Genomic DNA, 57671 nt, shown 5'->3' with positions numbered 1-57671 from the left:
CATCTCGGCGTTGCTTCGTGTGGAAGGTGCTCCGGGAACACAGCGGATGATCTATTCTAACTACGGAACAACGGGCGGATTCCGCTTCTACGTTTCGGCGGACAATAAATGGGAATTCGCGACGGTGGACAGCGCGGGAACCAGCCATGTGCTGACGGGCTGGGATGCCCTTGAGAACAAATGGATGCTGGTGACGGCCAGTTTTGAGATTACCAGCGGCCCCGATGACAATGGCGACTATACCGGTACCGGCCGTTTCTTTATCGATAATTACGCGGTGGATGGAAAGGTTTTGACGGGTATGAAATTCCATCCGGCGCCCCAGACGACCACGATGTCCATTGGATTTGATGCCACGGCTTCGACCGCTTGGTTTAATGGCCGGATGAAGGATGTTTATTTCAGCGCGAACAGGGCGGGTTCCAGCGCGGCTTCCGACATTTTGGCGGAGGTTCTGGCCACTCAACCGGCGAACAGCCTTGGCGACCGCAAGTCCCCTTGGGATCATGGCGAAACGGAACTGGATGTTTCGGCTCCCTTGCTGATTCCTGGAACCGCACCCTATAAGTTTGATTGGGATGTTTCCCCCGTCGTCTATAACTTTGATCGGGAACGCGAGCAGATGGGGTATAACCCCCGCTATTTCCCCAGCAAGGTCACCTTCGATAGTGCCAATCGCCCATATATGCTGGGACGGGTCCAGCCTGATATCTCTGGTTCGAAAAACAAGGATGAATATTTCTATAACCATGCGGTGTCTTCCTTCACGGTTGTGAACCAGCATACCGAGATCCAGACCTTGGATGACACGGGGGCTTGGCGCACCATTTCCGTGGATGCTATTCTTGCAGACCATGGTATTACCACGCGTCTACAAAGTGGGCACCACTCCGGTGGCGGCGACCAGCGTGTGCAGTTTGATGCGGAAGGCGATGCCTATCTTTTGGTTCATGATTACTCGACTACCTACCTGCTTTATTCGGCAGATGATCTAGCGAATTGGCAGGTGTATGACCTCAATACGCTGGCCGGGGTCATTAATACGACCGCCAGTCGGCTTGTCCCGGTGCGCGATCCGGCGAACCCTTCCCAGCTTTTGGCCAACCGGGCTCCCGTCATTATGGTGGATGCCAAGCTCGTGGTTCCTGTAAAGAGTGGTGGGGTTCTGTCGATCCCAGCAGCCACTGAGCTGTGGACATCTGGCTCGCGCCTCGTGAGTCTGAGTATTCACTCCGGCGACACGGCCGGTTTGGTGGCCATGGGTGATAAGGTACATTTGGTTTATGCTGATATGACCGATTACAATGACGACCGGACGCATCAGTTTGCGGTGACCTGGGATACGACAACCCAAACCCTGTCGACACCGGTCTATCTGGGCGGAACAGGGTATTATGCTGGACCGGATTCTCATTGCATGTCCGGAATCGTTGTGGATAGCCAAGGGTATCTTCATGTGATCCTGGGGACGCATATCTCTCCGACCCTATATTATAAATCCACAAACCCGAATGACACGAGTTCTTGGGGGCCTTGGAAAACCCTGAATAAAGTCTCTTCGAGTCAATTTAACGTACATCTGCCGGACGGAAGCACTTCCGGCGGTGATCTGGTGACCTATATCGGGATGGTGGTGGATTCTTCGGATACCGTGCATCTTGTGGTTCGGCAAGACTCTAACGTGAAATACCTCCATTACTACCGTAAGAAAGCAACGGATTCGGAATTCGTGGATATGGGAAGAATGGTCTACTCGCTAAGGCAAGACTACTATTACACGACTTTTTATCACAAAGTGAGTATTGATAAGAATGATAACTTGATGGTTGTTTGCAACTTCTTCGTTTATGGGAGCAAAAGCGGAACCTTGGATGGGGCCGGAGATGACCTGGTTGATGCCTATGTCGAAAAGTGGCCTGCAAGTTATGACCCGGCCGAGCCTAAAATCTATGACAACGCTCATGATCCGGTTCTGTACCGCAGCGGCGATGGAGGGGACAGCTGGACGTTGGCTCAAACATCGGATTTCCTGCAGGAAATGAGTCTCACCTATCCCGGTTGGAGTAGCCTTTATTTCAATCAGGCGGAAAAGGATGCCGGGTTGGCCGACACGACTAATAATCCCGATGGAGACTTGCTCAACAACCTATATGAATACGGACTAGGTGGCGATCCAACCGATCCGGCGAATCAAGGTATTCCGGGGGGCTATGGCACGATGGAGGAGGACGGAACCAACTGGTTTACCTATGTCCACGCCCAACGGTCGGCTCCTAACAGCGGCTTGGTCTACTATCTGGAAACTTGCGAAAACCTAACTTCTGAATCCTGGACCAATGCGGGCTACGAAGTGGTTGGCGAGGGTTTCATGAACAATAAGTTCAACTCGGTCACTAACCGAGTTAATGTGGAGCTTTCCAATCAGCAGTTTATTCGCCTGAAGATCGAAGAACAGTAACCTGGAAATGGCCGTGATCGGGTATAGATCACGGCTGATTACAGGCAATTTATTGCGAAGCTTGTAGGTATAATACCCCGTCTGCTTGCAGCGGGGAGGTTCATTTTAAGTATACATTGCGGTTCTGGAGTCTCATTCGCAAAATAGCCTCTTGCCGATACACAAAATGGACTCTAGCGCTTTTTGACGACGAGTTTATAATTTGGGTGTTAATAAAAAAAGAATCTTTGAAACGGGTTACACTTCGGTAGTCAAGTTTGACGAGATGGAAAGGCAGAAGGAGAAACATTAAATGAAAAGGCTTAAAGTAAAATTTATCATCCTCGTCATGGCGTCCATGTCGGGATTGAGCATGAGTGCACAGGCCGCATTGCTGGCCTACGAAGGATTCGACGCGGTTGGGAATATCCGGGTCAGGGATATGGTGCCCGGTTATGGCTTTACCAACAATGCGGATCTCACCAACTATAGGTATAGAACCTACGACTCCGCCGGTCTTTCCTATACGGATGGCAACGGAAACTCGTTGGAGGTAGAGGGGCAGTATGGGGGGATGGATTTACAGGTCTCCGGCACCAAAAACATGCAACTGGAACTCACCGGTGGTGCGATCAGTACTGGAACCGTTTATATGAGTTACCTGCTCGATGTCGATAACGGCACAAGCGGCTTCACCGCAGGGCTTTTGAGCGGGGCGGTGGGAGCCTCCAGCAGCATGGGTTCGGTTATGCAGGCCATGGTTCGCACGACGTCCACAGGATGGGGCAACTTTGGAGTCCCGAGCGGTATTGACGATGTTGGCGGCCCCACGACCGCCGGGCTTCATTTCGTCGTTGTCGCGCTCGATCTCGATGCCGGCACGATGACGACCTACTTTGATCCGGGCGATCTGTCGGATGTGCCCGGGAGCGCCACTCATACGATCGCCTCTACGGGAACCTTTTCTCCGATTACGCATTTCGGGCTCACCCTAGGGAGCAATTTTGGCTATGTGGACGAAATCCGCATTGGTACGACAATGGCCGACGCGGTTCCGTTCACCGCACCGCCAACTCCCACACTGTATGCCTATGAAGGATTCGACGCGGTTGGGAATATCCGGGTCAGGGCTATGCCGGGTGGCATGGGCTTCACGAATAATTTGGATCTCACCAATTACCGGATGAGAACCTACGATTCCGCCGGTCTTTCCTATACGGATGGCAACGGAAACTCGTTGGAGGTAGAGGGGCAGTTTGGGGGGATGGATGTACTGATCTTCGGCACCAAAAACCTGCAATTGGAACTGACCGACGGTGCGATCAGTAGTGGAACCGTTTATATGAGTTACCTGTTCGATGCCGATAACGCCACAAACGGCTTCACCGCAGGGCTTTTGAGCGGGGCGGTGGGAGCCTCCAGCAGCATGGGTTCGGTTATGCAGGCCATGGTTCGCGCGACGTCCACAGGATGGGGCAACTTTGGAGTCCCGAGCGGTATTGACGATGTTGGCGGCCCCACGAATGCCGGGCTTCATTTCGTCGTTGCCGAGGTTAATCTCGATGCCGGCACGATGACCACCTACTTTGATCCGACCAATCTGACCGATGTGGTCGGCAGTGCCTCTCATACAGTAGTCTCGGCGGGCGCCACTTTTTCGCCAATCACGCATTTCGGGTTCAGCTTGGGCGCTAATATTGGCTACGTGGACGAAGTCCGGATCGGGAATACGATAGAAGTTGTAACGCCATATTCTGTTACTCCTGTTTTCTATGATGCCTGGGCGTTGGACAAGGGCCTAACCAGCGGGGTGAACGATGCGCTCACTGACGATCCAGATGTCGATGGCAATGACAATCTGATGGAATATTCCGTGAATGGCGATCCTTTGGTTGCTGATAGCGCTACAGAGTCATTTGCCGGTCTCGATGGCGAAACCAACTGGTTCTATCATGTCCATAACCAGCGTACGGATGATGGCAGCCTGACCTATACGCTTGAACTTGGTGTGGATCTGGTGGATGAGTCGGGATGGGGTACCACCGGCGTTGAGTTTGTAGGCGAGTCCGCCTCGGTCGATAACTATAAATCGATGACCAACCGCACGGATGTTTCCAATAAGGAGTTTATCAAACTCACGGTTGAAAAGAACTAAACGCGTTTAAGCGTTGAAAGTCCAAGCCCCGGTGTTTCGCCGGGGCTTTTCTTGTTTTTAGCACTCGTTGCGGTCCTGGAGTGCCATTCGCAAAATAGACCCTTGCCGAGGCGCAAACTGGACTCTAGACCTTGTGCGAGATGGGTATATATTTATTGGATCATGAAATAGTCCACTAGGGAACTCGTTGCACTTCGGTAGCCAGAGGGCTTGGATGGTAAAGCAAAAGGAGATGTATTAAATGAAAAGGCTAAAAATAAAATTCATGCTACTCGTCATGGCAGTCCTGTCGGGCTTGAGCATGAGCGTGCAGGCGTGGGACATTGGGCTCACGGCAGATACCGCAAATACGCCCGCCCCCGGGTTTGGAAATATTGGTTTTACGCTGGATGATCCCTTCGCGTACGATAGCGATACTCCGATGAGTCCGATGCCCGATATTACCAGTAGAGTCCTGGAGGTTATGTACTCTTGGGCTAAAGAAGGAGACGCCATCCTGAGTTATATACTCACCGATGGCGTATTTACCGTCGCTTCGGGCGGGGAGACCATCAATCTCGACTTTTATGGCCGAGAACTTACCCCGATCCGTGATGATGATTTTGATGTGGTGCTCTACAACGGAGATTACAGTACGCCGGTGGCAACGTTGACGGGGCTGGGGATTGACGATGGAACCTTCTATACACGAGGTAGCTTCACCCTGGCTGAAGGAACGCAGTTTGACCGCATTCAAATCACAGGCCATAACTCCGATCCTGCCACCCCTACCGTAAACAATTTTACCCTCGCAGAAATCAGGATGAACACTCGGTTTGCGCCGCCATTGGTATTTTTGCCCGCTGACGGAATTGTCCTGAACCTGGCATATCCGGAGACTCTATCCTCGGGTACGGTGGACGTGACTTTCTCTCCGTCCTCTATCGGGGGCAATGTACAAATCACGGCGGTAGATGTGATCAGGCAGACGCATCCGGGGGCCTTCCGTGTGTCGGGCTTTTCGTCGCCAATGGTGCTCTCAGGTTCGACACCATCCACCGTTGTTCTGGCAGATGTCGAGTTCGATCTTTCCGTGGCAGGGTTGTCTCACGGGCAAACCTCGACGGGGCTGTTTGAGGTGGTTTGGAATGAAATCGGCGGGGCAACCTACACCAATACGCAGCCAGCTTCCGCGACCTATTCCGCGCCGCCGGCAAGTCTCATTCTGCCCGGTTCACTCGCGATGAGCCTTGACGATCCCGCCACATCGGTTTCGAGCAATCTTACCGTTAGCTTTACTGCCGATACCATAGCTCCGGCGAACGTTGAAATCACGGCGGTACTCTTTGCTGACGCATCGCATGCGGGCTTTTCCTGTTCGTCGGTTCCTCTGACCCTCACCGATGCTGTGCCCTCAAATACGCTTGCCATTGCGTTCGACAACGCTTCGGACAGCCTGCCCGCAAAGGAAACGGCAACCGCCACGGCACAGGTAATTTGGAACGAAACCGGAAAAGTTGACAGTCAGACCAACGCCGTATCGGTTTCGGTTTTTCGTCAACCTGTAGCTGCCAATGTCACGGTCGATAAGATCACGACTCCGGTTGACACCGATGTTCTTACCAACAATGTGGTGGCGGCCGTCAACTGGGGGGAAGTTGGAATAGACGGTGCTGGTTTAGCGGTACCGGTCACCGTAAACGGCGTGGATTTTGCCGTGGAACCGGTCCTTACAACTAGCTCGAAGGCTTTGGATGTGACCTATGGAGCGGCAGCAATCGGTCAGCTTCAAATCACGGGAACTGGTGTTAAAGGCTATAATAAATTTGACGCATCGGTTCCCGATGTTGGCGGGAACATTAATACCTTATTTTCTTCGATGGCCGTCAGTGCGAACGACGACTACAACTTATCCTTCACGGATTTGCAGGAGGGGGAGGCCTACTATCTCCAGTTGTTTTTCTCTGGGGGAACGCAGGGCCGAGCGGTAGATATATTCCAGGCTGGCAATCCCACTGCCATCGCATCTTGGTCTAACGTAGCTGATGTGCAAACCATCATCACGCTTAGCTGGGTGGCGAACGCTACCGGGACGGAGTCCTTCAGCTTGCCGACCGCCGTATCAGGAGACGCGTGTTTTAATGGATTCGCCTTTACGACGGAAGCCGACGTTATTGTGACGCCGCCTTATATAGAATTGGGTGGAGGTTCAGGAGAAAATTTCAGCATGTCGAGCAGCAATATGACCCCTCTTGCCACGTACATTTTGCAGAGCACGACCGACATGGCATACAACAACTGGTTGGATATCGCAACCACAACAGGCGTGAGCGAAGTTAACTGGGACAGCGTCATTGTGCCGACGAACAACGCGGAGTTCTTCCGGGTGATTTCCGAGTAAAAAGGTAACCCCATGCGGTTTGCCGGATAACCGGCAAGCCGCAGACAGCGCACGAGGGCTCTTAAAATCGGCAGTACCCGATGGCTGCAGCCTGACCTATACGGTCGAGCTCGATGGCAACTTGGTGAGTGCCCCGGTTTGGGCCACCACCGGCGTTGAGTTTGTAGGCGAGTCCGCCTCGGTCAATAACTATAAATCGATGACCAACCGCACGGATATTTCCAGTCAGGAGTTTGTCAAGCTCACGGTTGTCAAACTCGCGGATGAAAAGAACTAAACGCGTCTAAGCGTTGGAAGTCCAAGCCCCGGTATTTCGCCGGGGCTTTTCTTGTTTTTAGCATTTGTTTCGGTGCTGGAGTCTCAGACGTAAACGGGGTTCATAATGAGTCGCAAATTGGACTCTAGCGCTTTGGGGCGACGACTCTATCATGCTGATACTAATGAACAAAGGAACTCAGCAATTGGGTATACTTCGATAGTCATCTTGCTGGGATGGTAAAGCAAATGGAGATGTGTTAAATGAAAAGGCTAAAAATAAAATTTATGCTACTCGTCATGGCGGCCATGGCGGGATTGGGCATGAGCGCGCAGGCCACGTTGCTGGCCTATGAAGGATTCGACGCGGTTGGGAATATCCGGGTCAGGGATATGCCGGGCGGCATGGGCTTCACCAACAATGCGACGCTCACCAACTATCGGATGAGAACCTACGACTCCGCCGGTCTTTTCTATATGGATGGCCGGGGAAACACCTTGGATGTGATGGGCCAGTACGGGGGGATGAGCGGGATCGTGGCCGGCACCAAGAACCTTCAGCTGGAACTCACCGACGGTGCGATCAGTAGTGGAACCATCTATATGAGTTTCCTGTTCGATGCCGATAACGCCACAGGCGGCTTCAACGCAGGGCTTTTGAGCGGGGCGGTGGGAGCCTCCAGCAACATGGGTCCGGTTATGCAGGCCATGGTTCGCGCGACTGCCACTGGCTGGGGCACCTATGGAAACCCCAGCGGTATTAACGACATGGGTGGCCCCACGAACGCCGGGCTTCATTTTGTCGTTTCCGCGATTAATCTCGATGCGGGCACGATGACGACTTATTTTGATCCGACCGATCTGACCGATGTAGCCGGGAGCGCCTCCCATACGATTTCCTCTACGGGTGCCACCTTTTCTCCGATTACGCATTTCGGGTTCAGTTTAGGTGCGAATTTGGGTTACGTCGATGAAATCCGGATTGGTACGACGATGGCCGACGCGGTTCCGTTTACAGAGGCTCCTGTATCCATGCATTGGGATTTTAACGATGCCAGCAATTCCACGATCACGGAGGTGAACAGTGGCTTCGACGGTCTTTCCTCCGGTGGAATATGGAGCGCTTTTACACCCTTGGGCGCCGGAACCTCCCTGCAATTTGACGGAATCAATGATTCCGTGGTTGTTGATCCAAAGCCCGGAACCATCACCAATAGTTTTTCCATTTCGGCGTTGGTGCGGCTGGAAGGCGGTCAGGGTACGCAACGGATGATCTACTCCGACTATGATGGAACCGGCGGATTTCGTTTTTCTGCTTCAGCGGACAATAAATGGGCATTCACGACCGTGGACAGCACGGGAACCAGCTATACGCTGACAGGATGGGATGCGCTGCTGAACAAATGGGTCTTGGTTACCGCTGGGTTTGAGATTACGAGCGGTCCGGATGCGAATGGCGACTACACTGGAACCGGCACAATTTTTGCCGATAATAAGGAGGTCGATTCTCTGGCGAACATGAAATTCCACCAGCCACCGGTCTCGAGCACCCTGTCCATTGGGTTTGATGCAACGGTCTCGAGTGCCTATTTTAATGGGCGAATCAAGGATATCTATTTCCGGGAATCAACCGCTGCTGCGTCAGCATCTGCAGTGCTCGCGGAAATCTTGGCCACGCTGCCCGCCGATAGCCTCGTTGCGGGTAAATCCGCATGGGATCACGGGGAATCCGAACTCGACGGCGGAGCACCGACAATGGTTCCAGGCAGCACGCCCTACAAATATGATTGGGATGTGTCTCCCACAGTATACAACTATGACCGCGCACGTGAAACGGTGGGTTACAATCCGCGTTATTTCCCGTCCAAAGTCAGCTTTGATAGCGCGAATGCGCCGTACATGCTCGGTCGCGTCGCTCCTGTAGGCATTGGTGAGTATTTCTACAACCATGCTGTGAGCTTGGATAACAACGAGCATCGGGCGCTTGAACTCCAGAGGCTGAACGATTCGGGGGCGTGGGAAACCATCTCATTGGATTCGATTCTTCGGGCCAACGGATATAGCCAAAGTCCAAGGACCGGATACCGTGCTGATGCGGGAGATGAACGCGTCTTCTTCGATGCCGAGGGGGTTGTTTATGTGCCGGTTTATACCGACTCGAAAAATCTGATACTGTATTCTTCAGACGAAATGGCGACTTGGTCTGTCCTCGACATCACAACGGAAGCGGGTACGACTCCAGAAAATAGAAGCCGCATCATTCCGGTCCGCGATCCGGCCAACCCAAGCAAGTTGCTGGCCAATCGTGCGCCCATCATGATGATTCAGAATCAGCTTGTCGTGCTCTCTAAGAGTGGCGGGGTGCTCTCGGCCTCTGCGACTGACCTATGGCCTGGGCTGACCCGCAGACTGACCCTCAGTACTCATTCTGGCGATTCCTCCAGTGTGGTGGCTATTGGCGATGACGTCCATCTCGCCTATTCCGACGATGATGTTGCTGACGATGGTAAAGAAACTCACCAGTATGCCGTAACCTGGAACACGCAGACGCAGACCTTCTCGTCTGAGGTGCATCTGGGTTCGAGCGGTGGGGGGAATGCGGTCTACGTTTCGCCAGCCATGGTTATGGATAGCCAGGGCTACCTGCATGTTATTCTGCCCGGTCAATTCACTGCATCAGTTTACGTGAAATCGACCAACCCGAGCGATACCAGTGCTTGGGATACCGGTGTGGCATTGCAGGCCCTCAATGTCGATATGAGTGATCCAGATGACGATGTGTCCAATAATACTGAGGCTTGGTTGGCCGATGGTACCTCGGTGCTTGGCGCCCCCACGGTGTTTGTGGCTCTGGAGATCGACAATGCGGACACGCTGCATGTGGTAACTGCTCAGAATGAATCCACACAGCCAGGAGCCAGCCTCGGCCTGCGTTATTATCGCAAAAAGACTTCTGATGCTGCTTTTGTGGATCAAGGTATCATTGCCTATCCGCAGCACAGCTTGGATCTATTCAGCCTGTGGTATCATAAGCTGACCGTGGACCATAAGGGCAACCTGACCCTCCTGTTGCATTACTACAACAACCTCGGGAACGGTGGTGTGGCGAACGGCGCTGGCGACGATTTGAACGATGCCTATGCCGAAAAATGGCCCCAGTTGAACGGTGCTAAGAAAGCCACCGATCCGGTATTGTGGCGTAGCGCCGATGGCGGCGACAGCTGGAATCTGGCTCAGACCGCGGATTTCCTCCAGGAAATGAGTCTCACTTATTCTGGCTGGATCAATGCGTTCTTCACTAAGGCGGAAAAGGATGCCGGTCTGGCGGATCAGGATGCCAATCCGGATGGGGATAAGATCAACAACCTGCATGAGTATGCATTGGGCGGAGATCCTACCGATTCCGATAATCAGGGGCTTCCTCAGGCGCTAGGCACCATGGAAGCCGATGGAACCAACTGGTTTACCTATGTGTATCCCCAGCGTTCCGATTCGAACAGTGGTCTTCAGTATTATCTGGAAGCGTGTGATGACCTTGTGTTTGGACAGTGGACCAACGTCGGGTACGAGGTGATGGGTACGGGCATGATTGATGACGAGTTCAATGCCGTCACCAACCGGGTGTCCACGGATGCCGCTGAAAAACAATTCATCCGACTGATCATTAAATAGCAGTCATTCGAAGATTAGTTGACTCAGAGAATATCCCGGCTCACTACCGGGATGTTTTTTTTTGGTTTGGGTTTGGGATTTTTAGTTTTTGAGCTGTTTGACGGATTATTCTGTCAGATTATCCATTCGCAAACAGGGTTCTGTGTAGTCGCAAAACAGCTCTATATTTTATAGAGCGTTCGGTTTATAAGTATCGTGTTAAATGCGGGGTGAGCTCGGTTTAAATGTCATTAATGCAGGGTAATTAAGGATTAAAATGTATTCTATCTTCATGAAAATAAGTGTGGTTCTCATTGGTTTGGTTTGTTGGGGTTCGACCGCGGCGAGTGCCGCCAGCGGTCAAAAACCTAATGTGATTCTCATCCTGACTGACGACCAAGGGTATGGGGATTTGTCGGCTCATGGTAATCATGTTCTGGAAACACCCCAGATGGATAAATTGCATGGCAAAAGCATTCGGCTTACTGATTTTCATGTAGCCCCGGTCTGCACCCCGACGCGTGGGCAATTGCTGACCGGACAAGATGCGCTGAGTAACGGAGCAAGTTCCTTTGGCTACAGCCGGGAACTCATGCATCGGGATATCCCCACCCTCGCGAATGTTTTTTCCGCGAATGGGTACCGCACCGGGCTCTTTGGAAAATGGCATCTGGGCGATTCGTACCCTCACCGTCCGCATGATAGAGGATTTCAGGAATCCATCTGCCACGGAGGGGCTAGCATTTCCCAGACTACGGATTATTGGAATAACGACTACTTCGACGATTATTTTTCCCATAACGGGGTAATGAAGCAATACAAGGGCTATTGCACCGATGTGTTTTTTAATGAAAGCATGAAGTTCATGCGGCAGAGCAAAGCCCGGAAAAAGCCTTTCTTTTTATTCCTCCCGACCAATGCCCCGCATGGCCCTCTTTTAGTTCCGCAGCGTTATCGCCAATATTATTTGGATAAAGGATTAAATAATGCTACCGCGAGCTTTTATGGCATGATCGCGAATATCGATGAAAACATAGGCCGGTTGGATCAGTTTTTGGTGGATGAAAATCTACTGGAAAACACAATATTGATTTTTGCAACCGACAACGGCGGAACCAAAGGACGGGGCATTTATAATGCCGGCATGAGGGGCGGTAAAGGCAAGCCCTACGAAGGTGGTCACCGTGTTCCTTTCTTTATCAGTTGGCCCGATGGGCATCTTGGCATGCCACGTGATATCGATGAGTTGACCCAAATTCAGGATGTTTTTCCGACCCTCATTTCATTGTGTAATCTGCAGAATACCGAAGCACTCCAGTTAGACGGGGTTGATTTGAGCGAATTGCTGACCGGCAAAAAATTAAAATTAGAAGATCGCATGCTGGTCGTACGGTGGGCCAGACAACTGGATGCGCCAATGTGGGATGGGTGCGTACTGTGGAACAAATGGCGGTTGGTTAAAGGACATGAGTTGTATGATGTGGCGGCTGATCCCGGACAGGAAAAGGACATTGCAGCGCAACACCCGGAGATTATGGAACAGATGCTGAATCACTATGAAAAATGGTGGACGGATATACAGCCGGAGTTCCAGACAGAAGAATGCTTTGTCATCGGCTCCGATCACGAAAACCCGCTCACTTTAACCTGTTTCGATTGGTTTAACCACAAAGGGGCAACCAAGGAATCTAATGTTACGGTTCAATATAGTATTCGTAATGGGATGAATACCAATGGCGTATGGAAGGTCGATGTGGCGCAAGATGGTGACTACGAGATTGAGCTGCGTCGCTGGCCCAAGGAAGCAGATGCCGAAATTTCAGCTAGCATCCCGGTGTTTGAGCCGGTGGACCTAATACCGAACTACTACGGGGAACCACCATACCCAGTTGGGAAAGCATTCCCCATTGCCCAAGCCCGACTGCAGATCGCTGGTTTCGACGAGATGAAAAACGTCTCTTCAAGCGATAAATCTATCGTGTTCAACGTTTCTCTAAAAAAAGGCCGGGTCGAAATAAAAACCTCATTCCTGGATAAAAATGGGGATGAGTTATGTGGCGCATATTATGCCTACGTTAAACGCATTTAGTTTGGGAGTACGGATGAACTACATGTATTTGAGTCCGTTGTTGGGGGGGTTGTTTATCTTGTCTAGTCCTGTTTTGGCAGACGAGGCCTTATCGAAGCGGCATGATTTTGAGCAACGTTCCTGCTTAGATCATTATCGTGTAGCGGGCGGTGGAGAGGCAACAATCACGTCCTCGAAAAGCAAGTTTGGTTCTCATGCCTTGCGGTGGGATTGGGGCGATGGAAGTGTTTTATCCGTAACAGGACTCAACCCCATGGCATTGGAAGAAAGCGGTTTGAAATATATGGATAGTTTTCCGGCCAGCCCGACCTTTATTACCTGGATTTATAACGAGAACATCTCGGATCAGTCGCTGCGTTTTGAGTTTGGCGATAATGGGGCGAAGCTGGGGTTTTCCTTTCCGCTTGATTTTGAAGGGTGGTCGTTGATCAAGATGCCGTATTTTGCGATGGAAGCGCGTGCTCGGGTGCCCGCAATGGGAGAGCCCATTGAGTTTTCAGGTTTCAGGGTGATCAGTCCGAAAGGGAATCGGCGCGGCCGGGTGTTTCTCGATAATCTAGCGCTGGCATGCTACGAAGATAATCGAAGCTTGAAGGTTCATCTAAGAATATTGAATGGGGAAAGAAAAGCTTTTGAGCGTATGCAACAGCTACCGGCGAGTCCGTTTTTCGGTAAGGAGAATAGTAAGCAGATTGCACGCATAGAGTCGGAGTATGTTCAAAAATATTATCCGAACAGAAAATTAGGCCGCGAAGGGTTGGAGCGGGTATTGCAGAAGCTTGAGGCGCAGTTTGGTCAGGATTTTCATATCGAACGTCGGGCCGATGATTCTATTTCCGGCATCGCCTTGGTGGATGATGAACGAGCCTATTATTTAGAGTCCTGCTGGGGATTAAAAACCGGAACGGATTTTTGCGGAATTAAAACGTTTGGAGTTTTTTTCCTCGAACTGACAAAAACCTATACCAGTCGGAAGGAGGTCTTAACCGAGGAGGAGAAAAGTCGGTTGGAAGAGATGATGGTGAATTCGCTGACCTATCTGCTGGACCAAGGGTGGTCTGGGAAGTCCACCCATTTTATGCGGGTATCGTACCGCCTTCGAGAGTTGTCCCAAGGTATGTTCCTTTGCCGTGATTTTTTGAAGAATAAGCATCCGAAATTATTGATCCCGGTTCGGGATTCGTTGTGCTGGGCGCAAAAAGTGCAGAATATGTTTTTCCAGAAACAAGAACGGTCTGCCAACTTTGATTTTTTCAGGTTGCACATGGGGAATATCCCGGCGGGCATTTTCCTCTTTGCCGAGGATAGCAAGAAAGATGCGCTACTGAGGCGGTATTCTGAGTTTTTATCAACCGCCATTGATTCCCAAGACGAGCGAGAGGATGCTCATTATGATCGATGGGGCTTTCGCATGGACGGAACCACGTTTCATCATTGGGGGCATTATCCAGCTTATGCCAACGCCTCGTTCTCGAAGATTCCTCCCCTGATCAAGTTGCTCAATGAGAGCGACTATCGTGTTTCGGACCGCGCGCTGGAAAACTTTAGAAAGGCGTTGTTGTCGGTACGACTGTATACGCAAAATCAGCAGACGGGATTCGGCATGACGGGGCGTCATCCCTTGACGGCATCCTATACCCTTAAGGAATCATATAGAACCATGGCATTGCTTCCAGGAAACCCTCTGGATCGTGAAATGGCGTCGGCATACGTGCGGCAGTGGGACTATCCGCAGGATTCATCCTCCTTTCTGGATGCAGGGATTGAGGCGGAAGAGTTATCGGGTTTCTGGACCTTCCCTTATGGCGGCTTTTCGATCCACCGTCGGAACGGTTGGATGATGACCTTCAAGGGCTATAACCGCTACACGTGGGGCAGTGAAACCTATATCGATGCAAATCGTTTCTCCCGTTACATTGCCGCAGGAACAGCGCAGGTGGTGTATGGGCAGGGGGCCCGGGCCAGCGGATACCACAACGACGGATGGGATTGGAACCGGATGCCCGGCGCAACCATCGTCCCGTTGCCTTGGGAAAGGCTGGAGTCGAAAGAGGAGATCGTTGCATTGAAGTCGTTGCAAATCTTCATGGGCGGGGTGCATCTCGAAAATCAGGATGGCGTGTTCGCCATGGATCTGGATGAAAGTACTGCGTTCAATTTTGATCCCGCATACAAGGAGTTGAATTTATTTGCCCCGGTTCAGGCCCAGAAGTCGTATTTTTGCCTTGGAGATCGTGTGATATGCCTTGGCTCTGGGGTGTCGGCTAAAAGTGGGGATTACCCCGTTGAAACCATCTTATTCCAAAATAAACTGCCCGCAGTGGATTCCGCCTTATGGGTGGATCGAGATCAGGCGGTCACCGAGTTCCCATATGAAAAAGAACTTTCCGGGCCGGAGTCGCACTGGGTTTTAGACTCTTATGGAACGGGGTATATTTTATATTCGGGTGGAGAACTGAAGGTTAAAAAAGCGCATCAAACCTCGCCCAAATATGATTATTCCTATCGCTTCAATGAGCGCACGAAGAAAGTCAAAGGCGATCCCTATACGCAGGGCGACTTTGCCTCGGCCTGGATCAATCATGGGAGTTCGCCCAATAACCAGTCCTATGAATATGTGGTGATTCCCCAAACGTCGGTAGAGGAGTTAAAGGGGCGATTCAATCAGCCGGCGAAGGATTATGAAGTCTTGAGGCAGGATCAGATCGCTCATATCGTAAAAGATAAAAAGTCTGCAACGACGGGCTATGCCGTCTTTGATGCGGATGCGCCGTTGGGTTTCGGCCCGATCCGTCAAGTGAGTCATGAGAGTCTGGTCATGCTGAAGGAAGACGGTGGCGAGCTGGTTCTGAGTGTGGCCGTCCCGGATCTGAATGCAACGGATTTCACGCATAAGTCCCATATTCGAGGACAATCCAAGCCTTATGCCGAAGGGTATCAAGAGCCGGGTCCTAGTCGGGATGTGGAGCTTGTGATTACGCTGAATGAAGCCTTTAAATTGATCCGCACAGATGCGGAATATGGCCATCAGGTTGCTATAGATGGCGGAAGCACCTCGATCACCCTCAATTGCCGCCACGGAAAAACAACCCACTTTTATTTGGAGAAATAATGAGGTGTGTAAAATTAATGCCGCTATTAAGTTTAGCCCTGTTGCTGTGTAGTTGTTCTGCCGAGTCGGAAAACCCGCCGGAGCCGATCAATCCACCTTCCGTGACAGCGGGGGATCAGCCGGAAGAGAGCAAACAATCGGTAAAGGCTTCGCAGAAGCAGGTGGACTCTCCCGATGTTTTGTCTTTTGTAATGTCATACGACCTTCTCGCGAAAATGAGCATCCCGCAATTAAAGGAACATTATGACGCCTTGTTGTCCGATATCGGCGGGTGGGAAAAAGTCAAAGAGATTCAGGCGATTGAGGTCTGGCCGTATGGGTATCAAGGAAAAGGAGGAAATTGTCCGAATTGCCAACCTAAATTCACCAAGAATATCTATCCCCTGGATTTGAAGGAAGGGAAGCTAGTCTGCACTCATTGCAAGGAAATCATCTATCCCTCTAAAAAGTTTAAGGCCAATCATACGGTTCGTTTAACGATGCACGGGGAGGCGATGGATTTCGATGTGTATCAATCTGAAGTAGGAATGAATTATTGTCTTGAAAGCGTGATGCAGCAGGAACAACTCGAACGTTTGTATGGCACGGTTCCGGTGGGTAAACAGGGGCATCGGGATATCGGATTGGTCTCCACGCTGTTTTTCCTCTATGAGCGAACGCAAGACGAGATTTATGCTGAACGGTGCATTGAGATCCTGCTGTCTCTTTCCGAAAACAAAAAAGGCGTACACATAAACAAACTCACTTTTCCTGAAAATGACATTCCCGATATTGAAAAAGGGACGTCCATCCAGCGTATTGCCGGAATGGATATGCATGGTATGCCGGGCGTCGAAAATGTGTGGATGTTGGCTTTTCATTCGGTTGGGAAAGCCACGTCGGCCTGGGAAAAGTTTGGCGATCCCCAACGCTTGAAAAATAAGGTTCGGCAAGCCTTGATTGATCGGCATGAAAATTATGTCGCGTATATGATCAGCGGAATGAATGGAGGGGAGGATGGCTATTCCAATCCCGGGAACGTATTCGGCCGTAACCTTCGAAGCATGGTGCTGACGGGAGCGTGTTGCGACTATCCAAAGGCCCTGTTGGACTGTGCCCATTTTATCGATGCCATCGTTCGGCAATATGCAACCTTCAACGGAGTGGAAGCGGAAGGGGGCTCCTATCAGAATCAGGTTGTCGGGAGCTTGAGAAATACGATGCGGAGCCTTCGTATCGCGATGAAGTATGCCTTGGAAAAAGGATTGATCGAGAAAGATTCATTACTGGATCAGTATATACAAGATGTCATGACGTCCGCTGGCCGGGTTAAAGTAGGCAGCTTTACATATCCGAACGGAGAGCGTGTCCGGCTGGCGGATACCACGATTCCAAAGACGCTTACGGAAAATCGGGTGTTTGAAACGAATGAGATCCATCCAGATGCCGCCTGGGGCTATTTCCCGATGTGTAGTGAAAACCGGACCTATCTCGGACTCAGCCTGTCCTCGCGGAAATTCTATCACCATCATAATGACGATCTGTCCATTGTGCTGTGGGGCAGCGGCAAGGAATTGCTACCGAAAATCGGGTATTGCAAGTCCTGGTATCGCTATTATATCACGAGCGCACAGAATGGGTCTTCGGTTCATTGGCGGAACGGGCCGGTTCTGGATGAAGCCAGCCGGACGCTCCGGGATGAATACGAGCAATTTAGAGTCGATTATCCCGCACCAATACCCCCCGCGTTGACCTATACCCCGGAAGCCGCGAAAACAGTTCCGGAGCTGATTGAGACCAGAAAGGTCGGATTGCGGAGCTATTCGGTTCGAAAGCCGGAGTTGGATTATAAAGAGTGGCGCCGCACGGCGGTGTATGAATATACCCCCGAAGGGTTAGTCACCTCGGTAGATGCCGCCTCCCCGGGAACGGTCGAGCAAGGGGTTCAATTCCGCAACCGAATGTTAATGTTGATTCCGGTGCATGGGACGTCGTCTTATCTGGCGGATTTCCATCGTATTGCGGGGGGCGACATGCACCAGATTGGGGTGAAAGCGCCTCTGGGTGAAGATGCAACCACCACCTGTTCCGCCAAAAAAGCGCAACAAGAAATTGCCGATGCGACGAGGGGATATTGGAGTGGGAAGATGAGGGGAGCCTATCTCAAAGCCTTCAAAAATGTGGAGGTTCTGGACGGCTCGAAGCCATGGGATATCGAGTGGGTGACCGAGTCAACCGGAGTGCGCTTGAAAGTCTGGGGGACAGGTAGCGAAAACACCGTGTTGCTAAGCGGCGAATCACTCGATCCAATACGGGATCCGTATCGAAAACTATGGGTTTCCCCGGCTGATGCGCCCCCCATGGAATTTACGCCCCACTTGTATATTCGCCGGGAAGGTTCTGACGACTCGACCGGAACCCTGCAGACCATTACGCCGCTCATTTATGAACATGATCGTGCGGACCAGAAAAATGGGGATCCAATTAAAGAGGTCAAGACGGTTTATTTTGAACAGGGGACAGAACGTTTAGAGGAACACAAGAAGCCGTTTGTGGTGAGAGTACTTTTTGCCTCGGGAAGAATCGATTATCTGTATTCCAGCTATGATCGCGAAATACGAACCGTGGATGGCTTGGAGTTCATGGGACGCGGGGCGTGGGTATCGAAAGCGAAGCGCCAAAGCAAACCCTGGGCGGCAGTCACCCTTCGGAACTCGTCGGTTAAAGGGCCGGGGCTGGAGCTGGCATCGATACCCCTTCAAAAGCAGCCGATCCTCGAGGCTGGCTATCGACAGGATGCCGGAGTGGAATCTGGATACTTTCGCTTGAAGGGGATTGTGAAGAATCCGGAGCACTATATCGGAATGTGGGGCCGGGCGGATTTTGGTGCTGACGTAAGTAATGTTTATAAAATAACCGCCATCGAACTTCAGCAGGATATGAATGAAACGCTAGTGAAAATCGACGGACGCCCCGGGTTGGAGAAACGGGCGGAGGGATGGTCCTATATCGGGTATCCCTTTAAAACCGGCTCCCAGCAGGCCTCTTTTGAATTCGAGGACCGCGCCGAGTTTTATTCAGATGAGTTTTTGTCGGCCATCGAATAATAAGTGCCGAAGGAGTCTTCAATTAGGCGAGTTTAGAATCTTTGAATGCTGCGTCTGGAAGATGCCATGCGCTTGTTTTGGATTGAATAGGAAGCAAGTAAACAGGACGGTACAATGAAAATTAGTGCATTAGTGGCAGGGTTAGCTTTGATGGTGTCGGTTTCGGTAATGGCGAACACGGCACAGAACAAGCCCAATATTCTTTTTGTCATGTCGGACGATCATACCTCGCAGGCGATTGGGGCCTACGGGGGGCGGCTGGCCTCGCTAAATCCGACCCCGACGATCGATTCGATCGCCAAAGAGGGGGTGGTGATGGAAAACGCCTTCTGCCATAATGGGATCTGCACGCCAAGCCGTGCATGCATTATGACCGGGCAATATAGCGCGATCAATGGTTGCCCGGTATTGATCGATCATCTTCCTGCTGAACGGCAATACCTTTCAACCGAAATGAACAAGGCGGGCTATCAGACCGCGGTCATTGGCAAGTGGCATCTTCATGACCGCCCCTCGACCTTCGACTATTACAAGGTGCTCCCAGGGCAAGGGTACTACTTTAATCCGATCTTCTTTGAGAAAGGAAAAACGGGAACTATTGAACGTCAAGTACGGAAGGATCTGACGCGCGTTTTTGGCCCTGATGCCGTGGAAATGGAGGGGCACTCCACGGATTGCATTGCTGATTCCGCGCTCGAATGGTTCAAGACCAAGCGCGATCCCGACCAACCCTTCTTTCTTAAACTACACTTTAAGGCTCCACACGATTATTTCGAGTCAGCACCACGCTATGAATCCTATCTCGCGGATACATTTATCCCCGAGCCGGAAAATATGCATGATCGAAAAAAGCATGGTTCGATCGCCACACAAGGGCATAATGGCGAGTTGATTCCGCACATTGGATCCTCGATCGGACGTCGTAATACACAGCGCAACTACACGCAAAAATGGGCAAAAGATCCCTCCTTGTCCGATGACGAGGCCATGAGTCAGGCCTATCAGATCTATCTTAAAAGATATCTGCGTTGCGTGAAAGGGGTCGACGATAATTTGAAGCGGGTGGTTGACTACCTGAAGGCGGAGGGGCTCTACGATAATACCGTAATCATGTACACCGGAGACCAGGGCATGTATCTGGGGGAGCATGACTATCAGGACAAGCGCTGGGGTTATGAGGAAGGGATGCGCATGCCGTTCATCGTCCGTTATCCTAAAAGTATCCAAGCCGGTAGCCGCACGGATGCCATTGTCGAGAACGTTGACTTTGCTCCGACGATGCTCGATTTCGCGGGTGTGCCGACGCCCGATTATATGCAGGGCCGTAGCTTTAAATCCGTTCTTGAGACCGGCGTCGAGCCCGCGGATTGGAAAAAAGCAGCCTACTACCACTACCAGATGAACATGATGCACCACGACAACCCGGCGCATATTGCGATCCGCACCAAGCGCTATAAGCTGATTATGTTCTACGGTACCGGCTGGCAGGGCGAGGATTCGCCGGACACGCCGCCGGGATGGGAACTCTATGACCTTAAGAACGACCTCGGCGAAGACCATAATCTCTACGACCATCCTGAATATGGGGACATCATTTCCGAGCTGAAGGACGAGCTCAAAGGGTTGCGAAAAAAATACAAGGTCGATGGCTCTGAATTTGCCTATAACAAAGTGATTGAGGAATATTGGGACTATGATGCCGAAGCCCGCGCCAAGGCCATCGAGATTTCCCATCAGGTTATTGAGCGGATCAAAAATGGAACTTGGCCGTACGATTGGAAGCAGCAGCAGAAGCGAGTGCGTGAGAGAACTAGAAAAGCGGAGTTGGAAAAAAAGAAAGCGCACTAAACCGGCAGGATGTAATTGCGCCGATAAAAAAAACGGGTGTTGGTCACGTAAAATAGAAAATAGAATACTATGGAAAAAACAAGTGCACATGTAGTTCCCTCGATGGTCCGGCGCAATTTTTGTCAACTCATGACGGCGGCTACAGCGGCACCTTTTATGGGCGGAGCATTGTCCGCGCATGCCGCGGCGGGTCATTCAGCCGCCTTCCTGAAGATGGATCGAAGCGAAGAGCCTTCCTTGCTGCTTCGCTACGATCGATCCGCGGCCAATTGGAACGAAGCGTTGCCGATTGGAAATGGCCGAATCGGCGGCATGGTTTGGGGGAACGTCTCGGAAGAAATCATCGATCTGAATGAAGAAACCCTCTGGTCGGGGCACCCGCGGGAGACGGATAATCCCAATGCGAAACAACACCTTCCTCAAATCCGAAAAGCGGTTTTTGATAAGAATTACGAGCGGGCCAATGATCTGGCCTATAAGATTCAAGGGACCTACAACGAGAACTATCAACCGCTGGGGCAACTGCATCTTTCGATGTCGCATGCCGGGGAATCAACGAACTATGCGCGCGCGCTGGATATTGGCAATGCGGTGTCCACGGTAGATTATGAAGTGGATGGCGTGAAGTATCACCGGGACTACTTTGTGTCCGCGCCGGATAATTCGATGTGTATTCGTTTGACGGCGAGTGAGCCGGGAAAGATCAGTTGCCGCCTGAAAATGGATTCGCCATTGAAGCACGTGTCTTTTTCCCGGGGGAATTCCTGTATTATGCAAGGGCAGGCGCCGTCCCATGCCGACCGCGCGAGTATAAAGGCGGATCAGGTGATCTTTTATGATCCGAAAGAAGAGGGCCTTTCATTTTATTCGCAACTTCAGGTGGTGCCCGAGGGCGGTCGTTTTTGGAAATATGAGAATGGGATGCGTGTCGAGCACGCCGATTCTTTGGTTCTGGTCTTTTCCGCGGCAACCAATTTTGACGGGTTTGATGTTTTTCCGCGCAAGAGCCGGATTGATCCCTGCAAAGTGGTGAAAGAAACCTTCCGTAAAATCGGTCCGGTGGATTTTAAAGAACTTCAAAAGCGGCATATTGCGGACTATAGAACGTTGTTTGATCGGGTTGGTATCCAGCTAGGGAAGGGGGCCTCCATATCCAAGACAACCGACCAGCGGATTAAGGATTATGCCCGGGATGAAGATCCGGATTTGGTGGCCTTAACCTTCCAGTATGGCCGTTACATGCTGATTTCGAGTTCCCGACCGGGAACCTTGCCCGCCAACTTGCAAGGAATTTGGAATCCCTTGATGCGCCCGCCATGGATGTCGAATTGGACCAATGACTTGAATACTCAGATGAACTATTGGCTGAGTTGGACGACCAATTTGCCGGAGTGCGAGAAGGCGCTGATCGATTGGGTTGATAATTTGCGGCCCAATGGCCGGAAAACGGCACGTACGAATTATGGCGCCAAGGGCTGGCTGTGCCACAACACAACCGATTTATGGATGCAAACCGCACCCGCGGGTATTGAGCGTCCGCGTTGGTGCATTTTGCCGCTGGGCGGGGTATGGCTATGCCAGCACCTATGGATGCATTATGTCTTTCATGGAGATCGGGAATTCCTTGAAAAACGATCCTATCCCATTATGCGGGAGGCCGCAGAATTTTGCCTAGATTGGCTGATCAAGGATTCGGATGGCTACTACGTTACCTGCCCCTCGGTCTCTCCAGAAAATTGGTTTGCAACCGCAGGGGATAAGCAATTGTCGATCTCTAAGGCCAGCACCTATGACATGCAGTTGATTCGAGATTTGTTTACGAACTGTATTCAAGCCGCGAAGGTTTTGAATACAGACAAAGAGTTCTCTGCTAAATTACAAGAGAGAATGGATCACCTTTATCCCCAGAAAATAGGTCAGTATGGTCAGTTGCAGGAATGGAGTGAGGACTGGGACAAGCCTGAAGACCAACACCGCCATATTTCGCACTTGTTTGGTTTGTTTCCCGGGGATCAGTTGACCCCGAACAAAAATCCCGAGGGATGGAAGGGCGCCCGTCAATCGCTCCTGATGCGAAGTGGAGAAATGGCCAAAGGGGGGAAAGGCAAAAATGATGCGGATACGGGTTGGTCTATCAACTGGAAAATTGGTTGGTGGGCCCGTTTACATGATGCTGAACAGGCGCAAAATATGCTACGTAAAATTTTCCGCTTTGCGCCATCTGGTAACACCCTTTCGTCACAGAAAGGCGGACGTTATGCCAATCTGTTAAATGCAGGCCCACCGTTTCAAATTGATGGGGTTTTGGGCTTTACGGCTGGCGTGGTTGAACTCCTGTTGCAAAGCCACGATGGCTTTATCCATCTGCTCCCTGCATTGCCGAAGAACTGGCCGGATGGACGGGTGACTGGGCTGAAAGCCAGAGGCGGATTTATTGTGGATATCGAATGGAAGGATGGGAAATTGCTGGAAGCGGTCATCCACCCCGGACATGAAAAAGAGGTCCGTGTGCACTACCAAGACGATGTGCATGTTTTTGCGAAGATAGAAAAACCAGTAAGGATTACACGACATGATTAGGTTTTTTTTGATGTCCATGCTTCTGGCGTTTGTAGGGGATTCCCCCACGTGTAAGGTGCGGGAATTAATCCACTACGACAATCGCTGAAAATAGTGAGTGAAGTTGAATTAAATCGATAGAATTTAATATAAAATTTGTCGAAGCGTCTCGACGCGATATGGAGCTAATAATCATGAAACTAAAAATAACCGGTCTGTTCGTGGCGATCGCCGCATCCTGTTTTGCGGGCAACATGGATTCCGCCAAACCCAACGTGGTGGTGATCTATTACGACGACATGGGCTATGGCGACATGGGCGTGAATTTTCCGTCGAATCCGAAAAGCCTGACGCCCAACCTGGATGGGTTCGCGGAGGGCGCGCTACGCTTCACGAACGGACACTCCTCGGATGGCGTCTGCTCGCCGTCGCGCTATTCGCTGATGACGGGCCACTATTCCTGGCGCACGAGTCTCAAGAAAGGCGTGATCGGCGGATACAGTGAAACTTTCATGGATGCAGACCGCTTCACGATCGGCAAGATGTTCCAAAAGCAGGGCTATGAAACCGCGATGGTGGGCAAGTGGCATATTGGCATGAGTTTCCAAAGCCCCGCGGGCAAGTCGGTTGATTTGGGCAACAATTCCAAGGTGCTGAAGGCAAATAAAATCGACTTTTCCAAGGCTGTGACGGCCACGCCGTATCATCGCGCCGGGTTCGACTATTATTTCGGCACGGCCGCGTCGTTGGATATGCCTCCCTACGTCTGGCTCGAGTCGAAGGACGGCGAGGTGCACGCGCTGTACAAAGGCGGCATCGTGAAAGACGACACGGTGGACTTTAGTCAGGCGCGGATCGCGAAGAATTCCGACCTCGCGGAAGGTCAGCGTTTTGGCCGGCCCGGCGTCAACGATCCGACCTTTATCTTCGCGGACTATTTGCAGGTTCAGGCCGCGAAGGTCAGCGATATCATGGCGAAACGCGACCAGGACGGTAAGCCGTTTTTCCTCTATGTTCCCATGCCTGCGCCGCACGCGCCGCACACCGTGCAGAAAAAATTCGAAGGTTCCGCGGGCTGGACCTATGGCGACTATATTGTTCAGACCGATCACTATACCGGCGAAATTCTCAACGCGTTGGGTGATCCGAAGGATCCGACAAGCCTCGCGGCGAACACCGTGGTTTTTATCACGAGTGACAATGGTCCGGAGAAAAACGCTTTTAAGAGAAGCATCAAGGACGGGCATGACGCAAATGGTCCGTGGGCGGGAATCAAACGCGACAGCTATGAAGGGGGAACCCGCGTTCCTTTCATGGTGCGCTGGCCCGGTGCTGTGACGCCGGGCGTGACGGATCACGCCTGTTGGCAGGGCGATTTCCTCGCGACGATGGCCGAGTATATCGGGCATGAACTGGCCGCGGATGAAGCGCCGGACGCGGAGAGCTTTCTTCCCGTACTTGAAGGACGGCCGATGCCGAAGAAGCGTCGCGCGGGATTCATTCAACACTCCGCCGCCGGGCAGTTCGCGGTGGTTGACTATACGGGCGAATGGAAGTTGATTGATGGTTCGGGCGGCGGGGGCAATAAAGAAACATGGGACGCCGACAACGAGATAACGCTCGTCCAGGGCGAGATCCGTTCGACGTCGCGGCAGCTTTTTAACCTGAAAAAAGATCCGGGCGAGCGCGTTAATCTATTAAGCGACCCGTCGTCCGAGGCTAGGGCGAAGGAACAGGAGCTCTACGAATTGCTCAACCGAATTCGCGGCGATAAGGAATGGGGCGTTGAAGGTTCTAGCAACGTGCCGCGCTAACTAATTTTTTGAATGGTCCCTTCTGCGCTTGAGCGGATGGGGCGCTCACTTATAAAAATACGGAGATAGATATGAGGACGAAAAAAACAACGGCGATTTTGTTGATGATTGGCGCGGGGATTTGTCTCGCGGACCAACCCAATATTTTATTCATCATGTCTGACGACCACGCGTCGCAGGCGGTGGGTGTTTACAATAGTCGGCTCGCGAAGCTGAACCCGACGCCGACGATCGATTCGATCGCGAACGAGGGTATGGTGATGGAAAATGCGTTTTGCCAAAATGCGATTTGCACGCCGAGCCGCGCTGCGATCATGACCGGACAGAGCGCGGCGGTGAATGGCTGCATTACGTTGCTCGAAACCCTTCCGCCGGAAAAACAATATCTTTCCATGGAGATGAAGAAGGCGGGCTATCAAACCGCAGTCATCGGCAAGTGGCACCTGAAGGCGCGGCCCTCGACATTCGACTACTACAAAGTGCTGCCCGCGCAAGGCTTATACTTTGATCCGATTTTCTTTGAGACGGGAAAAGTCGGGACGATTCGCGGAAAAAATAACAAGAAACGTGGTCCTGATGCGGTTCGAATGAAAGGCCATTCGTCGGACTGTATTGCTGACTCGGCGCTCGAGTGGTTTAAGACGAAGCGTGATCCGAAACAACCGTTTTTCCTGAAGCTTCACTTCAAAGCGCCGCACGACATGTTTGAATATGCGCCGCGTTATGAATCCTACTTGGCGGATGTTGAAATTCCAGAGCCGGACAATATGCGTGACCGCAAGAACCATGGATCGATTGCCACGCGCGGCCATAACGACGAACTGGTTCCCTACATTGGAACGTCGATTGGTCGCCGCAATCCGCGCCGCAACTATACGAAGAGCGGGGCGTGGTCTAGGGTTCGGGATACGAAGAGCGGGGCGTGGTCTCGGGTTCTGGATCAGTCGAAGTCCGACGAGGAAATCTTCGGCGATGCGTATCAGGGTTATTTGAAAGCGTATCTGCGCTGCGTGAAAGGGGTCGATGACAATTTGAAGCGGGTGGTTGACTACCTGAAGGCGGAGGGGCTCTACGATAATACCGTAATCATGTACACCGGAGACCAGGGCATGTATCTGGGGGAGCATGACTATCAGGACAAGCGCTGGGCGTATGAGGAGTCGATGCGGATGCCATTTATTGTGCGTTATCCAAAGTCGGTAAAAACGGGGCGCTCTAAAGCGATCGTGGAGAATATTGATTACGCGCCGACCATGCTGGATTTTGCGGGCGTCGCGACGCCGGACTATATGCACGGACAAAGCTTTAAACGCATTCTAGAAACCGGTGTGGAATCTGCGGATTCCAAGCAAGCGGCCTATTATCACTATTGGATGCACATGGCGCACCACGATAATCCGGCGCACATCGCGATCCGTACCAAGCGGTACAAACTCATTATGTTCTATGGCACCGGATACAAAGGTCAAACCGAGCCCACCACGCCTCCCGGCTGGGAACTTTACGACCTCAAGCTCGATCCGACCGAAGATAACAACGTTTACGATAATCCGGAATATGCGGGGGAGATTGAAAAGTTGAAAAAGCAGTTGAAAGCCCGCCGCGCCGAGCTGGGCGAGGACGATCCCAAGTTCGCGCTCAACCAAGTGATCGACGAGTTCTGGGACTACGACGAAGCGAATCGCGCCAAAGCGATTGAAATCTCCCACGCCATGCGTTCTAAAAAGGAATCAAAGAAATAATTCAAGCGCCGGAACTGAAGAATGGAATGATGAGGGCGATAGAAAAATGACGCGAAAATGACACTGTTTATTTTGAGTCTGAGTATGGATCTGACGGAGACCACGGGCGAATGGAAGTTGATTGATGGCACGGGCGGAGGCGGGAATAAAGAAACCTGGGACGCCGATAACAAGAGGTCGCTGACGATCAGACAGATTTGCGGAACGCCGCAGCAGCTTTTCAACCTGAAAAAAGATCCGGGCGAGCGCGTTAATCTATTAAGCGACCCGTCGTCCGAGGCTAGGGCGAAGGAACAGGAGCTCTACGAATTGCTCAACCGAATTCGCGGCGATAAGGCATGGGGCGTCGAAGGCTCCAGCAGCGTGCCGCGCTAAAGGATATTTTGAATGGCCCCATCCGCTCTTGAGCGGATGGGCGCTCATTTTTAAAAACAAGGAGGTGGATATGATACTGAAAAAAACAACGGCGATTTTACTGATGATTGGCGCGGGAATTTGTTTCGCGGACAAACCTAATATTGTAGTCATTCTGACCGATGATCAGGGCTACGGCCAAACGCCACTGTTTTCTCCGGAGTTGTATGAAAAACCCTTTGCGAGACAACAAAACACAGCACGATATGAGTGTCCTCCCGGTGCGGCGGAACAGGCGGCAAAAATCTCGATGCCGCATCTTCAGCGCTTGGCTGCCGATGGGGTGCGTTTTACAAATGCGCATGTGGCCTCCCCGATTTGCGGGCCGTCGCGCGCCGCGATTATGACCGCCCGCTATCCGCAACGGTTTGGTATCTATTGGAATGACGACATGCATAAAGGCGTGCCTTTGGATGAAGTTTTTATTCCTGAGTTATTCCAACAATCAGGCTATCGAACGGCCGTGATTGGAAAATGGCATGTTGGAGCACTTGTAAAGGAAAAGATCATGTCCGCCACGTCCCGGGATTATCATGACCAACGCATTGATCAGTGCGTGGCGGGTTATCATCCCTATGATCGCGGCTTTGACTATTTCTTCGGATATTACGGGGCTGGAGCGAGTCTCTATGATTCGCCGAGCTTGTTCCGCGGGAAGGATCTCGCCGAGGCGAAGGGGTGCCTGGTAGATCAGTTGACTGAAGAAGCCCTGAGCTTTGCGAGGACAGGGCGTGAAGCGCCATTCCTCCTGTATCTGGCTTACAATGTGCCGCATATCCCGCTGGAAGCTCGCATGCCGGAAAAATACCTAAAACGCTTCAACACCGGAAATGCGGAGGTGGATAACTACTATGCTTCTTTGGCGGCGGTGGATGACGGGATCGGACGACTGGTCGGCACCTTGGAAAAACAGGGGCGATTGGATAATACGTTGATTGTTTTCATGAGCGACAATGGGGCCGTAGTGGATTCCCCGCAGCCACTGAATGGCCGGTTTCGTGGGTACAAGAGTTTGTGTTCGGCCGGGGGAACACAGATCCCGATGGTGATGTGTTGGAAGAATAAACTGGAAGGCGGAACGGTATTTGACGGGCTGGCCTCGTCAATGGATGCTTTTGCTACGGCTTTGGATATCGCGAATATTCCAATTCCAACAACACTGCAACTGGATGGGAAGAGTCTGATCCCCATATTAACGAAGCAGACAGAACAGCTACCGCATGAAGTATTGTTTTGGGCGGGACCCGATTCCCCTTATTGGGGCGACTCCAATACTAATTTTTGGACGGGCTATTGGAACTATATTACGAGCAAACAGGATGAAATGCCTGTAAGCGGACGGAATACCGATGGCAGTTGGACGGTTCGGAAAGGGCCTTGGTCCTTGCAGTATACCCATCGCGATACGCGTCTTGCGCTATACCACATGGAAACAGATCCGGGGGAATCTATGGATGTAAGTCGGGCGCACCCGGAGACGGTTCAAGAGCTTAAATTAGCAGTCAAGAAATGGTATACCCCAATGAAGGAGCCCCTTTCATCTGTCAGCTGGAATACGAACCAATGGGAAAAACTTAGGGATAGCATGTGATTTCTTGTTCTCTAAAATAGAGTTTCCAAGGGGTCTTTTTTAATAAGTGGGTAAATAAAGGAATCGGATGATAAAAAATACGCTTACATTGCTCGTTGTATTATTAACCTTAACAACGGCTTTAACATTTGCCGGTGGCGGAGGAAAATACCACCCGGAACTTAAAACGAATCCTGACACACTGAAAGAATTTCAGGATTGGCGTTTTGGGATGTTTATACACTGGGGGCCCGTCACTTTAAAAGGCACCGAAATTGGATGGTCGCGTGGCCGAGAGGTTCCAACTGAAGAGTACGACGAACTCTATAAACAGTTTAATCCTGCACAATTCAATGCCGAGGAGTGGGTCTCAATCGTAAAAAATGCAGGGATGAAATACCTGGTGATTACGACGAAACATCATGATGGGTTTTGTCTTTGGCCTACCCAGCAGCGCCCGTGGATCAGTGCCGACAAGCAGTTGGATACACCCTACAGCATTGCACAGACCCCGTTTAAGCGCGATATCCTGCGCGAACTGGCCGATGCCTGCAAAAAAGAGGGCATTGCCTTTTGCACATATTATAGCGTTCCCGACTGGTATCATTATGATTGGACTCCCCGACGAGCCACCCGAGTATGGGAACCGACCGCCAGTGGAAAATCAGAAATCCTCGATTTCCGCCCGACGACCAACGCACAAATCATGCGCTATAACGACTTCATGAAACAACAGTGCAAAGAACTGATCGAAAGTTATCAGCCCCGCCTGATGTGGTTCGACAACGTTTGGCCTTATCCGCACGAAAACCAAGCTTGGACAGAAAAAGATGGCGCGGATATCTATGCCTACTTAAAAGGACTGGATGACAAATTAGTTATCAACAACCGACTCAATCGTCATACGCAAGGAAAGCTAAGTTGGGAAGAGAGAACTGGAGACTGGGACACTCCAGAAAAGAAGATGGGGAACTACTCTGAAACGCCTTGGGAGACGTGTGATACGATCTGCAATCAGTGGGCTTGGAAGGCAGATGACAACATGAAGTCATTTAAAACCAGCATGCAGATTCTGATAAATGCGGCCGGTGGAAATGGAAACTTTCTGTACAATGTTGGCCCCACTGCGGCAGGTATTATTGAACCCCGTCAGGCTTCGCGCTTGCGGGAAATGGGGGATTGGCTCAAGCAATACGGCGAAAGCATTTATGAGACCCACGGGGGTCCTTTCAAACCCCAGGGCAACGTGCTCTCTACCCGTAAAGGCCGGACGATCTATATCCACCTGCTGAATAGTGAAAAGCAGGCGCTCCTTCCGCTTTTAAGAAGTGAAATTCTGGAGTACGAAGTCCTGACGGGAGGAAATGTTGAACTAGGCACAGCAAAGGCAGGGAATACCAAAATCACGCTGGATGACAATGCGACTCGCGAAATTGATGCCATTGTTTGCTTAAAACTAAAGCAGTCCGCCATGGAAATTGAGGCCACGGAGTTTCTGACGTTTTAGACCGTATGACTGATCCCGGGGTTTCAATTCAGTAACGCCTGTTCCAGTCTACGGATTACTGACCGCCTGTGTTCTCTGTGAATTGGAATGCTCGGCAATGGGAAAAGCGTCGGGATAGCATGTGATTTCCTGTTCGGTCAAACAGAGTTGCCCAAGAAATGTATGCTTTTAATAGGCGGCGTGATTTGGACTGGGGCTCTTTTGCGGAACATGGGAACCTGTCGTTACGATGATAGGCGCACACTGTATTAAGTATGGAGGAATTACAAAATGGATTATGTTAAGCCTCGCGGGGCAATGAAAACGGGATGGACGATCCTTTTAGGTATGGGTCTAAGTGCATGGGGGGCCTTGGGGGGGCAGGACGTCCGCACGTTCGCGCAAGATGTCAAACTGTTGGCGCAACAGACGGATGTGATTGTGCTCGGACGTGAGGAACGGCAGATTGCGGTGGTGCCGCAGTATCAGGGCCGGGTGATGACGAGTACGCTCGCGGGGGGCGCGGGGATTGGGTTTGGTTGGATTAATCACGCGTTGGTGGCGCGGGGAATTCAACCCGAATCGGCGCGGGGTGGTTTGGAGCAGCATATTCACGTGTTCGGCGGAGAAGAACGTTTTTGGATCGGCCCGGAGGGCGGTCAATATTCCGTGTTTTTTAGCCCGAAAACTCTAGCGTATGACTTTGAATCTTGGAAGACGCCTTCGCTGATTGATACCGAGCCGTTCGAGGTGTCTTCCCATAGTCCCGATTCCGTCAGCTTTACAAAAAAGGGTCAATTGACGAATAAGGCGGGGTTCTGTTTTGAACTCAGAATCGAGCGAACGGTTTCATTGTTAAATCAGGAGATGTTGGGGAAAATTCTGCCGGTGCTGGAATCCAAGGTGATGCAGTTTGTTGCGTTTAAAACGGAAAACAAGCTGACCAATATTGGGCAGGCTCCCTGGGTTCAGGATACCGGTCTCCCGTCTATTTGGTTGTTGGGTATGCTGAAGCACAGTCCAGACAGTGTGGTGGTTATCCCTTTTCAAGCCGATGCCTCCGGGCCGGTGGTGCGTAGCGATTATTTTGGAGCGGTCGATGAAACCCGCCTTAAGCAGGTGGGCCAGACCATTTTTTTCAAGGCGGACGGGGCGTATCGATCTAAGATTGGAATTCCGCCCAATCGGGCAACACCCATTGCGGGATCTTATGATGCGACGCAGGGTGTGCTGACGCTGATTCACTATGCCCTGCCAGAGAATGCGGCGTCACAACCGTATGTGAAGTCGCAATGGGAGGATCATGAACGTCCATATGATGGGGATGTAATCAATGCATATAATGATGGAGCTCCCGCTCCGGATGTGGCTCCGCTTGGGCCATTTTATGAGTTGGAATCATCGAGTCCGGCCTTGGCTCTTGCGCCGGGACAGTCGTATACCCACGCGCAGACCACACTCCATATAAAGGCATCCCCAGAGGTGCTTGATACGATTATGCGAGAACTGTTGGGATGCACTTTAGCGCAGGCTAAAACCGTTTTTACGAAGTGAGATAAAAAATAGAATATGAGGAGAAGGAGAGTATGAAAAAACGAATGATTCTTGGAGTTATTTTATTAAGTGGGGTTTTTGCCTGCGCGGCGGATACGGTTACGTTTGAAACGCTTTTGCAGGAAATGGCCGATCCTCAGGCGCAGGCCACTTGGCCGGAACATGAATATAAATCGTTGCAGGCGAGCAGTTATAACCGGGCATCGGTGACACCGGATGATCCGCGCGGTTGGTTTGCCAACCGTGATAATGGGTTTGATCTCGGGAAAGAAATGGTTGGGGATCGTACGGAAGCCATCATGATGCAGCATGAGGGTCCGGGGGTGATTACTCGTATTTGGACTCCATTTTTTTATAAAAGTTTTAAAAACCGGGTCGGTCAGACCGTTCGGATTTATCTGGATGGAGAAGCGGAGCCCACGATTACTGCAAACCTGATTGAGCTGGTTTCAGGCACAGGAGATATCAAGGCTCCGTTTTCCCAGTTTACGTGTCGTGCTGGGGATCTGTACTTACCTATCCCTTTTGAGAAGGGCTGCAAGATTACCATTGAGGATAAGGCCTTCTATTACATTGTGAATTATCGCGCCTATACGGATTCATCGTTGACCGTGGAGACCTATCGGCCGGAGTTTCTGGAAAAATATGCGTCGATTTTAAAAACACTGGGCCATAAAATTCAGAATCCACAGCCCGGCGTCTCGTCTGCCCCGGCGGAGTTCGAGACAAAAATTGCACCGGGAGCAGAGAAGAATTTGAACCTTCCGTCCGGAGCGAATGCAATTACACAACTGACCTTTTCTCTGGAAGCGGAGGATCTTGTCCAAGCCTTACGTTCTACCGTGGTGGAAGCCTCGTTCGACGGGGAGACCACCATCTGGTGCCCGTTAGGCGATTTCTTTGCCAACGTGAACAGCATTCGCCCCTACAAGATGCGGGACCGAGAGGTGCTGGAAGACGGAACCATGATTTGCCGCTGGGTGATGCCGTATCAAACCTCCGCCCAGATTAAGTTGCATAATCTAGGTGCACAGCCTGTGTCTGCGAAGGTATCTGTATGCGTTCAGCCTAAAGCGTGGAGTGCTGATTCGATGTATTTTCATGCGAACTGGTGGACGGGAGAACCGCTTCCGCCGCGTCCGGTTCAGGATATGAATTTCATTGAGATTCAAGGGAGGGGAGTTCATGTCGGCGATAATCTGATTGTACTCAACCCGCATTGGCGTTGGTGGGGAGAAGGCGATGAGAAGATCTATGTCGATGAAGATTTGGACCGGAGGTTTCCCTCGCAGTATGGAACGGGTACTGAAGATTATTATGGATGGGCCGGTGGTTGCCTGCCGACTCGGGCCGATGAGTTTTCTTCGCCTTTTCTGGCTAACGTTCGGGTCGGCGGCGAGAAACATCCGGACAAGAAGGAGCTCGGGACGCATGGATATAATATTTGTACCCGTGCCCGGGCTTTAGACGCCACGCCGTTTAAAGAACAGTTCCGGTTCGATATGGAAGCATTTAATATGATCAGCAGCCCAGAGGCCTTCTTGCAGTATGCGCTCGTCACCTTCTGGTATGGTTCGCCGGGAGCGACGCACAACCGGCCGCCGCTGCCGGAAGCCGCCCGCGCACCGGTTCCCCAGGCAAAAGATGTTGCCGCGTTTGCGGAAAAGAACATGGGGCGAAGCGTCGGAGTTCATCGGATCGCTAATGCCATTGAGTTTGAGGGCATCAACGAATACCAGAAACCAGCAACGATCACGCCTGCGGTCCATAAGATTAAGGAGCAATATGCGCCGAGTCGCTTCAACAACGACACGTTCTTTTTCCTCAAAGGCGCGAAGAGGGGGGACGAAATGACCTTCATCCTGAATGAACAATATAAAAACCGGTCAATCGTCCTGTATCCGGTTACGTCTTGGGATTTCGGAATTCTGGATATTTATGTAAACGACCAGCTCGTGGTCGCCAGCTGGGATGGCTACAGCGCCAAGCCTGCAGCGGGGAATCCAATTGATCTCGGAGAGCAAGCTCCAGATGAGACTCTTTTTCGGATTAAATTCAAAGTTACGGGTCAGAACCCTGCCTCGAAGAATAGTTTTTTTGGAATGGATTGCCTTACGCTTCGTGAGGTGAAGAACTAGTACTCCGTCATTAAATGAATGGGGTATATGCGGAAACAAATGCGCGGCGGGAAATCAGTATAAATGGCATGATCCGATCTCGGGTTGGCTGCCTGCGGAATCCTGTCGCGCCTACCGCATATGACCAACCATGCCAGCCCTACAATTTCCCAAATGGAGCCCGCCTGTGAGTTGCAGAATAGGCAGTTGATTTATTGCTGAATGGTACCGGTCCAATGACCTGACACCCAAAACCCCGCCCTCCGCGGAGAGCGGCGGAGGCTCTCCGCCCGGGCGCGCGGCGCGCGCCCTTCCAAAAAACCGAAGGGTTAACCCTTCGGATTCAAATAAGCGGTATGCTGGTCTGCTCGCTCTTCTGTGTTTTTAAGCCCCCGAATTTTTCGATTTTGAATAAGGACCGAGACCGGAATAGCCCGGGTTGCAATATGTCGTACATTCTATAGATAGAGGAGGGGTGTGAGCGCGGGAAATAGACCCAAAATCGGGCCGTTGTTGAAGGTGGAGCGGCGGAAGACGGGGATTGCGCAGGCTACGATTAGCCGTATGGGAAGTGGCGATCTAAACTTTCGGGTCGGCACGTTAGAAAGTTATTGAAGGGGTGCGTCATTGGAAAATAGGCGGCTCAGTGATCGATTGGATCGTTTTTATAGCGGCCGCTCCCTTCTCTTCAGAAAAGCGCATCACGGGCCAGGCCACCGCAATCATGGGCTCTGTTGGGGCTTCGGAAAAGCCGTAGCAGGCGAGAGCGATCATTCCAGGAACGGATTCTTCCCGGTTCCACGCCACGCCTGTACGACGGATTGATTCAAGCTCTTTTGCAAAATCAGGACATTCCCTGCTCCATTCTTCCGCTAGATCTGGCCGCTTGCTGAGCACCAGCTTCCCAAGGGCATTATGGCGTAGATTGTGGCGTGTGACGGGGGCGGGGGCTACTCGAATCTGGTGGTCGGATTCAATATAGTCTACGTGAACCACGCCATTTCCTTCCTGAATACCTATTAATACTAGCTCGCCAATTTCACAGTGAAGTGTTTCCAGTGTTTTGCGATAACGGGTTTTGAAGTGGCCATACCGATTGATCTGTGCCCAGTCATTAAAGGCAGGAGTACAACAAAGCTGCTTGTCCTTTTTTTCCACCAGACCGTATTCGATCAGGGTGTTGAGAACACGAACCACGGTCGATCGCGGTAAATTCATGGTTTCTATAAGTGCGGGAAGCGTTGTTCTTTCCGTTTGTCTTGCAAGAACGGAGAGAATATCCAGTGCTTTAATCAATGATGTCGATCGATCCATGTAAACCTCACGTTATGACAGGAATAGCGTTAAGTACGACGCCAATATATTCTTTTTATCCCGAGCGTCAATGATATCCTGCTTGCGAAATTTAGACGGAGACGTGGGATGATTTGGAAAGATGATGATCAGTTGTTTGAGTTGTGCAGAAGCGAACTGTATTCCGCGGTGATTGGCGATGTAATGGATATCATGGGGTATACGCACCAGTTTCTTCCGCAACAGATTCAGCCTTTGCGGGATGATATGATCGTGGCCGGCCGGGCCATGCCGGTGTTGGAAGCGGATGATGATGGTGGCGAAGGACCCGGGAGAGTCAGTGAGATGCTTAATCAGCCATTTGGCCTGATGCTGCGGGCGTTGGATGATCTGAAGAAAAATGAGGTATATATTTGTTCCGGGGCCTCGCTGGACTATGCGCTATGGGGAGAACTTATGAGCACCTGTGCAATGAACCGAGGAGCGGCAGGCGCGGTGGTGGACGGCTATTCCCGGGATACACGTGGTATTCTGAATTTGAATTTTCCGGTCTTTTCGCAGGGCCGTTACGCACAGGATCAGCGGCCACGCGGAAAAGTGATTGATCTGCGATGCACCATTAAAATGGGGGCGGTAGCGGTTGCTCCCGGAGATATTATTTTCGGGGATATGGATGGGGTTTGTGTGATCCCGAAGGCCATCGAAAAAGAAGTGCTGGAGGCCGCTTGGGAAAAAGCGCATGGCGAGAAACGTGTTTTTGAAGCCATTAAAGGGGGACTGGGCGCGCAAGCCGCCTGGGATGAGTTCGGTATTCTATAGGAACCGACTTGATCGGTGTAAAAAGGTGGAATGCAGAACGGTTTGTTTGGTTTTAAGACTAGAGGGAAGGGCGTGATATGAAAATTACTAAAGTGAAAGTTTGGCTGGTTGAGGGGGTTAAATACAACTGGACCATGCTCAAGGTTTATACCGACGAAGGGCATACCGGCGTAGGCGAGGCGACCAACTGGCCGGGCAGCCCGATCATCGAGGCCGCCGCTCGGCATGTCGGCGAGCGTGTGGTTGGGTTGGATCCGATGCAGACGGATTTTATCTGGACGAAGCTATATAGAGATTTGAATTGGATCGGCCCGTTCGGCGCAAGTATGTGCGCGATTAGTGGGCTTGATATGGCGTTGCTTGACCTGAAAGGTAAAGTGCTCGGTGTGCCGTGCTACGAGCTGCTGGGAGGAAAGTTCCGTGATCGCATCCGGCTTTATGCCAACTATTGGTTTACCGGGGGAGGCCACAATGAATCGGACTATGCTGCGCAGGCATTGAAAGTAAAAGAGACCGGTTTTAAGGGGCTAAAATTTGATCCCTTCGCCCACACGAACTATCTCTACGGCGAAGATCTTTCGGGCAACCTTGAGTTGACGCTGGAGGAGCAGGATCGAGCATTCGACGTCACGCGAGCGGTTCGTGATGCCATTGGTCCCGAGATGGATATGATGATTGAAACCCATGCCATGCTGAATACCCAGACAGCGCTCACCATGGCTAAGCGGCTCCTGCCGCTGGGAGTGACTTGGTATGAAGAACCGGTCGGACCCGAAAATGTAAATACCCTTAAGGCCATGCGAGATCGGTTGCCGCCTGAGATACCGATTTGTGTCGGAGAACGCCACTATACCCGCCATGGCTTTCGCCCCGTGCTCGAAAATCATTTGTGCGACGTCATCATGCCAGACATCACCCGCTGTGGCGGCCCGTCCGAGATGAAGCGTATCGCCACGATGGCCGAGGCCTATGGAACTCCGATTGCTCCGCATAATCCCAACGGGCCATTGAGTACGCTGGCGAGCGCGCATGTGTGTGCATCGATTCCGAACTTTTTCCGCTGCGAGTTCATGTTTAACGATGTTCCCTGGCGCGACGAGGTCATTACCCATCCGCTGGATGTTCGTGATGGATTCTTGCATCTTTCAGATCGACCCGGGCTCGGCGTGGATCTGGTGGAGGAAGAACTGGAAACCCACTCTGGAATCAATGCGTTGGATGAAAGAGAAAACTTTTATGTTTAGGAACGGCGGTTCTCTTATCAACCTGTTTTGGCAGGGTTTGCGCCGGGTAAGGTCTAAATTTAAGGGTTTGGGTACATCAAAATGCCGTCTGCGCACAGAAATTATGATCCTTGGTTAGACGGATTTAGGCAGTTGTGTCTCTGTGTGTAGTTGAATTAACTATTCAATTAGGCAGGTCACCTGTGGGCACCTGGGTTCGATGTGATTTTAAAGTAGAGTGATGATGAATAAGTTAAAAGGAGCATGAAACGAATGAATATAAAAGGAATGAGATTACTTGTTGGGGCGTGCCTGATGGGATTGATTGTAAACTCGCATGCTATGAGCGACAAGCGGCCGGGGAGTCCTGATGTGCCGGTGAAAACCATTCTGGACTACACCGAGCAAGAGTTCTTGGATGCGTATTTGCCTCTGGATATCGAAGGATCCTTGACTGCGGGACATCCCCGTCTTTTTCTCACGCCGGACCTGTTTGACGAGATCATGCTGGACGCCACCAAGGCGGGCATGATCACCAATGATTTTAGAGCTGAAATCGAGGCCCGCATGCTGGCCGATGACTGGATCAATCTATCGGCGGCGAAGTACTGGAAACAGTATGAGGCCACTCTGGATCAGGATGTTCGGCTGGGAAGCGGAAATAACTCTTATGAGCCCAACCATTATGCGATTAAATCGGCCCTGGTCTACATGGCGACCGGCGATCAGCAATTTGCCGACTATGCGGAATGGCTCCTGAACGTAGCGTTGCTGAGTTATGAAAAACGGGCCGGGATGGGCTATGACTTTGCCTGGACCGGTTTTGCCCGGTTGGATTGGTTACTGGCCTACGACTGGGTCTATAACGGGCTCTCTTCCGGGGCACAGGACGACCTGCTCAATCGCTATATCGCTGCCATGGACTTTTTCATGAAAAGAAATTTCAAGGGAGGCGGTCGTGAGGCAAGCTACAATGTTCTCGCGGGAAACTATGGCGCCCGGTTTTTACGGTATTTCATTCCGCTTATGGCTCTCGACAAATCGTTTGTCGACGAGGAGCTAAAAAGCGGCACACTCCGGCCCTGGCTGGACGAAGCCTATGAAATTCATCTGAAATTAATCCACTACCGGGCGCGAAACAGCGGAGAATTCGGCGGGGCGAGTTCGGTCACGCTAAAGTATTCATTTCTCGCCTATCCCTATAGCTTGATCAATTTTATGTATGCCTCCAAATCGGCCTGGGGTCAGGACTTTGCATCGATCGCCCCCGAACTTATGGGGCTTCCATACTATGCGTTATGGAACATGATTTTGGGGGTCGATGAAGAGCTCTACCAATATGGATCCGGTGACTCCCAGCGGCGCGAAAACCAGTTTCCCGGCAGCGAGCTGGCCTTGCATATGAAAAACTATCTCGCGCTCTTCAGCGAGGTGGCCAGTCCGGAGCAAAAGGATGCCATGAACTTTGTTCGGGGAACCTTCGAGAAGGATAGAGTCCATCCCTACTATTCGCTGTTTGGTAATGCGAACGATATTTTTGATTCGACTTGGGATATCCAGGCCCTTCCAAAAGCCTTTTATTTTAAAACCATGGGGCAGCTTTTTTCCAGGAGCGCTTATGATGCCCACGGCACGTATGCCCTGTTCCAGTGCGGCGGGGAGATGTTTGCCCACCGGCATATGGATAACCTGCACTTCACCTTGTACAAGGAAGGATTCCAGGCCCTTGATTCCGGGAATCGGACGAAGTTTTCCAACACGGCCCATTGGTTCGGTCATACTCGGAAAAGCGTGGCGCACAACGTTGTCCTGGTGCACGACCCCCTGAATCCGGGTGAATATGGAGGGCAACTGGCGGACAAGCGGCTGGCTGCCACGCTCAAATCATTTGTGTGGAACGATCATTTCAGCTACATGGCGGGCGATGCGACGGATTGCTACGTGAGTAATAGCGTGGAAGAGGTCAGTCGGCAGTTCTTGCATATTTATCCCAGCCTGTTCTTGGTATTCGACCGGGTTGAAGCGGGTGATGCCGGCTTCCGCAAGGATTGGTTGCTCCATTTCGGTCACCCGCCTACCGTATCGGCCGATGATAATAGTTTTTCCGGATGGAATGGTGGAGGTCGCTTGTATGGCAAGACCCTTGTAAACGCCGGTTGAAAAGTGCGGCGGGCGGCGGGGCGGTCTAAAAGTGCAGCACTCCAACTAAAACTTCCGGATTCCGAGTCGGATCGGGCAACGTGTTTGCCTATGTGATTCGGAACCGGGAGGTAAAGGAGTGTACACAGACATGAAGTGGTGGACCGATATCAGACGGAAGGTGCTCGTTGAGCAGGTAAGCAAGCGCAAGGTCATGGCGGAGTACTCGATTCACGCCAAGACGCTGGAGAAGATCCTGTCTAATCCCGAACCGCCGGGATACCGGATGAGCAGGCCTCGGCCCAAGCCGGTGGTCGGGCCCTTCCTTGGACGGATTGAGGAGATCCTCAAGCAGGACCGGGAACTGCCGAGGAAGCAGCGGCATACGGCCAAGCGGATCTTCGACCGGCTTAAGGAGGAGGGATATTCCGGCGGCTATACCCAGATCAAGGAGGCGGTGCGGGAGCTGAAGGGCCGACTTAAGGAGGTTTATATCCCGCTATCCCACCGCCCCGGGGAAGCCCAGATGGACTTTGGCTACGCACTGGTCAAGGAGAACGGCGTACTGCGGAAGGTGGCCTTCTTCGTTATGAGCCTGCCGTATTCGGATGCGGTCTATGTACAGGTTTACGAAAAGATCTGTACGGAGGTTTTCTGGGACGGGCATGTAAGGGCCTTCCGCTTCTTTGGCGGTGTTCCGTGCAGGATCAGCTACGACAACGAAAAGGTGATGGTGGCCCAAGTGCTCCAGAACCACGAGCGCAAGCTGACCAACGGGTTTTTACAGCTCCAAAGCCACTATCTGTTCAAGGAGCATTTCTGCAACGTGGCCCGGGGCAACGAAAAGGGCGTAGTTGAATCGATGGTGCGCTACACCCGATCCAACTTTATGGTTCCGGTGCCCGAGGTGCGCAGCCTTGAAGAGCTAAACCGAGAGCTTGAGGAGCGGTGCAGGGATGAACTGAGCCGCACACTCCGGGGCAAGGGCCGGACGAAGGGCCAGTTGCTTGAAGAGGAGCGCAGCTGCTTCATCGACCTGCCGGATGCCCCGTTCGATGCCTGCCGGATAAGATCCACCACCGCCAGCTCCCTATCGCTGGTGCGCTTTGATCGCAACGACTATTCGGTGCCCGTGCGTTTCGCCCACTACCAGATGGTGATCAAGGGCTACATCAATCGGGTGGAGGTCTGCCGGGGGGATGAGTGCATCGCCTCCCATCCCCGGCTCTGGAGCCAGGAAGGCGTTCACTTCGATCCCGTGCATTATCTCGCCCTGCTCGAACGAAAGCCCGGCGGATTCGATCATGCCCGTCCGCTGGAGGACTGGAAGCTTCCTTCCTGTTTCCGGGATCTGCGGCGCAGGCTCGAAGCCGAGCTTGCCGGCGAAGGAACCCGGGAGTACATCAAGGTGCTGCGCCTGCTCGAAAAGCATTCGCCCAAAGAGCTCGCCCGGGCAGTCGAACATGCATTGCGCTGCGGAGCCTCGTCCCGGGACGCCATCGCCCAGTTCCTCGTGCCTCGCATGGAATGGCGCTACACACGGTTCAGCCTCGATGGGCACGAGCATCTACGCCACGTGCAGGTGGCTTGTGTAGACGTGGCCGAGTACAACCGACTGCTCGGGCAGGAGGTGGGCGCATGAGCGGGGCATCCTCCAAGGTGCTTTTGGAGCATTATCTCAAAACCCTCAAGCTGCCGAGCATCCTGCGGGAGCATCGTAAGATGGCGGCGGTCTGCCAGGCGGAAGGAGCGGACTATTCAACCTATCTGCTTCGCCTGATCGAGCAGGAGATCCACGACCGGGAACAACGGGCGGCCGAACGTCGGCTCAAGTCCGCCCGGTTCCCTGTGGTTAAGACGCTCGACAGCTTCCGCTTCGAGGATCAGCCCTCGATCAACCAGCCGCTCGTGCGGGAACTCGCCCACGGTGAGTTTATTAAGGAGCGGGAGAACGTGCTGCTCATCGGCAACAGCGGAACGGGCAAGACCCACCTGGCAACGGCCCTGTCCTTTGCCGCCTGTCAGATGGGCTTCAGGATTCGGTTCTTCGGCGTGACCGGCCTGGTTACCCAGTTGCTCGAACGGCGGGAGGAGCGGCAGCTTGAACGGTTCTTCAAACAGCTCGACCGACTCGACCTGCTTGTTCTTGATGAACTCGGATATGTGCCGTTCTCCAAAATGGGGTCTGAACTGCTCTTCGAGGTCGTCAGCCGGGCCTACGAGCGCACCAGTTTGATTGTGACAACCAATCTGCCCTTTGAGTCATGGACAGAGGTGCTCGGCTCCCAGCGCCTGACAGGGGCGCTGTTGGATCGTCTGACCCACCGGGTTCATATCCTCGAAGCCAACGGCGAAAGCTTCAGGCTGCAGGATTCAATACGCCGCCGAAAACAGCGGCAATCCAAGAAGAAATCGTAGGAGAAATTGACACTCGCAAGGATGCGGGGTAATTAACGGGAAAGTGTTGCACTTTTGGGCCGTCGCCCGCCGCACTTTTCAACCGGCGTTTACAGGATTACGACGCCAGTTTTTGCTGTATTGTTTGCCCTGATCTTCATTTCAGGGAGTGTGCACGGAAATGAATCTTCTAAGCTAATCGAGTTGGAACTGCGAACCCGAGAGGGGGGGCAGCCTATTCAAAAGGTGCGGTCGGTTGCGGCCGATGAGATCGGCGTCGTCGTAATCGATATGTGGAACCATCATTGGTGCAATACCGCCTGCAACCGGGTGGGTGCCATGGTGCCGAGGATGAACGATACCTTTGAAACCGCCCGAGCACTCGGTCTAAAAATATTTTGGGCACCGACCGGTGCGGTGGGCGGCTATTCGGGAACCATACCTAGAGAAAAGGCGGCGGCGGTAAAGCGTCACGATGCCATCAAGCTCAGGGAGTTCCATTTGGCGAAATCCTCTGGGGGACTTCCGGTGCATTGTATGTGCGGTTCTGGCATCCAATGTAAAAGGAATTATGGATGGGATAGCATGCATCCAGATTTAATTGTGAGAGAGGATGATTATGTGGTGTGCGGTGCCGAGGAGCTATTTTCTCTATGCAAGGAAAACAACGTTACGACATTAATTTATGCCGGGGTGCATGCAAACGCTTGTGTTTTAGGGAAGCCTGCGGCCATACGTAGCCTGTATGAACTCGGTATTGATTGTCTCGTTGCCCGTGATTTGGTTGATGCATTTACCGATCCCAATTCAGTTGAAAATATATTACATGAAGCGGGTACGGCAAATATTGTAGCTGATATCGAGCGGTTGAATGTTCCTTCCATCAACATGGGAGAATTGATGCAGAATCAGAATTCGGCAGAAGCTAAATCGCTGACAGAATTTGTTCGCATGGCGCCTTGGGGCGTTAAGGAACGGCCCTATTCTTTTCGGGGCGAATCGGCGGTTGTTTTGTCATCCCCTTGGTTGAAGAACGCTGAGTTTTTCTACACGTTGGATGGAAGCGAGCCCTCGCCGCACTCAATGCGGTATGACCAACCGATTGTGCTTTCCGATACTGTCGAGTTAAAGGCGGTCGCCTACCGGAACGGGAAACCAGTTTCCCTCATCAGCGAGGGGTATTATGTATCCCTTTCAGAAACTCCGTCGGTGCCGGATATCCATCTTTCCGAGGTAGAGCGGGAGATTAAAGGAAGGGCCGTCTTTAACTATGAGGTGATCAATGATTTATCGTTCAGTGGTACGCCTTTAACCCTGCGGTCGGACGTCTACGAACGAGGAATTGGAATGCGTTCTCCGACCAGTGCCTATTATCCATTAAAACCTGAATATAAACGGTTTGTTGCGTCGGTTGGTATAGATGACAGATTCTTATTTGAAGAAACAGAAATTAGCCCGAGCGAAAGGGGGCGTCGCGTGGCGATGTACCCGAGTTTGCGCTTTTTGGTACTAATCGACGGAGTTGAGCATGCAAGTAGCCCGATAATGAGAGTGGGGAGCGCTCCATGGGGATTTGATGTTGAGATCCCTCTCGGTAGCAGACAAATTACCCTGTCGGTTATCAGCACCGGCACGCCGTATCCGTTGGAATACGGGGATTGGGTGAATGCCGGTTTTATTATTCAGTAGACCTGGTTTCATTCAACGAATTACGGACCGCCCTTGCCTCGGAAAATTGGAGAATAGTCGCAAATCGGACGTTTTAATACCGCATTATGTCTGTTGCCTCGTTCATGTCTATAAATGAATATCACACTATTAAGAAGGTGGCTTGTCGGTCAGGTAGGATTGGCAAGGCTCTTCTGCTTTTTTAGAAAATAGAGTGATGTTTACTTAATGGAGATTGAATTGTGGCTTATGAATTAAAGAATCCAGATTTTGAGAAAAGTCCGTTCACGGGTATGACACGGGATCATTGGGTGGAATGTGCGAAGTTTCTGGTGGATGGGGTCTTTCAGCACATCAAGGGAATGGACGATCCGATTGTTATTCCCAAGCAAAGTAAAGTTTCCTATCCGCAGGCGGATGATCCGAAGCACCGTTTCCAGGCGGCGGAATTAGAAGGGTTGGCGCGTACCTTCATGGCCGCCGCTCCCGTGATTTCCGATCTGCCGGATGCCGTGAGCAACGGGCTGAACCTCCGCGATTATTATGCGCACCAGATCCTGCAGGCCACGGATCCGGAGTCGCCCCGTTATGCGGGTTCCATTGTCCAGTTCAACGAAGAATATGGCAAAATGCAGTATCAGCAGACCGTGGAGGGCGGAGCGCTGGTGGTCGGATTGATGCAATGTCGCGAGCAGATCTGGGAGCGCTATTCAACTGAAGAAAAGCAACAGGTGGCAACACTGCTTTCTGATTATGCGCATAGCCAGACCATTGGGCACAATTGGCGCTTTTTCAATGTGTTAATGCTCACCTTCCTGAAGGTCACGGGCTTTGAGATTGATGAAGTGATCTTGAAGGATCACCTGCAACATCTGATGGCACAGTATTCCGGTGATGGTTGGTACAATGATGATCCGTGCTATGATTTGTATAACCCATGGGGCTACCATTTTTATGGGCCGCTTTGGTGTCGCTGGTATGGCTATGAACATGAGCCGGAAATCGCCGCGGTTATCGAAAAACGTAATCGGGAATTCATCGAAAACTGGCCCCGTTTTTATTCAAGGGAAGGACACCAGTTGATGTGGGGACGCAGCCTCAATTATCGGTTCGGAAATTCGGCGGCACTGGGGGGGCACTTTTTGATGAATGATCCGGTCTTGAATCCTGGATTTGCCCGGCGTATTGCTTCGGCGAATATGCTGCAGTTTGTTACTCGAGACGATCTGTATGTAAACGGCGTGCCGTGTCTGGGGTATTACGGCCCATTTGAACCGTTGATTCAATTTTACAGTTGTGCCGCCAGTCCGTTCTGGGTGGCCAAAATTTTTGTGGCGTTATCGTTGCCGAAGGACTCCCCGTTCTGGACGGCTGAAGAAAACGAAGGGTTCTGGCCAGAGCTGGGGGATCGTACGGAAACGGTCGAGCTGGAAGGTCCCGGTATTCAGGTGATCAACCGCGGGGATACCGGAGCTAGTGAGATCTTGACCGGTAAGGTGCCTCAGCATTCGCCTTATTATAATCAGTTATCTTTTAACGCAGATTATTGCTACGAGGATGAGTCCGAACGAGGCAGTAATCCGATCAATTATTCGGTGCGTGACCTCGGTGGCGGTGGATTCCGCATTCCGCTGACGATTGGTTTCAACCGCTTTGAGGATGGCGTCATGTATCGTACGCTGAACATGAAGGCGGGCATGGGAGCCAATTCTCTTCTGACATATGTGGTGAATAAGGGCATGGAGCGAATTGATCTCGCCGATCTCATTATTCCGGGAGGTGTCATTCGGGTGGATCGCATTCGGTTGCCCTACAGCAACCAGCTCCACCTCGGCCATTATGCTTTGCCGCATTTCGATGGGAAATCCGCCAACGTTGAGCCGGGAACTGCGGATGGGTGCAAAACGCTTACGGGATCGATCAAGGGGCGCAAGCTAGCGATGACCTCCGTCCACGGATGGGAAAACCTTCAGGCCGCCAAGCACCAAGGCAAGAATTCGGAAGCGGAAGAAAGTACGGTGATCTACGCAAATCGCACCGTCGAGACCGACTACTCCGGGATGGAACTGTTGATCACCGTGATGCTGCATCGCCAGGACAACGGAAATTGGTCGAACGATGAATTGATGCCGATCCGTTCCTATGAGTTGCTTCCCTGGGCACCTTCCGGTCAACCATGCGGCGTGAAGTTGGAGCTTAAGGATGGACGTACCATTACAGTCGATTTTGGAAACGTCGAAGGCAATCTAACATAAAGCAGAGCGAGGATCGGTCTGTGCCTAAAGCCTTTATTGATTAGCAAATATATTTAAAAAACTTGACCCATTTTGAATGGAGATGATGTGGAGTCAAGAATGAAAACCAAAGGACTAACGATTACCGCGCCTGCCGTTGAGGGGCAATCGGCCCTGGTTTTTAAAGTGTCTATATAGGTGAACTTAAGGAATGAATGATGAATAAAAATAATAGATCAACCGCTCGATTCGTGCGGTGTAAGGTTGTTGTTATAGCGGCGTTGTTTTCGATGCCATTCACGGGGCATGCCGCTGGTGGTTTGTTGGCGGATCTTCAGCCCCAGCCCAATTTTAAAACTTATACATTTGATCAGGCGATAGAGCAGGATTTTACCGCCCATGAGGACTCCGTCCTTTCACGTAATGGAAAGGTACTTCACGGGGCGTCGGGTAAATCGTTGCAGTGGGACTGGTCGAAATCCGGTGCGAGTTTTCAGTATCGGAATAATCAGGCGTTTAAAAATCTAAAAGGCGAACATGAGCGGAACATTACGAAATGGGATGTTTCTCATTGGCTGAGCACCTTCTCCCTTTGGGTATACAACGAAACGGTGTCCGACGAAAAGCTGTGGTTTTCCATTGGTGATGGAACGAGTGAAGATGCGCGATTCTACATGTTGCTTAATTTTACAGGATGGCGCGAATTAAAGGCGTTGTACGGACGGGATATACCTGGGTTCCCTAATCAGGAAACCGCAGATACCTTGACGGTCTTTTCGCCCGAAGGAAATCATTCGGGCACGCTCTATTTTGACGACTTTTGTCCTCGGATGGAAGTGGAGGAGCGCTTTGTGGGACCTGCTGACTATGTTCCCTGGGTAGCCACGGAGTACATCACGAGACGCGCACAGCGGGACCCTCTGCCGGTGCCGGAGTCCATTACCGACGCCCAGATGGCGGATATGAAAATGATCACGGGGCGGCTGGAGTCATTGTATACCCGTAAGATCAAACCCCGTAAGATTAGTACGGAAAAGATGGATGAACTTCGAGCCTTATATACTCGTTGGAATATTTCCCGGAATGGAACGCAGATCGACGGACTTGATATTGTGTATGCCGCAATGGCGCAGTTTGAAACCTTGCCGGTAAAGTATTATCCTGTAGCTTTTTGGAAGAAGAATGTCACCCCGATCATGGAAGCCTATCAGGCGGTTTCGGATGAGGACATGAAGGCCGAGCTCAAGGGCATGCTGGATGGGTTGGTCGATTTGTGGCTTCAGCAAAGCCAGGCATTCAAGGATCGGGGGGTGGCTAAGGATAATTTTGTGTGGCCCATCTTGGCCTATCAGGATGAACTGAAGGCCTCTGGACGATACGGAGAATTGGTCGCCAGTGTGCAAAAGGTTGCTGTCGATGTTTCTTTTCTGGATGTTTACCCTTATGCCCAGGGAAGCGTGTACACCGCGTCCATCGCCGCTTCGTTATATCCTGTATTGCTGAAAGAAAATTCGCCGGAAAAATGGGTCGAACTTTTGGAGTTTAAGCGGTGGGCTGAGCATGTTGTCCACCATGCGGAATTCAAGCCGGACGGGACCTTGCATCATCATCGGCAACACTATTCGGGCTATAGCATTCCTTCTCTTGGGGCCGCCACGCGTCTTGTGCAATTATTCAGCAACACCTCGCTGGCCTTGGATGAAACGCATAAACAGGTTAGACGTGCGCTGGAGGTCGTTCATTTTTATGTCATTAACAACCATGGCCCACGTGCGTTTGCAGGGCGCCATCCCCGACAGGGTGCTAATCTTTCTCCTTCTTTTCTTAATTTGGCGGAATTGAAAAATCCCTTTACGGGGGAATCCATTGATCGAGAAATGGCCGCGAATTTTCTCTATCACGCACAACGCAATAAACCGCGAACGGCCTACGCGCCGTTCATTAAAAAGTATACTGAAATGGGGATCACCGCCGCCGCGACTCCTTCCGGCCATTTAACATTGAACCATTCAGTTGCGGCGTTGCATCGTCGTGATGATTGGATGGCGGTCGTGCGAGGGGCCAACCAGTATTATGTGGGTACGGAAATCTACGGTTACGGGCAAAATAATAGCATGGGTCGTAATGTCTTTAACGGCATGTTGAATATTATTTCCTCTGGAAACCCGGTCAATCCGGATGACAGTGGGTTTATTCTCGATCAGGGCTGGAACTGGAACTATTGGCCAGGAACCACGGTGCGGGATTTGCCATTTGATGCGCTGACGGCCCATTTCTTGGTCGAGGAATATTATGCGGATGAATATTTCGCGGGGGGGACCTCGTTGGGCGCAAACGGGGTTTTTGCCCTGAAATTCCATGAGATTCCTCCCACGAGAGCCGCGCCTCCGAAACGCTGGTTCGAGCCGAAGGACTATCAGAAGAGAATCAAGGATGCCATGTTTGATGAAAGTCATCATGCCCGCAAGTCCTATGCCTTTTTCGACGATCTGATTGTGGCGCTGGGATCGGGGATTAAGAACCGAGACAAAGACCATCGTACGGTTACCGTGTTGTTTCAGAATCATTTGAACGACGACGTCGTGAATGATTTTGTTCTGGCGGACACCTCAAAAACCTTCCCTTTGGATAAAACGCTGGGGGCGGAGAATGCATGGTTTGTCGATAGTCAGAGAATTGGTTATTACGTGCCGTCTGACAACGATGAGGTTCAGCTGTCTCGCGGCGAAAAATCATCGCCGTTTTATCCTTCGAAAAATGCGAATACGATTGTGGAGGGTCGGGGCCCCATGGAATGGGGAGTTATTGATCATGGCAAGGCCCCCAAAGAGAGCGGCTATGAATATGCAATGCTAATCAATGCCGATGAATCGAAGATGAAGGATTTTTCGGCGAAACCGCCCTACGAGGTATTGCAGAACGATCAGGATGCACATGTTGTACGGCATGCGGAAAGTCGAACCACCTCGTATGTATTGTTCGAAAATGCAGACAAGGTGGATGCGGGTCCTCTTTATGGAGCCAGCAAACCCTGCATTCTGATGATTCAGGAAGTTGGAGAGGATCGGATAAAAATCAGCCTGGTAGACCCCGATCTAGGAGAATCGATCGGCAAGGGCGACGATACGTATGTGGCCAACAAGCACTATGTGATCGGAACCAAAGTCACGTTGAGCCTCAACGGTCGGTGGTGGAGCAATAATTTCCATCCGCAGGCTGGTGCAGCGTATACGGATATCGTTGAAGAAGAGCGTTCCGTGACGAAAGTGGAGTTCCATTGCAAGCAAGGTTTGCCGGTTGAAATTGAGTTGAAGCGCAGGGCGAAACTTTGATGAGCGTATCTTTTCGGATGATGGTGGTTTTATAGCCGCATCACATTTAAGTGTTCTTTGGTGCTGGCGGGTTGTCGGATGATCCGAGAATCCGTACCGCTGAAATCATGGGTAGGGTGAAAGCGGGGATATCAGCCTGCCGCATCCTAGCCGTGTGAATTCAGTGAGGCTGGACCTTTGCAGTAAATTAACTCGCGAATTCAGGGTAAATGTAAGGAATAAATGATGAATAAAAATAATAGATCAACCGCACGATTCGTGCGGTGTAAGGTTGTTGTTATATCGGCGTTGTTTTCGATGCCGTTCACGGGGCATGCTATTGATGGAGTATTGACTGATCTTCAGCCCCAGCCCAATTTTAAAACTTATACATTTGATCAGGCGATAGAGCCGGACTTTACCGCCCATGAGGACTCCGTCCTTTCACGTAATGGAAAGGTACTTCACGGGGCGTCGGGTAAATCGTTGCAGTGGGACTGGTCGAAATCCGGTGCGAGTTTTCAGTATCGGAATAATCAGGCGTTTAAAAATCTAAAAGGCGAACAGGAGCGGAACGTTGCGAAATGGGATGTTTCACATTGGCTGAGCACCTTCTCCCTTTGGGTATACAACGAAACGGCGTCCGACGAAAAGCTGTGGTTTTCCATTGGTGATGGAACGAGTGAAGATGCGCGATTCTACATGTTGCTTAATTTTACAGGATGGCGCGAATTAAAGGCGTTGTACGGACGGGATATCCCCGGGTTCCCTAATCAGAAAACCGCAGATACCTTGACGGTCTTTTCGCCCGAAGGAAATCATTCGGGCACGCTCTATTTTGACGACTTTTGTCCTCGGATGGAAGTGGAGGAGCGCTTTGTGGGACCTACGGACTATAGTCCCTGGGTAGCGACGGAGTATATCACGAGACGCGCGCAGCGGGACCCCCTGCCGGTGCCGGAGTCCATTACCGATGCCCAGATGGCGGATATGAAAATGATCACGGGGCGGCTGGAGTCATTGTATACCCGTAAGATCAAACCCCGTAAGATCAGTACGGAAAAGATGGATGAACTTCGAGCCTTGTATACTCGTTGGAATATTTCCCGGAATGGAACGCAGATCGACGGCCTTGATATTGTGTATGCTGCAATGGCGCAGTTTGAAAATGGTTTGGCGGTAAAGTATTATCCCGCCTCTTTCTGGAAGAAGAATGTCACCCCGATCATGGAAGCCTATCAGGCGGCCTCGGATGAGGACATGAAGGCCGAGCTCAAGGGCATGCTGGATGGGTTGGTCGATTTGTGGCTGCAGCAAAGCAAGGGATTCAAGGATCGGGGAGTGGCCCGGGATAATTTTGTGTGGCCCATCTTGGCCTATCAGGATGAACTAAAGGCCTCTGGACGATACGGAGAATTGGTCGCCAGTGTGCAAAAGGTTGCTGTCGATGTTTCTTTTCTGGATGTTTACCCTTATGCGCAGGGAAGCGTGTACACCGCGTCCATTGCGGCTTCGTTATATCCTGTATTACTGAAAGAAAATTCGCCGGAAAAATGGATCGAACTTTTGGAGTTTAAGCGGTGGGCTGAGCATGTTGTCCACCATGCGGAATTCAAGCCGGACGGGACCTTGCATCATCATCGGCAACACTATTCGGGCTATAGCATTCCTTCTCTGGGGGCCGCCACGCGTCTTGTGCAATTATTCAGCAACACCTCGCTGGCCTTGGAGGAAACGCATAAACAGGTTAGACGTGCGCTGGAGGTCGTTCATTTTTATATCATTAACAACCATGGCCCACGTGCGTTTGCAGGGCGCCATCCCCGACAGCGCACTAATCTTTCTCCTTCTTTTCTTAATATGGCAAAATCGGGAGATCCCTATACGGGGGAATCCATTGATCGGGAAATGGCCGCGAATTTTCTCTATCACGCACAACGCAATAAACCGCGAAAGGCCTACGCGCCGTTCGTTAAAAAGTATACTGAAATGGGGGTCACCGCCGCCGAGACTCCTTCCGGCCATTTAACATTGAACCATTCGGTTGCGGCGCTGCATCGTCGTGATGATTGGATGGCGGTCGTGCGAGGGGCCAACCAGTATTATGTGGGCACGGAAATCTATGGTTTCCAGCAAAACAATAGCATGGGTCGGAATGTCTTTAACGGCATGTTGAATGTTATTTCCTCTGGAAACCCGGTCAATCCGGATGACAGTGGGTTTATTCTCGATCGGGGCTGGAACTGGAACTATTGGCCAGGAACCACGGTACGGGATTTGCCGTTTGATGCGCTGGCGGCCCATTTCTTGGTCGAGGAATATTATGCGGATGAATATTTCGCGGGGGGGACCTCGTTGGGCGCCAATGGGGTTTTTGCCCTGAAATTCCATGAGATTCCTCCCACGAGAGTCGCGCCGCCGAAACGGTGGTTCGAGCCGAAGGACTATCAGCAGAGAATCAAGGATGCCATGTTTGATGAAAGTCATCATGCCCGCAAGTCCTATGCCTTTTTTGACGATCTGATTGTGGCGCTGGGATCGGGGATTAAGAACCAAGACAAAGACCATCGTACGGTTACAGTCTTGTTTCAGAATCATTTGAACGACGACGTCGTGAATGATTTTGTGCTGGCGGACACCTCAAAAACCTTCCCTTTGGATAAAACCTTGGGGGCGGAGAATGCATGGTTTGTCGATAGTCAGAGAATTGGTTATTACGTGCCGTCTGACAACGATGAGGTTCAGCTGTCTCGCGGCGAAAAATCATCGCCGTTTTATCCTTCGCCAAGGGTTAATACAATTGTGGAGGGTCGTGGCCCCATGGAATGGGGCGTTATTGATCATGGCAAGGCCCCCAAAGAGAGCGGCTATGAATATGCAATGCTGATCAATGCCGATGAATCTAAGATGAAGGATTTTTCGGTGAGACCGCCCTACGAGGTGTTGCAGAACGATCAGGATGCACATGTTGTACGGCATGCGGAAAGTCGAACTACCTCGTATGTATTATTCGAAAATGCAGACAAGGTGGATGCGGGTCCTCTTTATGGAGCCAGCAAGCCTTGCATTCTGATGATTCAGGAAGTTGGAGAGGATCGGATAAAAATCAGCCTGGTAGACCCCGATCTGGGAGAATCGATCGGCAAGGGCGACGATACGTATGTGGCCAACAAGCACTATGTGATCGGTACCAAAGTCACGTTGAGCCTCAACGGTCGGTGGTGGAGCAATATTTTCCATCCGCAGGCTGGAGAAGCGTATGCGGATATGGTTGACGAAGAGTGTTACGTGACGAAAGTGGAGTTCCATTGCAAGCAAGGCTTGCCGGTTGAAATAGAGTTAAAACGCAAGGAGAAAATCTAATGAATTTGTATTTTAAGATTATGGTAGTTTTGTTCGTTTCTGGTTTTTTTGTAACGATGGCGGAATCAGGGGCAGCGGGCAATCTGACTGCGGAAAATCAGGATGGTGTCTTTTTGCCGAATGTAGAATCACTCCAGAATTATCAATGTCCGGAATGGTTTCGAGATGCAAAATTTGGAATTTATTCCCATTGGAATGCGCAAAGCTCAGTACTAAGCACAAGAAACGGATGGTATGCACGAAATATGTATGAGGAAGGAAACACTTCCTATAAACAGCATCTTAAACACTATGGGCATCCTTCGGAATATGGCTACAAGGATGTCATTAAGGCGTGGAATGCGGATCAGTTCGACGCGAATACTTGGGTAAAACTGTTCAAGAAAGCAGGTGCGAAGTACATCATCGTCATGGCGACTCACCATGATAACTTTGACATGTGGAATTCAAAACATCAACCCAAGTGGAATTCAATGAATTATGGTCCCAAAACCGATGTCGTTGGGGAGATTCGCGAGGCAACAATTAAAGAAGGCCTTCGCTTTGGTGTAACAACCCATTTAGAACGGACATGGAGCTGGTTTCAAGTTAATAAAAAATCGGACATATCCGGGCCCTATGCAGGTGTTCCGTACGATGGTAACGATCCGGATTACCGCGATCTTTATCTTGATCCGGATCCAAATGGCGACACCCGTATGGGGCATCCAGTTAATGCCCCCGAATCCTGGAGGAATCATTGGGCAGACCGTATGAAGGATTTGATTGATAATTATGCGCCTGATCATTTGTATGTGGATGGAGGTATTCCATTCTACGGAGATGATAAAGGACAAACGGGGTTGGATGTCATCGCGCATTATTATAATCAGAATGCCAGTAACCACGATGGAATCAATGAAGGTGTTATGTGCGTGAAAGACTGGCTTCATCGGTGGCCCAATGGAAACAACGGCTACTACTGGGATGGGGTTGCAACGTTGGATATGGAACGAAAAAGATCCGACAAACTTTTGTCGGAACCGTGGCAGACCGATAGCTCGATCGGGCCTTGGTTTTATTCAGCAAAAGCCAAATATCGTTCCGTGGAGGCATTGATTCATGAACTGGTTGATATTGTTTCTAAAAACGGGAACTTATTACTCAATGTCGGAGCAAAAGGGGATGGTTCTTTTGATGATGAATCGGTCCGGATTCTTGAAGAGATTGGTCGATGGCTATCCGTCAATGGGCAGGCAATTTACAATACCCGTCCTTGGAAAATATTTGGTGAAGGAGATTTGCGCTTTACGACAAATGACCATGTTCTTTATGCAACAGCACTAAAGTGGCCGGAAGATCGGTTGATTATACAAGCTACGGAAATGTGGAGTCCAAAGGACATTGAATCTGTTGAGCTTCTTGGTTCCGGTGATGTGAAGTGGGTTCTCGGTAAAGAAGGATTAACGATAATTCCAAATCAAAAACCTAAAACAGACCATGCATTTGTTTTTAAGATTAGTTGCACCAAACCTTTGTCCCTGATGCCAGCCAAAAAAGGAGAACAAAAGGTATCGAATGATCATGATAAGGAAGCGTCTAAATATGGACTTGATGGTCAGGGGGGTGGGGGAAAGTTATAATATCGGCAGAATATAGAACGATTGAAATTCGGTATGCGGTCGATAACACAAGAGGTGATCGGCGCTTAGGTTATAACGGGTATCAAAAATGGTCATGGGTGGAGTGGTAGCTATCATCGGCAGGCCGGAGAAGCGTATACAGACGTCGTTGAAGAAGATCGCTATGTGACGAAAGTGGAGTTCCATTGCAAGCAAGGCTTGCCGGTTGAAATTGAGTTGAAGCGCAAGGCGAAACTTTGATGAACGTATCTTTTCGGGCCGTGGGCTCCACCTTTGCTTTTCCGCATGTGGAGATTCCTAGGAAGACCGGTTTGAATCCATAGAATCTTTAAGCTATTTGTATGCAGATAGGGCTATGTCCAGTTTGCGGCTTGCGTCCGTGGCCCACGCATTTTTACGATAGTCCCTCGTATTTATGGTGAGTTGATCTGGGGTTATGCGGATTACCATGAATTCCGCATCTCTGGATGCGGGCGAGGGGAGTTGGACGCAATGGATTCCTTTATAGACCCGCGTAGATGACTGGTGGCCGTGCCCTCCCATCCAGAGCACGACATTGGCATCGCCAAAGGCACCGATGACCTCATCAAGGTTGGTGGCCATCTGATGGGAAAGATGCGTGGCCACGACAATGGGTGCTCCATCAGGAATCGCGGCAATGCGAGCGGAGATTTCGTCGAGTGCGCTTTGGGGGATGGGTTGTTTGTGTCCGGCCCCGATGGTGAAGGGGGCGGAGACCGCGATAAAATAAATTCCACCGTTATTGAACGAGTAGCTTTCGGCCCCATGCTTGCCAATGATCCAGTCGCTTACAATATCGGTGACTTGGTCGTGGTTCCCTCCGATTTCATACGAAGGGTATTTTAACTGCTGATCGATCAGCTTTTCATAGCTATCCATGGAGGCCTGAGCTCCATTTACCGTGATGTCGCCGCAATTAAAGACAAAGCTGGGAGTTTTTACAAATCCCTCCATTCCCGCTGGAAAGGCCGTGCCGGGCAGTTGATTCATGGCGATGATGGTAGGTTCGATCCTCTGGATATTTCCATCTGCTGGAATGTGCGTGTCGGACCAGCCAAAGAATGTGATTTCTGAACCCGTGGACGATGTATGTTTTAATATCCCGGCATCGTATCCCGCACGTCCTCCGGTCAGCGTCAGCACCGACTGGAGATCTTTAATTTGATCGGCAGGAATCGTCATGTAGTCGTTATCGAGCACAACGAGGTCCGCGTACTTTCCAGGTTCGATACTCCCCAGTAGATCTTCCATAAAGAGATACCAGGCGTTGGAGCGGGTATGGGCGATGAGAGCCTGTTCCCGGGTTACGGTTTCATTCTGGAGGATCACATCGCCGTGAATATTTTTGCCGGTGACGGCGAAGTAAAGGGTGAAGAAGGCGGGGTAGGGGGAAACAATTTTTGCATCGGAACCGAGTCCCCACATAATGCCGCTTTCCTGTGCCGTTCTAAAAGGAGGGGAATCTTGACCGAAGCGTCTGCCCATGGCCCCGCCCGGCATAGCCGGGCTGTTTTGTAACGCAAGAAACATTCCGAGCTCGGCGGCCTGTCCGATTTGTGCTTTGGTCATCCCATAGCAATGGTGGAATGCCCAGCGAAGGGGGGCTATATCCTGTTTTTGATCGATCTCTCGCAGTAGAGGGAAAATGTCGTCAAACTTTTCCTCCAGCATCGCGTGTTCTGAAACCGTCCAGCCTTTGGCTGCTGCCGCCGCCATGACCGTCTGATAGATCTCTAGCGCATTTGCTTTCGGATTCCATCCCTTGGTGGGGAGATCGTAGGTGTGTATGTAGGGGATTTCACCCAGTCCCTGCATGCGGAAATAGTCGCCTTTTTCAAGGGCTTTCCAGTCCTGTATGCTTTGCACCATTTCCTCGGCGGAAGCGGGGTTTTTGGCCTCGGACTTAATGTGGTGGAACATGCGGACGCCTGACCAGTTGCCGTTATCCTCCACATAGGATTTCGACCATTCCGTGAATTGGTTGTCATAATGAATGGCACCGGCATTCCAGACGGTTGTGATTCCTCCCTTGTTATAGTCCATATTCATCTGGGCCAGATATTGCGTTTTCCATTGCTCTTCATCATAGGAGGGCAGGGCTAGGCGTAGCACGTTGGGAACCCCGGCAAAACGGCCGTCGGGCGCCGATGAAATAAAGCCGGTGTCGGCCGTGACGCCGGCGGCATCGCGACCGACGAGATCCAATGCGGCGCTGTTGGCCACGCCTCCAGAAAACCCTTGTTGAATAAAGACGGGATTATTCGGCGCCAGTTCGTCCAGCTCCTGGCGAGTGAAGGATGCTTGGGAATCTATAAATTGTCTCTTATTCCACCCTCCGATGGATAACACCCATTCGCCTTGTGCGGAGGACGCGATCTTTTCTTTAAGTAATTCCACCGCCTTCTGGCGTGTATTCACCCCATCGAAAAGCGCTTCATACTTCCAGTAGGGTGAACTTCGCAAATAATGGACGTGATTGTCGATCAGGCCGGGGATTACCGTTCGGCCTTCGAGATCGGTGATCACGGTGTCGGCGTCTTTGAGTTGCATAATTTCCGTGTCGGTACCGACTGCAACGATGCGGTCGCCCTGAATGGCCACCGCTTGGGCAATCGAGAAGTTTTTGTCGGCGGTCAGAATTTTTCCATTAAACAAAATCCTATTCGAAACGGCTTCTGGTACTTTCAATCCACTCTGTTTTTTAGGGGGTTCCAGCTTCTCTGGATTCAGAAGTGAATTAATTGCCTGGATAATCTCATCAGAATTGGTTCCCTGTGGGCCACGGACGCCCTTGTATAAAACGGTTCCATTCTGGCCAATGAGGTAGGTTCGATTGGGTGCGCCGGCGTACAGTTTTTCAACGGCATTATCGAGCGTGTCTACCAGAATCGGCATACTCAGATCGACCTGCCGTTGGCAGGTTGTGGCAATGTCCGTTCGTTCTTTATAGGTGGTCGGCTGCGTGAAGTTGATGTCTTTCATCTCATTTACAGGAGCCGGGCGTTCGTCCGTAGCGTGGGCCTCTTTGATATACACAAAGCAAAAATGAAACTTGTCTTTATATTGCTGATAGATCTGTTCAATACCTTCTATCGCTTCACGAAAGGGAGGGCAGGTGTAGCTACCCAGCGTAAGGATGACCGGCTTGTCGTGATAGACGTCGGAGAGCGTTACTGTTTTTTTGGAATTAAGCATTTTTAGTGTAAAATCGGGGGCAATCTCCCCGACGTCAGGACTATGGTCCGCTCCATGACGCTGGGTGAGCCCATCTTGGCCTCCATTTCCACCCGTGTTGTTTGGAGACCGTTTTGC

At 51.3% G+C, this 57671-nt stretch carries 29 protein-coding genes (2 of these 29 cut by a window edge); 27 read left to right on the top strand and 2 right to left on the bottom strand.

Annotation, left to right across the window (positions count from 1 at the left end):
- The 17 genes from SCARR_RS05660 to SCARR_RS05580 form a co-directional block, all read left to right on the top strand.
- Positions 1-2458: the 3' portion of a LamG-like jellyroll fold domain-containing protein gene (locus tag SCARR_RS05660; RefSeq protein WP_136060532.1), read on the top strand. The gene continues 1493 nt to the left of window position 1, outside the view; only the last 2458 of its 3951 coding nucleotides appear in the window; its start codon lies beyond the left edge, outside the window; the stop codon is at positions 2456-2458.
- Positions 2459-2750: 292 nt separating this feature from the next.
- Entirely contained in the window at positions 2751-4592 is a 1842-nt protein-coding gene (locus tag SCARR_RS05655) for a hypothetical protein (protein WP_136060531.1), read from the top strand.
- A 241-nt stretch (positions 4593-4833) separates the two neighbouring features.
- On the top strand, positions 4834-6972 hold the full coding sequence (locus tag SCARR_RS05650; protein ID WP_136060530.1) for a hypothetical protein: 2139 nt from the start codon (positions 4834-4836) through the stop codon (positions 6970-6972).
- Between the two features lie 19 nt (positions 6973-6991).
- Complete coding sequence (locus SCARR_RS05645; RefSeq protein WP_136060529.1) at positions 6992-7249, top strand: hypothetical protein; 258 nt, start codon at positions 6992-6994, stop codon at positions 7247-7249.
- Between the two features lie 242 nt (positions 7250-7491).
- The gene (locus tag SCARR_RS05640) at positions 7492-10899 is read left to right on the top strand and encodes a LamG-like jellyroll fold domain-containing protein (protein WP_136060528.1); all 3408 of its coding nucleotides are present in this window, start codon (positions 7492-7494) and stop codon (positions 10897-10899) included.
- Positions 10900-11155: 256 nt separating this feature from the next.
- Complete coding sequence (locus tag SCARR_RS05635) at positions 11156-12967, top strand: arylsulfatase (protein ID WP_136060527.1); 1812 nt, start codon at positions 11156-11158, stop codon at positions 12965-12967.
- Positions 12924-16079: a chondroitinase family polysaccharide lyase gene (locus SCARR_RS05630; protein ID WP_168433027.1), complete on the top strand. Its 3156-nt coding sequence runs from the start codon at positions 12924-12926 to the stop codon at positions 16077-16079. Before SCARR_RS05635 ends, SCARR_RS05630 begins: the two co-directional genes overlap by 44 nt.
- The gene (locus tag SCARR_RS05625) at positions 16079-19165 is read left to right on the top strand and encodes a heparinase II/III family protein (protein WP_136060525.1); all 3087 of its coding nucleotides are present in this window, start codon (positions 16079-16081) and stop codon (positions 19163-19165) included. Before SCARR_RS05630 ends, SCARR_RS05625 begins: the two co-directional genes overlap by 1 nt.
- Positions 19166-19279: 114 nt before the next feature.
- Positions 19280-21013: a sulfatase family protein gene (locus SCARR_RS05620; RefSeq protein WP_136060524.1), complete on the top strand. Its 1734-nt coding sequence runs from the start codon at positions 19280-19282 to the stop codon at positions 21011-21013.
- Between the two features lie 69 nt (positions 21014-21082).
- Entirely contained in the window at positions 21083-23593 is a 2511-nt protein-coding gene (locus SCARR_RS05615) for a glycoside hydrolase family 95 protein (RefSeq protein ID WP_136060523.1), read from the top strand.
- 173 nt (positions 23594-23766) lie between these two features.
- Positions 23767-25386, top strand: a complete 1620-nt coding sequence (locus SCARR_RS05610) for a sulfatase family protein (RefSeq protein WP_168433026.1) — start codon at positions 23767-23769, stop codon at positions 25384-25386.
- Positions 25387-25457: 71 nt separating this feature from the next.
- Positions 25458-27128, top strand: a complete 1671-nt coding sequence (locus SCARR_RS05605; RefSeq protein WP_136060521.1) for a sulfatase family protein — start codon at positions 25458-25460, stop codon at positions 27126-27128.
- A gap of 57 nt (positions 27129-27185) precedes the next feature.
- Positions 27186-27503, top strand: a complete 318-nt coding sequence (locus SCARR_RS05600; RefSeq protein ID WP_136060520.1) for a hypothetical protein — start codon at positions 27186-27188, stop codon at positions 27501-27503.
- A 70-nt stretch (positions 27504-27573) separates the two neighbouring features.
- Entirely contained in the window at positions 27574-29133 is a 1560-nt protein-coding gene (locus SCARR_RS05595; protein ID WP_136060519.1) for a sulfatase-like hydrolase/transferase, read from the top strand.
- A gap of 67 nt (positions 29134-29200) precedes the next feature.
- Entirely contained in the window at positions 29201-30619 is a 1419-nt protein-coding gene (locus SCARR_RS05590; protein WP_136060518.1) for an alpha-L-fucosidase, read from the top strand.
- A 270-nt stretch (positions 30620-30889) separates the two neighbouring features.
- Entirely contained in the window at positions 30890-32152 is a 1263-nt protein-coding gene (locus SCARR_RS05585) for a DUF6786 family protein (protein ID WP_222846190.1), read from the top strand.
- 32 nt (positions 32153-32184) lie between these two features.
- Complete coding sequence (locus SCARR_RS05580) at positions 32185-34290, top strand: glycoside hydrolase family 172 protein (RefSeq protein ID WP_136060517.1); 2106 nt, start codon at positions 32185-32187, stop codon at positions 34288-34290.
- Between the two features lie 603 nt (positions 34291-34893).
- On the opposite strand, the gene SCARR_RS05575 is transcribed toward SCARR_RS05580, so the two are convergent.
- Positions 34894-35583 (bottom strand): IclR family transcriptional regulator, encoded by a 690-nt coding sequence (locus SCARR_RS05575; RefSeq protein ID WP_136060516.1) that lies wholly within the window; start codon positions 35581-35583, stop codon positions 34894-34896.
- Positions 35584-35691: 108 nt separating this feature from the next.
- Here SCARR_RS05575 and SCARR_RS05570 point away from each other — a divergent pair, with 108 nt between their 5' ends.
- The 10 genes from SCARR_RS05570 (at position 35692) to SCARR_RS05525 (ending at position 54338) form a co-directional block, all read left to right on the top strand.
- Positions 35692-36381, top strand: a complete 690-nt coding sequence (locus SCARR_RS05570) for an RraA family protein (RefSeq protein WP_136060515.1) — start codon at positions 35692-35694, stop codon at positions 36379-36381.
- A 77-nt stretch (positions 36382-36458) separates the two neighbouring features.
- Positions 36459-37625: a mandelate racemase/muconate lactonizing enzyme family protein gene (locus SCARR_RS05565; protein WP_136060514.1), complete on the top strand. Its 1167-nt coding sequence runs from the start codon at positions 36459-36461 to the stop codon at positions 37623-37625.
- Between the two features lie 252 nt (positions 37626-37877).
- Positions 37878-39764 carry a heparinase II/III domain-containing protein gene (locus tag SCARR_RS05560; RefSeq protein ID WP_168433025.1) on the top strand — a complete coding sequence of 629 codons (1887 nt, stop codon included), beginning with the start codon at positions 37878-37880 and terminating at the stop codon, positions 39762-39764.
- A gap of 130 nt (positions 39765-39894) precedes the next feature.
- Complete coding sequence (istA, locus tag SCARR_RS05555; protein WP_136060512.1) at positions 39895-41385, top strand: IS21 family transposase; 1491 nt, start codon at positions 39895-39897, stop codon at positions 41383-41385.
- Positions 41382-42161 carry an IS21-like element helper ATPase IstB gene (istB, locus tag SCARR_RS05550; protein WP_136060511.1) on the top strand — a complete coding sequence of 260 codons (780 nt, stop codon included), beginning with the start codon at positions 41382-41384 and terminating at the stop codon, positions 42159-42161. Before istA ends, istB begins: the two co-directional genes overlap by 4 nt.
- 330 nt (positions 42162-42491) lie before the next feature.
- Positions 42492-43829 carry an NPCBM/NEW2 domain-containing protein gene (locus tag SCARR_RS05545; RefSeq protein ID WP_342803672.1) on the top strand — a complete coding sequence of 446 codons (1338 nt, stop codon included), beginning with the start codon at positions 42492-42494 and terminating at the stop codon, positions 43827-43829.
- A 221-nt stretch (positions 43830-44050) separates the two neighbouring features.
- Complete coding sequence (locus tag SCARR_RS05540; RefSeq protein ID WP_136060509.1) at positions 44051-46063, top strand: DUF2264 domain-containing protein; 2013 nt, start codon at positions 44051-44053, stop codon at positions 46061-46063.
- Positions 46064-46257: 194 nt separating this feature from the next.
- Positions 46258-49374, top strand: coding sequence for a chondroitinase family polysaccharide lyase (locus SCARR_RS05535; RefSeq protein WP_136060508.1), 3117 nt, complete (start codon positions 46258-46260; stop codon positions 49372-49374).
- Between the two features lie 222 nt (positions 49375-49596).
- The gene (locus tag SCARR_RS05530) at positions 49597-52716 is read left to right on the top strand and encodes a chondroitinase family polysaccharide lyase (protein ID WP_136060507.1); all 3120 of its coding nucleotides are present in this window, start codon (positions 49597-49599) and stop codon (positions 52714-52716) included.
- The gene (locus SCARR_RS05525; RefSeq protein ID WP_136060506.1) at positions 52716-54338 is read left to right on the top strand and encodes an alpha-L-fucosidase; all 1623 of its coding nucleotides are present in this window, start codon (positions 52716-52718) and stop codon (positions 54336-54338) included. The genes SCARR_RS05530 and SCARR_RS05525 overlap by 1 nt, the downstream gene beginning before the upstream one ends.
- Before the next feature lie 333 nt (positions 54339-54671).
- On the opposite strand, the gene SCARR_RS05520 is transcribed toward SCARR_RS05525, so the two are convergent.
- Positions 54672-57671 carry the 3' portion of an amidohydrolase family protein gene (locus tag SCARR_RS05520; protein WP_136060505.1) on the bottom strand. 240 nt of this gene lie beyond the right edge of the window, so 3000 of the gene's 3240 nt are visible here — the last part of the coding sequence; its start codon lies beyond the right edge, outside the window — the gene reads right to left on this strand; its stop codon occupies positions 54672-54674.

The sequence above is a fragment of the Pontiella sulfatireligans genome (assembly GCF_900890705.1).
GTDB lineage: Bacteria > Verrucomicrobiota > Kiritimatiellia > Kiritimatiellales > Pontiellaceae > Pontiella > Pontiella sulfatireligans.
This window is presented reverse-complemented; position numbering and strand designations above follow the sequence as displayed.

Excerpts from the sequence above, each read along its gene's own strand:
- SCARR_RS05530 (WP_136060507.1), top strand. The coding sequence starts at position 49,597 with ATGATGAATAAAAATAATAGATCAACCGCACGATTCGTGCGGTGTAAG.
- SCARR_RS05640 (WP_136060528.1), top strand. The coding sequence starts at position 7,492 with ATGAAAAGGCTAAAAATAAAATTTATGCTACTCGTCATGGCGGCCATG.
- SCARR_RS05565 (WP_136060514.1), top strand. The coding sequence starts at position 36,459 with ATGAAAATTACTAAAGTGAAAGTTTGGCTGGTTGAGGGGGTTAAATAC.
- SCARR_RS05615 (WP_136060523.1), top strand. The coding sequence starts at position 21,083 with ATGGAAAAAACAAGTGCACATGTAGTTCCCTCGATGGTCCGGCGCAAT.
- SCARR_RS05610 (WP_168433026.1), top strand. The coding sequence starts at position 23,767 with ATGAAACTAAAAATAACCGGTCTGTTCGTGGCGATCGCCGCATCCTGT.
- SCARR_RS05535 (WP_136060508.1), top strand. The coding sequence starts at position 46,258 with ATGATGAATAAAAATAATAGATCAACCGCTCGATTCGTGCGGTGTAAG.
- SCARR_RS05625 (WP_136060525.1), top strand. The coding sequence starts at position 16,079 with ATGAGGTGTGTAAAATTAATGCCGCTATTAAGTTTAGCCCTGTTGCTG.
- SCARR_RS05525 (WP_136060506.1), top strand. The coding sequence starts at position 52,716 with ATGAATTTGTATTTTAAGATTATGGTAGTTTTGTTCGTTTCTGGTTTT.
- istB (WP_136060511.1), top strand. The coding sequence starts at position 41,382 with ATGAGCGGGGCATCCTCCAAGGTGCTTTTGGAGCATTATCTCAAAACC.
- SCARR_RS05585 (WP_222846190.1), top strand. The coding sequence starts at position 30,890 with ATGGATTATGTTAAGCCTCGCGGGGCAATGAAAACGGGATGGACGATC.
- SCARR_RS05620 (WP_136060524.1), top strand. The coding sequence starts at position 19,280 with ATGAAAATTAGTGCATTAGTGGCAGGGTTAGCTTTGATGGTGTCGGTT.
- istA (WP_136060512.1), top strand. The coding sequence starts at position 39,895 with ATGAAGTGGTGGACCGATATCAGACGGAAGGTGCTCGTTGAGCAGGTA.
- SCARR_RS05575 (WP_136060516.1), bottom strand. The coding sequence starts at position 35,583 with ATGGATCGATCGACATCATTGATTAAAGCACTGGATATTCTCTCCGTT.
- SCARR_RS05605 (WP_136060521.1), top strand. The coding sequence starts at position 25,458 with ATGAGGACGAAAAAAACAACGGCGATTTTGTTGATGATTGGCGCGGGG.
- SCARR_RS05590 (WP_136060518.1), top strand. The coding sequence starts at position 29,201 with ATGATAAAAAATACGCTTACATTGCTCGTTGTATTATTAACCTTAACA.
- SCARR_RS05600 (WP_136060520.1), top strand. The coding sequence starts at position 27,186 with ATGACACTGTTTATTTTGAGTCTGAGTATGGATCTGACGGAGACCACG.
- SCARR_RS05595 (WP_136060519.1), top strand. The coding sequence starts at position 27,574 with ATGATACTGAAAAAAACAACGGCGATTTTACTGATGATTGGCGCGGGA.
- SCARR_RS05630 (WP_168433027.1), top strand. The coding sequence starts at position 12,924 with ATGAGTTATGTGGCGCATATTATGCCTACGTTAAACGCATTTAGTTTG.
- SCARR_RS05545 (WP_342803672.1), top strand. The coding sequence starts at position 42,492 with ATGAACGATACCTTTGAAACCGCCCGAGCACTCGGTCTAAAAATATTT.
- SCARR_RS05570 (WP_136060515.1), top strand. The coding sequence starts at position 35,692 with ATGATTTGGAAAGATGATGATCAGTTGTTTGAGTTGTGCAGAAGCGAA.
- SCARR_RS05635 (WP_136060527.1), top strand. The coding sequence starts at position 11,156 with ATGTATTCTATCTTCATGAAAATAAGTGTGGTTCTCATTGGTTTGGTT.
- SCARR_RS05650 (WP_136060530.1), top strand. The coding sequence starts at position 4,834 with ATGAAAAGGCTAAAAATAAAATTCATGCTACTCGTCATGGCAGTCCTG.
- SCARR_RS05560 (WP_168433025.1), top strand. The coding sequence starts at position 37,878 with ATGAATATAAAAGGAATGAGATTACTTGTTGGGGCGTGCCTGATGGGA.
- SCARR_RS05580 (WP_136060517.1), top strand. The coding sequence starts at position 32,185 with ATGAAAAAACGAATGATTCTTGGAGTTATTTTATTAAGTGGGGTTTTT.
- SCARR_RS05655 (WP_136060531.1), top strand. The coding sequence starts at position 2,751 with ATGAAAAGGCTTAAAGTAAAATTTATCATCCTCGTCATGGCGTCCATG.